The organism is Fibrobacter sp. UWB1, from assembly GCF_002210325.1.
In the GTDB taxonomy this organism is placed as follows: domain Bacteria; phylum Fibrobacterota; class Fibrobacteria; order Fibrobacterales; family Fibrobacteraceae; genus Fibrobacter.
The window spans coordinates 115,343-173,013 of the sequence record NZ_MWQL01000002.1 but is presented as its reverse complement, the minus strand read 5'-3'; the positions used below and the strand labels follow the sequence as shown (position 1 = coordinate 173,013).

Genomic DNA, 57,671 nt, shown 5'->3' with positions numbered 1-57,671 from the left:
ACCGAAATTTTGCAACAGAACCTGCCCAACGCAAAGCGCGTAGGCGACCCCGACTAATTTTTTACGACTCACCTTAACCGCCCGCTACTGGACAAATCCCCCGCAGGCATACTATGGAATCTGTACTTCTCGTTTCTGCCTTACTCCTTTTGATTTTCGGCTCCAGGCCGCTTTTCGAGATGTTGCGCAAAAAGCGCGACGGCGAAGAACTCATCGGAAACCCGTGGGAAGAAATCCACACCATCAAGGGCTACAGGGAATCGCGCAAGGTGGCGGCGTTCTACCCGCTCACGGGCGAACCGAACATTATGCCGATTATCAAGCAGCTCGCCGACGAAGACCGTCTGCTGCTTCCCCGCTGCACGGGCCCCACGACCATGGAGTTCTGCCACGTGCAAAGCCTCAAGAAAGATTTGGTCAAGGGCAAGTTCGGCATCATGGAACCCCGCGGCGACATTCCGGCCTACGAGGGCGACTTCACCGTGTTCCTGGTTCCCGGCACCAAGTTCAACTTGACCGGCGAACGCTGCGGACACGGCAAGGGTTACTACGACCGCTTTTTGGCAAAGCACCCGAACGCCCACAAGGCAGGCATCGCGACTCCCAAGCAGATTAGCGTCGAGCCGCTTGTGCAAAAGCTGACCGACATCAAGATGGACCAGATTATTATTTGTAGGGAAAAGCCCTAAGGATTTTAGATAAAGGATTGCATTATGGCATTCAACAAGAATTCCGATAAGGAAACAGAATTCGGTATCATTCGCCACAACTTCAAGGACCGCGAAGGCTTTACCCGCCGCAAGACCGATGGCGACCGCCGCACAAGTTTCGGCGACCCCGATGGCGCTCCGCAAACCGCTATCGGCGGCATCCGCGAAGTGACCGACCTTCTGGAACGCAGCCCCATGCAAGTCCACCGCGTGCTCTTTATGCACCAGTCGGGCAACCCCAAGCTCTACGAACTGCAGAAACTCGCGAAGCGTGCCCATGTGCACGTGCAGCAGGTGGATTCCAAGGTGCTCAGCAGCTATGTGCAGCAGCACCACGGCGTGGTTGCCCTCCTAAACGAAAAGGAACTTCTGGTTTGGGAAGACATCCGCGAAGAATACTTTGCCGCCAAGCAAAAAGGCGAACGCAAGCTGATCGCCGTAGGCACCAACATCGAAGACCCGCGCAACCTGGGTGCCTGCATCCGTAGTGCTCTCGCCCTCGGCGTAGACCTCTTGATGCTCCCGGCCAAGGGCATGTGCGGCATCACGCCGGCTGTCGCCCGCTCTGCCGCAGGCGCACTCGACAAGATGAAGATTTGTCGCCCGAACAACCTGGAAGCGGCTGTGGGCGAACTCAAGCTCGCGGGCTACCAGATTCTGGGCCTCGATGCCGACACCGAGACGAACCTCGCCGGCTTTGAATTCAGCGACCAGGCGGTCATTGCCGTCGGTGGCGAAGACGTGGGCCTTCCGCCCTTTATCCGCAAGCAGTGCGACGCCGTGCTCCGCATTCCGATGATGCCCGAAGCGCACTCCTACAACGCCTCGGTAGCCCTTTCGCTCGGCCTGTACGAATACGCAAGACTACGCATCAAGTAAGCTTGCCGTTTCACAAGGAGGCTTTCTATGCGAACCCGATCAATACTTCTATTTGCATGCTCGCTAGTATTTGCTCAACCCGACGCAAATCTGCAGCAGATGCCTCCGCAAGCGTCCCCCGCACCGCAACAGCAAAATGATTCTCCTGTTATGTATGGGACCTATGTCCAGTACAACGCAGCTCCTCCAGCGGCAATCCCAGACAGTATCGCCAAACGAGAGGCCGCGATAAAAGACAGCATTGCCGCCGAACGCGCCAAGGAAGATTCGCTGAAAAATGTTGTGTGGAATCAAATGGAAAGCAGTTCCCTTTTCGCGGGGTTCCACATTTCCTTTGGACTTGCAGGCATATACAACAGCGAAAAGGTCAAGGGACGCTACACCCCCGGTTCCAAAAGCGAAAATTATGCAGACCCATTCAAGGGTACAATAGGCTTCACCTTTGACTTAGGTCTAGCGGGGATGTACAGACCGATCAAGTATGCAGGACTCTTTCTCGAAGCAGATTTTCGACTTTCCTACTACTCACGAGAATCGGACGACTACTGCATCGATGTTCAGAAATTCGGAAAGACCAAATGCGAAGCTCTTGACGAAGACTTCCTGTTAATCGGATTCGATTTTCCCCTGCTGTTAAGAGTCTACCCGACGAGAAACTTCTTCCTAGAAGCAGGTCCCAGTTTACGCCTGAATGTATATGGTTCCAGATCATTGTCCGAAGATATCGACTGGAGCATTTCTACAGATGATGACGAAAACAAGAAAAACGACTCTTATCGGGAAGACCTAGGAGGATGGGATTGCGAAACCGCCAGCTACTCCCTCGTTTTCGGATTCGGCTACACCACGGTCGCCATGAGCGAAACGACAACCCTGACAGGAGGGACCAAGGTATCACCAGTTCCCGTCGAATTAGCATTCCGTGTCATTGTCGACCAGACAAACCTGGAAGAACAGGATGCCGTTCAACTGAATAAGAAATACGGAACTTACCGCGAAGCCTCCACAGCCCGTAGCTGGTCCATCAACCTATCCTTCACCGTTTTCGGCGGAGTTTGGTAGACCACTAAATGCCTACTACGAAGCCCACCCCGAAGAAAAGTACAGATAACGAAAAACGGGCCTCGCGGTCCGTTTTTTATACTCAAAGCGAGCTGTAAGCGAGCTATACAAGACTTGCCAATTTATTGGCTTAGTCGTTGTTATGCCCTATGGGTAGACCTCATACCTCAAAGGGCAAAGCCCGACCTCGCACCGCTTAGAACTGGCTCAGGAATCTCTGGTCGTTGCTGGTCAGGAGGCCGATTTCCGGAATCGCGTGGCGCAGCATGGCGATACGGTCGAGACCGAAGCCGAAAGCAAAGCCCGTGTACTTCTCGGAATCGATGCCGCAGTTCTTGAACACGTTCGGGTCCACAGAACCGCAACCGCCGATTTCCATCCAGCCGGTTCCCTTGCAACGACGGCAACCCTTGCCACCGCAGAACACGCAACTCACGTCCATTTCGGCGCTGGGCTCCGTGAACGGGAAGAAGCTCGGGCGGAAACGCGTCTTGACGCCTTCGCCGAACAGCTTGTTCATGAACACCTGGAGCACGCCTTTGAGGTCTGCAAAGCTGATGTTTTCATCCACCACCAGGCCTTCGCACTGCTGGAACATCGGGGCGTGGGTCGCATCGTTATCGACGCGGAACACGTGGCCCGGAGCAATCATGCGGAACGGCGGCTTGTGCGTTTCCATGTAGTGGATCTGCGTGCCGGAGGTGTGCGTACGCAACATCACCTTGTCGTCCACGTAGAACGTGTCCTGCATGTCGCGGCTCGGGTGGTCAGGAGGCGTATTGAGCGCCTCGAAGTTGTACCAGTCCGTCTCGATGTCGCGACCGAAGTCCACTTCGAAACCCATCTGGCTGAAGAAGTCGATAATCTCTTCGCGCACGTCGTAAAGCGGGTGCGTCGAGCCCGCCGGAATGCCTGCACCCGGGAGCGTGGTATCTACAAAGCCGCTTTCCAGCTTCTTCTGGAGGGCGGCCTGGTTCGCGGTCTCGATAGCCTTGTCGATTGCCTCGGAGACGGCGACCTTAAGTTCGTTCACGAGCTTGCCGTAAGCCGGACGTTCCTCGGCGCTCAAGCTACCCATCTGCTTCATGAGGTCGGTAACGGCCCCCTTCTTGCCCAGGTACTTCACGCGGAGGTTATTGACGGCTTCTTGGTTCGTAAGGTCGGTTTGCGCAAGTTCTGCGTCAAACGCCTGCTTCACATTGTTAATAGCTTCACTCATAGTGGCCGTTAATTTAGAATTTTTTTCATGCTCCAGCTGCCGATTTTCCGGCCGTTGTGCTCAATTTCACATTCGTGAAAGACCTCGTAGCCGCGTTTGCTGTAAAAAGCGAGGTTTTCCCGGGAATTCGTAAAAAGAGCCAACTGCTTGCCACCACGCTCCCGCACGTACTCTTCCATATAAATTAAAAACTGCGAGCCGACTCCCTGCCCCTGCGCAGACGGGTCCACCTCGAGCATGCTGAGATACCAGATGTCCGGTCCTGATTTCTGAAAATCGTGGCAGGGCTTGCTGGCGTTTTCGTCCATAGCTATGAATCCGTTGATATCGCTCCATTTCGTATTAAGGTACACACGCCAGAAACCGTGTATAATGTATTGGAATGCGGAAGGTTTCTTGAAGCCAGGGGCTTCCAGTGTTGCGCGTGCAACCAGCTTGCCGTCCCGATGCGCCGCCAACAAATCAGCCTTTCCATAGCACGTTTTTAGGACGCATTGCATAAAAATCTGCAGTCCATTTCGGCTTTTTTCCCTATCAGGGAAATAGAGCGTGACGTAGTCATAATCTTCGTACGCCCGGGCCATAATTAGGCCCGCTTCGTCGAGTTCTTCGCGAGTCTGTAACCCGAATTCAAGTTCTGTTGCCATATAGAGATCCCCTTCTATTCTGATTTCGCTTTCCCGGTAAAGTTCGTGCTCGTTATCTTGAGGACGGTCACGGCGGCGGCTTGCGCGGGCGTGAATTCGAACTTGTGCGGGGTCGTGTGCATAGGTTGCGCGGAACCTGAAGATTGCGGCGCACCCGCAGCCTGCCGTTCCATCAGGAGAGAGAGCCCGCGGCATTTCTCGGCGCTATCCTCGACAATTTCGGCTTTGCCCTGCCCGACGACGCTTGCGTAAAAGCGGCCACTCTTGCAATAAACATCTTCATGAATTTCGATGCGGTTCTCGACGCACATGCTAAACGCCACGTTCGGATTCTTGCGGATGCAGTCAAGTTTCTTGCCGACATGCGCACAGTGGAAATACAATTCCAGTACACCATCCATCAAGCTATACCCGAACGACATCGGAATCACGTAAGGCATGCCCGCATTGGCATCGTCCGCCATCGCGACATGGCAAGTCGTGCACTGTTCAATAATCTTCGCGATATTTTCGTCGCCCAAAACTTCACGGTCTTTACGTCGCATATCGTCTCCAAAGAATTATTTTTCAAATTTAATTTATTTCATCAAGCGCAGAGTGACAAACTCATTTGCACGCCTTTTACACAAAAAGTTTTTTACCAACGTTGTTTTTGATTGCAACGGAATCTATTATTAGAACATTGCCCGTTTTGGTGACAGGGGCTATATTACAAGAAAAAGGGAGTTATATATGAAAATGATGAAGTTGCCTGTCATAGCGGCCTCTGTCGCCCTGTGCATTACGGCCTGTTTCGAAGACAATACCACAAATGCGGTTCCCAACGGAGACGCACCTATCTCTGCCGAAAACCCCTATGGGAACGAATTTTTCGGAACAGAAGTTCCCGGTAGTGAAAATCCTGGCACAGGCATTCCAGGAAACCAGATTCCTGGAACAGACGTTCCGGGTTATGAAGCGCCGGATAATGAAATTTCCGGTTCAGAGATTCCGGGTAACGAAAATTCCAACCCTCAAATTCCGGGAACAGAAAATCCAGGCACAGGATTTTCCAGTTCCAGCAGTAACATTCCCGGTGAGCAAAATCCAGGCAGTCAAATCCCAGGCGGAGACATTTCTAGTTCCAGCAGTGTTGTTCCGATCAACCCGAATCCGGGCAACGAATCTGGCGATGACGAGAACGACAATGAAGACGCTCGCACCTTGAACGGCACGCAAATTCTCTTGAAACTTGCGGGCACATCGGCCACGGTCGAGAACAACAACGGTTGCGTCGAAATTGCAGACAAAGTCGCAACCATTACTTGCCCGGGCGCCTACTACGTAACCGGCGAATCTTCCGACTTCCAGGTGGTCGTAAACACTCCGGCCGCCGAAAAAGAAGGCAACACCGGCATTTACCTCTACAACGCGACTTTGAAAAGTTCAAACGCCCCGATTCTCGTGAAGAACGCTGACAAGACGGTAATTCACCTGGTCAAGGGCACCACTAACGTTGTCGAAGACGGCAACGGCAACCATTTGTTCACCAAGGTCAACGGCGCACAAGATACCGCCAAGGCCGCCATCTACTCCAGAGACGACTTGAACATCAAGGGCGCCGGCACCTTGACCGTCAAGGGCAAGTTCAGAAACGGCATCCAGTGCAGCAACGACCTTAAAATCAAGAACGGCAACATTACAGTCGAAGCCGAAGAAAACGCCATCAAGGGCAAGGGCAGCCTCCAGATTTCGGGCGGCGTCCTGAACGTTACCGCCAAAAAAGGCGACGGCCTCGAAAGCGACGAATGCGAAGAGGTCAACGGCGAATGCAAGAAAATCGTTGAAGGCAAGGGCATTGTCGAAATCTCGGGTGGCAATATCACCATCAAGGCCGGCGATGACGGCATCCAGGCAGAAAACTTTATCCGCGTCAGCGATTCCACCGAAACCTCGACCGTCAAGATTACTTCTACCGGCAAGGGATTTTCGGCCGAAAAGTATGTCTATGTGGACGGCGGCACCATCGACGTGACTTCGGACGATGACGCTATCCATACTCACTACCAAGTGTTCATGAATGCGGGCAACGTGACTATTTCGACCAAGGACGACGGCATTCACGCGGACTCCATTCTGTACCTGAAGGGTTCTACGGTTAACGTGAAGACCGCTTACGAAGGCCTTGAAGCCTACAAGATTATTGCCGAGGGCGGCGTTACCGCGACATTTGCCACCAACGACGGCTGGAATGCAGCCGGTGGCGCCAAGGAAAATTCAGGCGGATATTCCATGTTCAGCGAATCCAGCGGACATGCGGTAATTAGCGGCGGTTACCATTACATCGCCTCGAAGGGCAACATGATCGACGTGCTCGATGCCAACGGCTCAGCAAAGATGAGCGGCGGCGTGTTGATTCTTGAAATCACCGGCCAGAGCTACGAGAACCAAGGTGGCATGGGCTGGGGAGGCGGCATGGGAGGATTCCCGGGCATGGGCGGCCAACAAGGCGGCAATGGTTGCCCCTCCAACATGGCTGGCGGTCTCATTGACACCGATACCGGATTCGAAATTACCGGCGGTGTGCTGCTCGCCTTCGGCGACTACTCGACAGACACCCCGAACTGCGCATCTGTAAGCTTCACCAGCGACAACTGGTACGGCTCCGACAAGGCGGCCTTCAAGCCGGAATACAAAGGCAGTACCATCTTCTATGGTGGCGACGTCAAGTCCGTAAGCCAGGTGAATACATCTGGCATGAAGGAATTCAAGTTCCCGAACGGCAAGGTCTACATGTACAAGTAACTCGATACACGATTCCTTACCGACTTTAAAACTTTCTAAATTTATGGCTATGTTTTTCGAACAAGCCATTGCACATCAGGTTCCGGGCTACACCCGCGAAGCAGATTCCGCCCACGGCGAATCGCTCGCCATGCTCGACTACAAAGATGAACTCCGCATTAAAGATGCGGCTATCCAGGAATTCTGGGATATCAATCGCCTTGCGGGCACTCCGCAAAAGGTGATTGCAAGCCCCATGCCCCGCAGCTACCGTACCACGAGCAAGCGCCGCGTGTACATGCAGCCAGGCAACTTGCAGTTCGACCGTCAAGAATCGATGCTCGAACCCGAAGAACACAACAGAATTTACGAATTCTTGTTTGAAAAGCTGATTCAGCCGGCTTACAAGCCGCTCGCTTACGCTTTGAACTGGATCATTATTCGTGGCACTTACCAGTACCGCGTGGTGATTTTCAACATCAAGAAGATTGACGCAAGCGTCGTGCGCAAGCTCAAACTGATTTCGGACGCACTGAAAGAAACTCCGTTCAAGGTAACTGCCGCACACGCCTACGTGGACACGACTGAATCGGATTACTATCTGGAATCGAAGCGCCCAACAGACGGTCTGAATTTCAAGCAGCTCTATGGTCCGCGCGAAATGAGCCTGTCGCTTGGCAAGTTCAGCCTGCGCTACCCCGTTACCGGATTCAGCCAGATTAACGAGAGCCAGATTCACAACTTGATCAAGGCGGCAAGCCGCATGCTCAGCCTGAGCAAAGAGGATCATTTCTTGGACTTGTACTGCGGATACGGATTGTTCAGCTTTGCGCTCGGCGAAGCCGCCAAGGACGTCTTGGGCGTGGAATGGGAAGGTCCGTCCATCGATTGCGCCAAGGCTTCTGCCAAGCACCTTAAAAAGTCTTACCGCTTTATCGCAGGCAAGATCGACGAAATGTTCGTGCAGACTCGCCTTCCGCGGCCGGTCGTGAACGAACCCGAAAAAATTCTGCTGGACCCGCCCCGCAAGGGCTGCGAACCCGGCGTGATTCACGCACTTGCCATGCGCAAACCCATCCGCGTCGCGCATGTGTTCTGCGGCACCGACGAAATCCCGGCATCGCTCAAGGAATGGGAACGCTACGGCTACCGCGTGCGCGAAGTGCAGCCGCTCGATCTGTTCCCCGGCACCCCGCACCTCGAAACCATCGTGATGCTGGAGAGGAAATGAGATGTGAAGTGTGAGATGTGAAATGAGAAATGAAATCATTCCACATTACACACTTCACATTCCGCATTATATTGAAGAGGGATTATGCCAGCTGATGTTTTGACAACAGAAAAGCCGCCGCTCTGGACGCGGAATTTCGTGACGGTTGCCGCCGCGAACTTTCTGCTGTTCTTTAGCTTTTACCAGCTGCTTCCGATTCTCCCGCTCTACATTATCGAGAAATTTGCAACCGACAACGCGACTGCCGGATTCATTATTTCGCTTTATACAATCGGGGCTCTTGCCTGCAGACCCTTTGCCGGATTCTTGGTAGATACGCTCAGCCGCAAGCCCTTGTACTTCTGGACATTCTTCGGGTTTACCGCGTGTTTCTTGGGCTACAAGACTGTCGGCATTTTGCCGGTTCTTGCCGCCGTGCGGTTTGCGCATGGTTTGTTCTTTGGAATCTCGAGCACGGCGAGCAATACGGTCGCCATCGATGCCCTGCCCGCAAGCCGTCGCGGCGAAGGCATCGGCTATTTCGGAATCAGCGTGAATTTGGCGTTTGCGACCGGCCCCATGACCGGCATGTTCCTGTACGAGGCTTTCGGCGATACGATAGTGTTTGCGGTTTCGATTATTCTGTGCGCGATCGGCTTAGTTCTCGTGCAGACGTTGAACGTGCCGCGCAAGGACAAAAAGCCGCACGCTCCGCTTTCGCTCGACCGATTCTTCTTGACCCGCGCCATTCCCCAGTTCACCAATTTCATTTTCGTCGGGTTCGCCTACGGTCCGGTCACAAACTACATCGCCCTTTACGCCAAGGAACTTGGCATTGGCGGCACCGGCTGGTTCTATGCATTGATTGCAGCGGGCCTGATTCTGAACCGAGTTATGACAGGGCGCCTGATTGACCGTGGCTACCTGATTCACCTGGTGGGCACCGGCATGACATTGAACGTAGTCGCCTACTTTATCCTCGCCTTCAGCCATACGCCGGCAGCCTTCTTTATTTCGGCGTTCTTGATTGGCACAAGCCTCGGCCTGATTTTTCCGGGATACCAGACCATGTGCGTAAACCTCGCCCGCCACGACCAACGCGGCACCGCCAACAGCACATACCTGAGCGGTTGGGACATCGGCATTGGCACCGGAATTTTAGCGGGCGGTTCCATGGCCGAACACTTCGGCATGCACCAGCCGGTATTCCTGGCCTGCGCCATAGCACTCGTAATTGCCGACGTGCTTTACTTCACGTGGACCGCAAGACATTATTCGAAAAATAAACTTGAAGGATAAGCCCGGGCTCTTGTTCCCGGAAAGACATTACGTCGAACGCTTGTCTTCGTACATCATCTGGTCTGCATCGATGACGCTCTTCCTGAAGTTCGAAACACGACCATCCCAACTGGCATAACCGATGCTCACCTGGAGCGTATAATACCGGCGTTCGTCGCGATTTTCAATTTCTTCACGCAAGCATTCGCGGATAATCCTGATGACATATTCGGGTATTTCCGTCTGCACAACAAGCAAGAATTCATCGCCGCCATAACGGCACAGGAATACCGATTTGCCCATGCAGGCACATGCGCTCTTGAGCGCCTTAGAAACAAGCACAAGTGCGCGATCGCCTTCGATATGGCCGTAGGTATCGTTAATTTGCTTGAAGTGGTCCACATCCACCATCACCACGTAATAGCTCTTGGAGTCGCGCGGAGACTGCAAATAGCGTTCCAACTGGTTACGGTTGTTGAGCGAGGTCAGCGTATCCGTCGAAATCAGAAGATTTTGCAGGTTCAGGTAAACGAACAGAATGATCATGGTACACCAGAAGCAGAAAATCGGCGTCGTCATCGAGAAGAACACCTGCAAGGCTGCCGCCACTATGCAGCCCGGGGTGTAGCTACCCACAATCAAGTACGTCTTGAAATTCTTGCGGTTTTCCGGTTTAAGTCCGCGGAAAAAGCACCGGACCGTCACCGTCATGATGTAAATAAACGGGAGGAACATCAGCACAACATAGTACAAGTCACGCAGTTCCAGTTTGTCGTCTAGCCAAAAACCAGGCGTAACTACAAACGAAACAAGCAACAGCACCATTTCTGCAAAAATCGGAATCCGGAGTTTCGCCTGAATACGATGAATTTGCAAACGCGTCAACTCTGGACGCGTGCTCATTTCGGCAAAAGTAAAGCAGCTATAAAAAAGCAACGAAATAATAATCGCGTTCGAGTAGTTCACCGCCAAAACACTAAAAGTGTTCTTCGGGATAACACCGTCGTTTACAAGCGCCCAAATCGCATCGCTCAGGAAATAGAGAATATGCCACAGCACCAAATTATGGAAAAGCTTGAATTTGAACTGCGGCGTCGGGAGACTTTTGATGCTATACAAAAGAAGTGTCAAGACACACGCACAGCCGACACTGACTTCCGCATAAAAAACAAAATCACTCATATTCTTACACCTATCATAGAAAAATAGAAAAAAATCTTATTTTTCAATTACGGCGTCTGATTTTTAACAACATTACCCCCTAAATCGGCTCGAAATCCACCCCTGAGCTTATAATTGCTAAATTGACTCGCATGAAACCCTGGAAACTCTTGAATTCGGAATATCTGGTCGACGCCCCCTGGCTGAAAGTTGCTAAAGAAACCTGCGAACTGCCCAACGGCAAGGTGATAGACGATTTCTATACCCTATGGCAGCCGGACTGGGTCCTTATCTTGGCCCGCACCGCCGAAGGCAAATGGGTCATGACGGAACAGTACCGCCACGGCACCGGGAAAATCGCGCTGGAATTCCCCGCCGGAATCATCGACAAAGGCGAAACGCCGGAACAGGCCGCCCTGCGGGAATTGCAAGAAGAATGCGGATATGGCATTGAGAAACAATGTGTCTCCCTGAGCGAAGCATCGAAGATGCGAAGTCGAACGGGTCTAGATTCTTCGACTTCGCCTAACGGCGGAGTTTACCCTGAGCCTGTCGAACGGGCTCAGAATGACACAATCAGTTACCTCGGCTCTTTTCCCGTAAACCCGGACAGGCACCGCGGCAAGTTCCACGTGGTATTCATCGACGGCGTCGTAAAGGGCGGAAGCACCCACTTTGACAGCACCGAAGACATCGAAAGTCTTTTGTTAAGCGACGAAGATTTGCAGAAAAAAATGGCGGATGGTTCATTCAACCACCCGCTACAAATCGCCGGATATTTCAAATGGCGGCTTACTTGTGAACGTAAGCAATAAAGAGCGTCACGCCCACCATGGACAAGTCCTTCTCGCTTGTTTCCAATTCATTCGAAGACGAGAACAACTTCATGCCGAGCAAGGCGCCATGACCACGGACTCCCGTATCGTAGGCAGCCGTAAATTCGATTGCAGCACCTACTCCATCATACATATCTAGGCCACGGATATCGGTCTGATTCGCAGTCCATGAAAAGCCAACCGAGCCCGACAAATGGAAATGATCTACAGGGTAGAAAATAAAACTCGGGCCCAAAAGATAAGAGTTAAACTGGATATAATCGCCGGACTTATAGTAACGGTGGCCCAAACCGGCGAGTTGGCCGGCAATCCAAAACCGTTCCGAGACTTGTCCACCGACGCGGACACCAAAGCTCACAGCAAGTTCATCGCAGTCATTACAAATAATGTCATCTACGGACTTGTCATCAACTTCCGTACTTGCACCGCCATAACCTAATCCCGCATCAATATAAATGGCGAAAGAAGGTATTGCGAGGAAAATAAGCAAAAGGGCTATTTTTTTCATTTTTTCTCCTGTCTTAATTAAAGGCTTAATTCTTTTTTAAGCCGTTCGCGCACAAATATAAGAATTCTCTGTGCAAGTCCTTGTCGCCGTATTTGTCTTCGGTTCCCTGTTTTAGATCTTCGGCAGAATAACCGCTCGTTATGCGCTGCAATAGCACCTGGCGTTCAGGCTCGTCGTAGTTGAAATGAATACGGAAGGTGCGGTACGCCAGCACGCCCGTATGGGAAGTCACGTCAATGGTCAAGCGGCGGCGAGAGCTGTCAAAGACATCTTTTGCAAAATTCCCGCGAGAAAGCTGCACCTGTGCAAAACTGAACAAGTCAAAGACACTATGCTCGGCAATCCAGCGGTTTTGCGCGGCAAACTCTTCGGACATTTCGATAGCCCATACATCGCCCACCTGTTCTTCGACCCAGCCGGCCTTGGCATCGGGGAAAGCATCTGCCATCGGAATGTAGGGTTTAATATCGAGCACAGGCGTTTCGTTCAGCAAATCCGCTTCGTCCACATACAACGTAAGACCTTCGATTTTGAGCAGGCGTACGCAAGAAAGTCCAATCGGATTGGGGCGGTAAGGGCTGCGGCTCGCAAAAGTACCCACGCGGTCCTTGCCCTTGGGCGGTACCGGCGGGCGCGTTGTCGGACGCCATCCCTCGTTCTCGTGAAACTGGAATATGACCCAAATGCGTTCAAAACCGTCCAGGTCACGGAGCGCCATCTCGAAATTCTGCCCTGCATTCAGCTCGATGCGGCCCGGATGTCCAGCAAACAGACGCCCCTGTCTGGGAGCGTCGTACTTGTAAACAGCATCGCCGTAGAATGTGCCTATCGGGGTCATTGATTACAGATTGTCTTCCGTTATTTTTCCATAGCGGATATAGTCAATCTTACCGGTAAAGAAACGTCTGTTATGGGAAGACTGTTTAAAGGAATCGTAGCCGATTCCCAACCTGTATTGGATATCGGAAATGTCTCCCTTGAATTCCGACGCCAGACGCAAGCTGCCATCGAGAGAAATATTCATCGAATAGAAAATCGTTCCGGAAAGTTCCGATTTAGTCGGGAAAATCTTCATGCGGATAACATGCCATTCGTCCATGGACACTTCATCAATTTTCTGAACAGACCAGTCATAAGACAACGACGCATCGCGATAATGGAAAGAAACATAAGACCCATCAAGGCGAATCTGCCAGCCATCCTTTTCACTTCCAGGAGGCTCAGCCACAAAGATATTGGCGATATCGCCGGGTGCAGTAGGCATAAAGCGGACTTCTGCGACAAAGCCCTTGCTCCTGAATTCTTCACTCAGCGGGACAAGCAAGCCGTTCGTGCCGTCAAGAACCAGGCTACCGCATTCCGCTGCAACCGCAGGAACATCATCGGCTATATAGGCGTGGTTCGTTCCAAGATAATCGCGTCCTAAATCTGTCGGCACATTGAATTCATAGGCAACCGTGTAACCTTCCAAGGAAGCGGTCTCTCCGCCATCATCGCAGACCAAATCTTCTGCATTCATGGCGACGACTTTTTCCTTTTTATACGTGATACCGGCTACAAGGCCATTAGAATCATCGAGAATTGTGAATTCACCACTCGACGACGATTCTTCATACCCGATGCTAGAGGAGCTTTCCTCTATTATTCCATATCCTATGCTAGAAGAACTTTCTACAACTACAGAACTGGAACTTTCGAAATAGGTTTCGACATTGCCCCAATCCTTATAATTGGCACAAGTTTGTTTATACATCTTGACAAATTGTTTGTATTCAACTTCCGACATAACCTCATTATAGTCAGCCGTGATTTTATTGCCTTTGCAGCGCACATTCGAGTACGAGAAATTATTCTTTTCAAGGGCACACATGGAATCGACAACCACCGAATTTTCGTATTCCGTTTCAACAGTCACCGTTCCATTGTTGTATGAATAACGGGACGTACTGGCCAAGCCCATAGAATGCATGTACATTTCAAGAGGATTTTCGGAAACGACCTCGCAATAATCCGACAATCCCGTCTGATAACCCTGCGCACTGGAGGAAGATTTCGATTCGCTAAACTGATTCGAATCTCCGGGATCGCTATTCGAATTTTCATCTTCGGGTTCGTCATATTCTTTGCACATCGACAAGAACGTGTTCAGAAGTTTTTTGTACTCGTTCTTCGTCAAGCGTGCGCCACTGTATGCGACAACGGACTTACCATTGCAATCTACTACACCATAATCATCGTCTTCCATATACGAAGAGCAAGCGAACTTGGCGATCGACTGGTCGTCGAATTCAACCTTTTCGACAAGTCTTTCATCTGAATATTCAAACGACGTCTTGGAATAAATACCGTCTTCAAGAGTTTCAAGCACCAGAGGGTCCGAAGACACGACCTTGCAGTAATCTTGGCCTTTTTTTGAGCTCGGGCTCGAAGAACTATCGCCACAAGCAACCAAACCCAATGAGCAAACAATCGCAGCACCGGCGGCAGAAATCAGTTTTTTCATAATATTCCTTATTCTCCAGTTATTGTGGTAAATATACTCTTTTAATTTTTCTAAATTTGCTCGCGATGAAAGACAAGGCTCAAAAACTGATTGAAAAGTACGAGGAACTGGAATCGGAACTCGGGAACCCGGATGTTCTTTCTGACCAGGCTCGTTACAACAAGATTCACAAGCAGTACAAGGGTATCGAAAAGGCTGTTTTGAAGGCCAAGGAATACCTGCAACTGGTAAACGACCTCGCCGAATACAAGGCGGCACTCGGAGACCCGGATCCCGAGATGGTCGCGATGGCAAAATCCGAAATTTCGGAAATCGAGAAGAAGCTGCCAGGCGTGACCGACGAGCTCCAGATTCTGATGGTGCCGAAGGACCCGTGGGACTACCGCAACGCGACACTCGAAATCCGCGGCGGTACCGGCGGTGACGAATCGGCGCTCTTTGCGGGCGACTTGTTCCGCATGTACCAAGGCTACTGCAGCCGCATGGGCTGGAAGATGACCATTCAGGATGCAAGCGAAGGCACCGTGGGCGGTTACAAGGAAATTCGAGTGTTTATCGAAGGCGATAGCGTGTACGGCACACTCAAGTTCGAAAGCGGCGTGCACCGCGTGCAGCGCGTGCCCGAAACCGAAACGCAGGGCCGCGTGCATACCTCTGCCGCAACGGTCGCCATTCTCCCGGAAGCCGAAGAAGTCGACGTGGAAATCCGCGAGGCAGACATCCACATGGACACCTACCGTTCTTCGGGTGCGGGCGGCCAGTACATCAACAAGACGGACTCCGCCGTGCGACTCACCCACATCCCGACGGGCGTGGTGGTGAGCTGCCAGACCGAACGTAGCCAGCTGCAGAACCGCTTGCATGCCATGGAAATGCTGCGTTCCAAGATTTTGGACGCCGTGATCGCGAAGAAGGAACAGGAAGAAGCTGCTAGCCGTAAGGCCTTGGTGGGCACGGGTGACCGTAGTGCCAAGATTCGTACTTACAACTTCCCGCAGAACCGCGTGACCGACCACCGTATCGGTCTTACTCTCTATAATTTGGACAAAGTCATCACTGGCGACCTGGATGAAATCATCAACGGGCTCCAGATGGCGAACGCCCAGGAAAAGCTCGGAAAGTTCAACGCTTAATGGAGACGCACGGTTAAGCCGGGCGTGACAAGAAAATGCCACAGATGACTGTACTTGAAATTCTGAACCGCACCAAGGTATTCTTCGAAAAGAAGGGAATTCCTGACGCGCGATTGGATGCCGAATACATCATCAGCCACGGACTTCAGATGAAGTCCCGCATGGACATTTACCTGAACTTTGAAAAGCCTCTGACGGAGGCCGAACTCAATGTGCTCCGCCAGATGGTGGCACGCCGCGCAAACCGCGAACCGCTGCAGCACATTATCGGCGACACCAGCTTTCGCGGATTCATTATCAAGTGCGATAAGCGGGCGCTGATCCCGCGCCCAGAAACCGAATCCCTCGTGGATATGGCGAAGGAAGCACTCAAGGGTATTGAAACTCCGTTCATTGTAGAAGTGGGCACGGGAACAGGGGCGATTTCGATCGCCTGCGCGAAAGAAATCGCCAGTGCGAAAGTGCTCGCCACGGACATTTCCGAAGACGCACTTTCGCTCGCCCGCGAAAATGCCGAAGCCAACAGCCTCGGCGCAAACGCCGAAGGTTCGAATCTGGCTTTTGCCCAAGGCGACTTGCTGGACGCCGTCACCGCCGACGTAATTGCGAAGGCCGCAGGTAATGCCGATAAAAAAATTGATTGCCTGGTTGCAAACCTCCCCTACATTCCCGACGGCGAAAAAGGAAAGCTCCAACCCGAAGTCGACAAGTTCGACCCGGCGCTCGCCCTTTATGGCGGCCCCGACGGCCTTACGCTCGTGCGCAAGCTCTTACAGCAGACCGAAGGCAAGCTAAGCGCAGGCGCCTCGATTCTCCTTGAAATCGGATCGGAACAAGCCGAAGTCCTGAAGAACGAAGCCGCCAACTACCCGTGGCTCGAATTCGCAGGAATCCACAAGGACTACTGCGGAAATGTCAGGTTTGTGAGTTTCAAGAATAAATAGAGATTCAGTACAACCTTTAAAAATAATTTTCCATAATTACATTAAAGGCTTCAGAGTCATTTCTATAATCCGGGAAAAGCTTGTTAATCTTTTTCATCAAGGCACAACAAAGAGCAACCCGTTGACTTCTACGATCACGAGCTACGCTTTTCGCCCCCCACAAATGGGAGAAACTGTCATTGTTTTCTTGGTAAGGGTCGTTCAAAAATGCGTATATAGGAATATCCATAGCTTTTGCACACATAGCCACGACACGCTGTTCAGCAAACACCATTTGAGATACGAACTCGCAAGGCATTTCCTTGTTGTCTGTCATGAAGTCAATGGAGCACGCCGTGTAATACTCCAACAAATCCTTGTCGCCAAAGTAGGCAAAGGCTGTATTGCAAGGATTCACCGACCAATCCCACTTAGGATCTGGAGCATACCCCTTGCGTCTCTTAAGCAATTCCAACGGCAAATAGCACTCAACAAATTCTTCTCGGTGCAAACAGGCGAACTTTTCTTTAGAAAGAATTTCATTAAGATCCGTCCAAACAATCAAATCCATATCAATCAGCGCAACGGGGGCCCCTTCATTTTTAAGGGCGAACAACTTGGCTCCGGCCCAGAAAATATTCTGGTCTATAGAATCGGGAATGTTCGATATGGTTTCGGTATCGATACCCCCATCCCACAGATTTGTAAGGCCCAGGCTTTGGTAGTACGCTAAACCTACTTCATCTGTATAAAGTTTTATGGGGCCATTACACCTTCTCCACATTAATGCGGACAAAATCGTGGAAAGAATTTCAAAATCTTCTATAAAATATTCCGTTCCGCTTTTTTTTGCCAAAAAAGGAGCCGTACTATTAACATGAAGTCCTTTAACCATTTGTATTTTCCAATTCCCCTATTTCCTCATTTCCATCTGACACTTCTATTGTTTTACGTATCTTTGCCGTAGGAATCAACTCATCAAACAGCAATCCACTATTAGCTTGGTATTCGCTAATGATGGTGCGGTTCCCAACCCAGTTAAAGGTTTTTCCAAGGAACCATCTGCATCTCTGAGCAGTTTTAACAAGTTTGGTGCCATAACCCGCAATCTGATTTTCGTCGATATAGAAAGGTTTCACACAACCATTGCAATCTTTCTCTGCAGCCAACAACTTTGTGGAGGGTCTGACAGGGAGGAATTCTTTATCGTAGAACAAAGGCATTCTTCCACGACGGAAATGAATATTGTGGAAATCATCCAACTGTTCCGGCAAGAACGGAATCCAGTTCAAAGGCACACGATTCTGAATAAGCAAAGAATATTCTGCTTCCATTTTATTTGCATCTTCCGTTTTTTCAGTCGATGCCTCTTCCGTCAAAGTTTCTTCATTCTGCGTATTTCTCTCATCAACATCCCTAAACACGGCGTCAGACAAAGTCTTGCCATCCATGATTCCACCACAACCATCGTTAATAGTTGTTTCAACCCCCCACACCATATTGGCCATTTCATCTCTTAAGAACTGAACTTCTTCAATAGGTGAGCTTTCTTCGGTTTTCAGGACCACAGGAGGGAACAATAATCCTCTGGTTGTAGTGAAGTTATCTTCGGCGAAGGCTTGGCTTCTTGTTGTGCCGAACAAATTCCAACGATCGGTAAATTCGACTGAATCGACTGGGTCATCTACATCTTCAGCGTCTTCTTCTATATAAATTCTTTCGCCAAAGGAATCCTTTATAACAACGCCTTCCACATCAAGGACTACACCAGTTTCTGTTTCTAACGGCACAATCATCCAATCATTGCTGTACATGCTTATGTACTGCATAATGGTAGCCGTCGCCAACATGCTAAAGTCTTTTTCGTCATCGGCAACCATATTGACTTTGGTGTTTTCAAATTCCCATAGCTTTTGAGATGGGGCTCCCGTAAAGTTAGCAGGCGAGGGTATATAAGAGAGCATTTTTTCTTCGCCTTCATTGTTTTCCTTGTCAGAATTACAATCAAAGGAATACCAAGAAAGCCGCCCATTGTCATAATCCTCTGCTACATATTGTTTAGTATCCTGATGAATTTCGGCTCGATAACCAAGTTTGTCGTTGCTCCAGCAGCTTGCGGAATTTTTGTTCGGTAAATATTTTGATTCAAACCAGGACTTGTATTCCTCCATCAGTTTCATGTCAGGCGACGAAGTTTGCATCAATCGCAACTTGATATTTTTTTCAACAATAGCCTTGTAGAGTTTGAATCCGTCAAAAGACCGTTTTAAGTAGGCTGCTGAAAACGACTTCAGCGCTTGGTTGTTTTTTACTTTTAAATCGTCAACAAGATCGTCATGATCGCGATAAAAATCATCGGTTGAGAGACTGAATGTTTCCAACAGATATTTATTAATTTCCGAAGGGATTTTGGAGCCAAAAGTTCGTTTCAGCATTTTCTTAAAATACATTGCCGATTGAACACGAATGTATGGAGTAATCTCCACATCTAATTTTTCCACTTCATATTCTAACGGAACATCCGTAGAGTATTTGTAAGTTTCTTTTGCTCCATTTCCATCCTTTCGGCAGATGTTGTCAAACCACCTTTTTTTGGTCCTGATTTTTATGGACACAGGGGTTCCGCAATCGTTTCCGTCGAAGCGTCCATACTGCCATTGACGAGCTAATGACCAATAGGGATCAAATATTTCAAAAGAAAGTGCTTTCTGAAAGTCCGGAGCCCGGGTTATGGGCTCTAGCCTTGTAAAGACGGCCGTCTTCCGGCTAAGATCCAAATCATCTAAATATCTAGGATGATACTTGCTGTATTCAAAAAGATCTTTGTAAAAAGTTTTTTTTGACGCCATAATAATTTATCCCCTTATATTTTTGCCACCGCTAATGGCATCAAACACATCCCACATCATCAGCTTATTCTTATAGAATCCAGAAGTAGAGCCTGTTATGTGGTTCAAGCCTTTCAGATTTTCAAAGATGATTTCACTTAACAGCGGGAAAATAGGACTCAATTTTTTATTAGTATAGACCCCATCCGGATCAACCACCCTATTCATCATCATAAACCTGGTTTCATCTAGAATGCCTAGCAAGGAATCAACATCCCATTTTCCTTCACAGACGACAGAGCTGCTATGGGAAAGGTTGTTATTTGTTCTTGCAGGATTTGTGTTGCTAATATTTTTGCTTTGATTAAGAATAGAATCACGATAACGTAGAGACTCTTTTCTGCATGCAGGGCACCAGCATAATCTACCCTTGGTAAGATCGACTTGATTGACAACATTAGATGTTGTGCCCGGGAGTGTAGCCTGCGTATGTTCAAAATTAGATGGATTCACATTGATATTATGGTTTATTGCCACTAGAACGGCTTGAGGAGCCTCATTGTCCGGTCTGTCAACGTGGAACACTAAGCCTGCGTTGTGTTTCTTGTAAGGAATATATTCCAACCAAGAGTCAACAACAAGACCTGCATTTGAGGCTAAAGAAAGTCCGCCACTCCTATATTGCGGGTTATAGGCCTCCGCATTGTAAAGCACTATGGAATCCATATCCTGCAATTCTGATTCGTCATCAACAGACAAACCAAGCCAATTTCCAGCAATAACCTCAGACTTGGAGGATTCCATCTGTAGTACAGCAACCTTACCCATGTCCTTATCGATAGCCGTCTGAAACATGGATAGTTGATGTATGTTTTTCATTCCGTCTCTAACTTCGGAAACTTCATCTTCCCACTGATCAAATGTTCCTTGATTTAAATTGTTATAGATAAAACCATTACCATTTGAATTAGAATTCCCCCTAACAGCGAAATCTATGCGTTCCGCACGTTTAATCATGGGGCCTTCAACAAGTTCTTTCTTTAATATATGGAAACGAGGTGCGACCCTGATATTTTCTAGCGTAAGAGCTTGAATTGCGGAAATATAATTTGCAACTGATAGAGTTTCCTTATTAGTAGCAACCAAGGCCTTTGCATTATCCACTCGCTCCTGAAGCTGCGTTTCCACGGCCTTCATGGTTTCAAGAAGCTCTTTTTGCAACATTTGCGCGTTCTGAATACTTTCAGGATATACAATAGGATCTATCTTGTCTACGAAAATACTAGTGTCAAATTTTCCAATACAATTAACAAGGCCCGCTTCGACGCAATTGCAAAGATACATGTATGCGTCTCGTACAAAAGCGTCATCATACAAACTGCTCTTTTCGGCTTTTCTGCGCCACTTGGAAATCTTTAAACGAAGTTCATCCTCTCGCAGTAAAAGATTTTCATACCGTAACTTCAACTCGCTGATATCGGTATAATCAACTTCATCCGCGCCTTCCCAAAGAGTGCTCTGTATATCTGGAGCACGCATTTCTCGGCTATGAAGTACGATTTCCCTTAGAACTTTCAAACGAAGTTGATCTTCTTCTAAGCTCAACTCCCCATCTTCAGGAGCCCAATTTGCATTTTCTGACTCTTCAACAACTTCAATTTCTCCTACAAACCCAGGATTTAGCAAATGCCATTTGGTTTTGAGGTAATTTTTAAAGGCCCCTTCAAAGGAAGACAAATAAATATACTCGGCGCCACTTATTCCCAGCTGAGCTAAAGAACAGGCTTCTACTTCGCCGTTACCTTGGCCAGAATCTTTTTTGATCAGGACCTTGATTTTGTCCATATCGCCGACAACGCTTTCCACCCACGCATTGATCGAGGGATCCGCAAGGTTGATCAAGTTGTTTGTATTTTCTTCGTCTTCAACATCAATATCAACTTCTGGAAGCATAATTCCGGTTTTATGCGCCACAACAACATGTTCTGAAGGATTCTTTAAAATTTCCAGTTCCGGAATGCTGCCTTTACCATCTTTAAGGAATTGGCCAATTGCGTAGAAGGCACTCTTGTCACCCATAACAAGGCGGTGCACACCTTCTGAAAGCAATAGGTCATTCAAGGCGTCGTAAGAGTCCATCATACGTTCAATCTGCTTGAAGAACGCGTTTCTTGTTTCTACATTGACCAATCCGTTATTGGAATTAGCATTAAGATTACGAACCCATTCTAGAGATCCATTATCTTTATAATTATCTTCTAACCAACTAGAGACAGATTTTGACCATTTCCATTCTTCAATAAATGTATTGAGAAGAGCCTCGCCATTGATTACCTGCATGGAATAGCAGCCAGCTTCTTCTGTTTGAGAGTTTAAATCAACAACTTGTTTAAATTGCTGGCGCAGCGGGTAAATGAATTGGTCTAGATGCACTCCAAATGTATCGGCCGCATCGTGTAGATATCGTTCAAGATCTACGCCTAAAATTACACTAGTCGACATACCGTGCTTAATACCATCTACAAGGCGCAGGGCTTGACGAACTCGCATGGAAGACAAATTCACACAAATGTGAGCATCTTCTTCACTGCTCTTGGATTTCAGATAGGCGCTTCTCAAAACCGCCGTGGTCAAAGCATGTTGTATGGAAGGCGCTACAATATAGTGTCCCTTGTCTTCTCCGGTACTCTTGTAAATCGCGTTTGTATTCGGATCTAGATCCAGTTTCATGTCGCGAATGATTTTTTCGCGTTTGCCTACATCTTCAATTTCGACACGATTGTTTTCTTTAAGGCCGAAAACCCAGCCATACGAACCAATTTGCGGCGCGGCTTTTTGTCCCTTTTTGTCCAAGCGCTCTTTTGCGAACTTGACGAAACCAGTAAACCAGGCATCAAGTCGATAAGTGAACAAATCTAAGAATTCGGCTACATAGATGTTCAATTCCTCGTCAGACAACTGGTTTCTTATGCCTTGGTTAATACAGTTTTTTAGACCTTGGAGAGAAACTTCCTTAACAGCGTCATCTATAGGCTGATCTGCAAAGAATTCCATGTCACTTAAATCAGCGAGAATACCTGTAGTTGGGTATTTTAAGAAGTTTTTCTCGAGGAACGGAGTTCTCAATACAGAGCGTTCTACGAAAGAAATTGAATACGGCGTTTGCCCCGCCATTTTAAGATAGTTACGTTCAGCATCGTTACCAACCAATTCTTTTGACCATAACTTTTGTTCTTTTCGGCATTCTTTCCATGTATTCGCCAAGTCAATCAATTGGTCAAAAAGCCTAAGGAACTTTTTAGATTCCTCGCTACCATCATTAAATGTTTCTCGTAATTTCCCATAATCGGCAACGGGTAGGAACCCGTAAGGGAGCGTGTCAATCTTTACTGTAGGCAACACACCTCTTGCGCGTACATGATTTACGACAAAGTCTCCTACAAGATCAAGAATTTCCTTTAAATCTTCATCATCTTTCTTAATATTACTTCTAAAGTGGTTCCATAGTTCCTTATACACAATTTGAGCCATTTCAGATTGTGTATGTTTGCCGCCAATCACGCTTCCCCAACAATCGTCAAATGCCATGCCAGTAAAATCAGCTAGAATCTTGGAATCCTTGGATCGGCTAAAGTTCTTGTATGAATCGTTAACTTCTATGTCAAAACGTTCGCGTTTAATTTCTTCACTATCGTCTTTGAAATTACCGTCCAAACTGTTTGTTGGTGTTCCCGCAGAAAGGAAGGACATGCTTGAAACGGCATAATTGTGGCCATTAAACAGATTTGTCAATCGATCAACACTTTCTTTTTCGGAAAAATCATTTATCCCCAAGACATAGATATAATTAAATTTTGTGATGTCATCTGATATCGGAACGGTTATGGCCATGCCACATTTTTCGGCTTCATCATAATCCGTCATCCATTTGGCGCCACCCTTAATTACCATATCACCATTGCTGTTAATTTGGAACGGCGAAACTTTTTGACCATTTTCATCTACTTCTTGTTCGTTGGGATCTATGCCCATTTGAAGATCCGAAGGGATTTCGTTGGAATAGGCGTAAATTTTATCCTTATTCGCATTGTCTACTTCCCCAACAAAGAAGAATCTTTGAGGGAGGATATTGGAACCGGGCACTTCAAGTTTTTTACCTTCGTTAACAGTCCATGCATTTTTGCGGAGTAGAGAATCGCCACTAAAAATAGAATCATCGGCTAGGTAACTTTTTACCATGTCATCAAGAGTTATTCTTTTGGACTCTAGTGTCTTGATAAAATTATCGACATCTTTGCGCAATGAGCTTAATATCGCATAATCAACATCCCAAAGCTCAAGGCGTCGGCAGTTCTCCTTATAGAGTCCAGGGAATTTTTCATAAAACTTATTACAAGTTTCCAGCGACCGAGACAAATACGTCGCCATATTGTATATGTTATCGTACAAATAATCTACAAGGTATTTGCAATAAGACACACTAGATTGAATACTGAATAAGAATTGCTGAACTTGAGTTAAGTTTTCGCGCACCATATATTCTACGTCGGTTTCAACCTCTTTATCAATTTGTTCAACCTGTTCTTCGCTGAGGTGTAAAGAAATTTTTGAAAGAAGCGAATAAATAATTTTGCACTTATTTTCTATGTCCGTCAAACTTGTGTATGGACGACGATAAAAGAGCTTTTGCCATGGTCTGTATTCATCAATATACTTTGGCCTTAAGCAACGACAAATCCATGCTGCGCGATGCACAGGATATTTTTTACATAAAACTTCCCATGCCTCATATTCTCTTGCATCACTACCGCTGGCAATGTACCATTGAATCCAAAAGAACTTGCCGTCCTCTATTTCTTGCTTTGTCAAACTGTCAGTATGATAATCCAGCATAATCTCATCTGGAAATACTCTTACGCAAAGTTGTTTCTTTCCCTTCACATTACGGAAATGGGTTTCCAAGCGCAAAGGAAACATCATAAACGGACGCTGAACTTTTGTATTCTTGAGAATGTTGTTCAACTCATTCTTATTCAATTCATTTTGGCGATTTGTGTTGTTTTGGGGCATTTTCATTAATTCTTTTTAAGAAAGGTTAAAACGTGACGACCGATAGTAGACGGCGTATCAATGTGGTTGTTGGCATAATCCGCAGATGTTTTCTCTTCCATTTCGGAAGAATGAGCATTTTTAAAGGCTAAATTTTCAACCATCTGCTTGAAAGTTAAGATATATCCTTGATTTGGTCCTTTTGGTGAGCCTAATGCTTCTTTTAGGCTTATTTTGAACCCGACAATATAAATATCCTTTAAAAAGGCTTCGGCGACAGGCTTTATGATTGCATTTTCAGCCTCATTATCATAATCAAATTTTATGGCACCATCTTCCTTTGATACCACTTTTGCCTTGTGAAGATAGATTTCTGTATGAGGATACAGCTTGATAAGGTTTCCCTTGATAGCGAACAGCAACAAGCCATCCTTTCCTGCACAATGATTTTTGCCAAGATTTCCTGTCCATGTATGCAAGGATTTCACATCAAAGAAATCATCATTGCGAATAGATTCGCTGTCGGTCTCAGAATCCCAGAACTTTTTGAAATAAGATCCACGTTGATCTGTTGGGTATTCTCGCCACAACAGTTCTCTTCCCATTTCGGTGTTCATGCCGCACAAATAGGCTTCCACAAAGGCTGTATTGTTTTCGAACATTGCAACACTATTGTTGGGAACCCCCTCAATACAGGGGAGAATAAACTTTTCCGATAATTCGTTAAGGTAATGGTAAACCGGCTCCGGGAACATGGGGTACGCCATAATGGGGTACCTTGATTGGAGAAGGTCTTCCACATATTTATTACGAAGAACCTCATTGGAGATGAACTCCTTGTAGTAATTACAAGCGACTTCTTGGATTCGTTTGTAAGTCTGGTCGTCAAGCGCGCTTTCCCTGAGATTATCAATGTCTTGATTTGACTTTGTAGAATTATTAGAGCTCTTTGCGGAATTTGATTCCGAATCTAAAGTTTTGTTTTCGCTGGCATTGAATTTTTGTTTGAGCGAAGCAACTTCTTTTTTGAAATTTTCCCATTCATTTATTAAAGTGTACTTTCCAGATTCCTTTGAATTACGAATGAAAAGAGCATAATCATACGGAGTTTTAAAAGTCTGAATATACTTTTTATCTATATATTCGATGTTAATAAACACAAAGTCTGCTGGCAAAACATTCACTGATAAAACAGGTACATTTATAGTTCCACCAGTTCCACCAGAACGGGGCACAGATAAATCTTTTGTTTCTCCACGATCTGCATAGAACGTTACATTTTTTTTCACGTTTTCATCTTTATTTCTCAATTCAAACAATTTGCCTGTAGAAACAAAATATACATTCATCGAATTATTCGAAGTAACCAATTTTGAAATCGGCGTTACACTTCCAAAAAGTTGTGAATAAACTGTATCAGACAATCCAATTACATTAATATCAACTGAATTTTTTTCACTCTTTAGGTCACTAATCCTACAAGTGCCTTGGCCTGAATGATTAGGAATAAAGGCGCGTATACGATCACCAGTGGTTCCACAACACGGAAGATGATTTAATTTTTTCCAACCGAATTTGTATCCTGAGAATTTTAAAGAGAATTCGTCTCCGTCCTTAATTTCCGTTGAGAGCCCTGTTTTATAATAAGAAACATAATCGCCAAGCGTTGTTTTTATAACATATTCCACAATCAAGGGCAATAGATTCTTTACAGTATTTTCTAACTGTTCTATTGTTGGTAAATCATGGAATGGGTGCCAATCATTTTTGAATATCTGATTCTCCGCTATATGATCCATTAAAGTTGTTGAATCTAAATTTTGAACCTTTTGTGACATGCGGTCCGTCACTCGTTGGAACGTTGCCGAAGCAAAGGCGGCAGGAATACCCTTATCCTTCAAAATGTCGTTTAGCGATTTTCCGTTGCCACCGGCTTTCGTTTTTTGCATGGTGGACAAGCGTTGCATGAATCGCGCAACAAAAACGTTCTCGTTGCCTTGATCCATCCATTCGTATTTTAAGCCCCTGACAGATGCATTAACTTTGATACTCAAAAGTTTTTGGTACAAAGCCCTGTTAAGAGCCTGTACTAATTCAACCTGTTTCCAAGCTCGATTTACAAACTCTTCTTGATTCTTTTGGATGGTCTTTTTACCAAGGCCTGCAACAGCCCTATAATGAAGATCTAGGTTAACCTGACGCACCCATTCAGGGGTGTCTTTATGATCGAATGAGAGCGCCATACTATGCTTTCCACCATATATAGGCGGAACAACCCATGGGTCATCTTTCTCGTATTCACCCTTCTTTTTTACGTCTTGGACATCTTGTTGGTTTTCAACAAAAACAGGGCTTCGGCTAAGCAAATCCTTCAATGAATTATAAAGATTCTTTTCGTCCGTCTGCTTTGGATTCGGGAACGGATCGGGATTTTCCAGTTTTGGATCGTTGGTAGGAACCTTTGTTGCTGCCGGCATTAAAATCGTTTTGTTTGCCGATGTATTTGTTAAGCCCTGACCTAAAGAGGTCACATCAACAGCAATACCGGATTTTGCATCCTCGTATATTTGCAATTTTTCTACAAGCGTATCAAAACTACAATCACCAGTTTTAAAATTCCAGGTATAATATGCAGGGAATGTTAGGGGGGAAGGGTGGTTATTGTCCTTTGTTTGAGCTTCTAAACTGTTTTCCCAAGAAGGTTTCTGGGCAACAACATCTTTGAGTTTCTCTGAAGTAAAGCCAAGACCGCGAAGCCTACCTACTTCAAAAACGGGAATAACTATCGCTGTGTAATTTCTATTTTCTTTTAGATGGTATTCAACCCCTTCTCGACGCATTCCCAAGAGCCTACAGAAGCGAGCATCGGCACCAGCGTCTCCTTGAGCATGAGCGGCTTTCCATATTTCATCGTTTGGAGGAAAAACAACCGGGTATTCCTTTTCAGTTATTTTGAACCTAACTATCTTGTTGCCATTTCCACTATTCTGTATTTCACACTTGTCTGATTCACACATCACAAGCGCTATCCACGGACGAAGTTTTTGATTATTGGGTGCTGCTGGGGTATAGCGCCAAGCGAAATCAGGATCATCAAACTCTATGTATGGGAAACAATCGTTTGGAAAACCTTCTGAGTTTGCGGCCGGAGAAATATTCATAACAGCATTGTTGTTTATGGACAAAATGTCGCCTGGGCCGACAATTTTTACAATTTTCGTTTCAGAACTGATTACGGCATCTTTTATGAGAGCTCTCGGCGACCTTGTAGTAGTATCGTCGATTTCTTTTTCTATTTGTCCACTAGCAATTTTCGCTCTTATTTCAACAGCTGCGCGCTCCCGGTACAAGACCATGTCTTTTTGATCGGCGGCATCATTTTCATTGCTGGCAAGTTCATCTTTTTGTGTGATTTTTGTAGCAATTCCTTTTCTCACAAAAGGGAAAAATGTCCCTTGTTCGTCAATTGCTCCATTCATTCCATTGCTCATATTATTTTCCACTTATAAATCGTTTGCGTTAAAGATTATTATTCCAAGATGTCGTCGGATAATAAGGCCTGATATCGTTCCGTCAAACAAGAATCTGTTTGCTTGATGTACCTCTTAAATCCGGACGCCGTTCTTCGCGACGCAGCCCTTTGCCTGTTTGACGCGGTACTGGTTCGAGACAGACTTACCGTAGACGTTTTATTTTCACATTCGTATTTCTTAGCATAATCATTCCAAAAAGAATCGTTACTCTTTTCTGGATACATATTAAGCACCCTTATGTCGGGAGTACAATTAATAGAAGCTGAATTCAAATTGTCTTTTTTGAAATCCGTCCTAATTCTGAATCCCGAATACATTTTTTTGTAGGACGGGAGTGAAAGTTTTTTGTCTTCCGATAATTTCTTGATAAGTGACGGTGCAAAGAAATTCTTAACCTTGTTGTGTTCAACATGTGTTTCGCCGACCAAGACATCATCTAACACCATGATGTTGTAATCATTGACAATGTCTTCGCCATAGCAATCCATTTTCGTTTCGAAAGGAACTACAGACTGATTGAACTCGATACTCTCAGATGGTTGCAACACGAAATCGTTCTTGTCCAATTCCACCATGGACACCATGTTGTCGACAAGATCTGTGGATATAAACTTCCAATTGTTTCTGTCGTTAAAGGCATTGGTGTAGAGCGGAAGAACATCGATTCGGCTACGATTGTCATCAATCTGTTTTTTGCCCCATGTAAGATTAAAGGACACCTTAATCTTAATAAACAGAACCCAGAAGCTGGCAGTACCCTTGGCATGCCATTGAGCAGGACCACCAAGTTCAAAGTCAAGACTAATAGAGCAAATGGTACAACTGCCCACCTTGACGGCAAGACCTGCAGACATGTCTACAACGAACTTGAAGGGGTGGAACTGGAACAGTGCGTTAAATCCGGCATATCCAGAAATTCCAAACTTGTCCCAGCCAATTCTCATCTGGAAATCAGTACCGAACTGGACCGTATTCGAAGTTATCGCGAAGTATGCTTCCAACGACATCTTCAGAATGTCATAATCCAGTTTCATTCCCATGCGCTTCATATCAGGGAGATTGAAGCCGCTTTCGGGCTTATACTGCGGGTGGAAACCACCGGCAGACAATATAAATCCCTTAGTGTCGCCGGCCCAGTAAATGCGCAAGGCCACATCGCCATAAAGGTCGATACCTACAATATGGGAATCGTATAGGTGGGCATCAAAGAAGATTCCCTTGTCGGACTGATAACCGCCCATAAAGCTTGCGTTAATAGCGATAAGCTTTTTAGCAGTTTCATTTTCAATTTTTACCGCGACGTTACCGGCAATAATAATGGCTACGGGACTCGGAGCCTGCACAAACAGGCCAAAGTCCGCTTTAAGGATTTCCCCCCAGGTGATTTGCCCCAGGAAGCCAAAATACATTTGACCTTCATGAATCGGATAGTAGGCATCGATATTTGCAAGAATCTTGTCGATATCCTTATCGATATTCTTGGTCAGCAAGACAGTGGTGAGCGTTCCATCGTATACGGCATCGCGCAGTTTATCAATGTTTAGGCCGCGGTTTACGCCAAGGGAGCCGCCAATTGCGGTCAACGAGAATCCCATGCCCAGCTGAATGCCCGGGGTAAAGAACACGCTCAGGGCTCCGCTAAAGGAGTACGGCGTATTGTTCTTGCCCGTGGTGAACAGGATTCTTCCACTGGCACCACACTTGTCAAGAATGGTCAATTCCACTTGTCCAAAGAACCGGCCCTTTTCTTCATTCCAGTCCACAAATCCGGAGCCCTTGACCGCTTCAACGTCAATGGAAATGCCAAGGCCGCTGGGGAACTTGAACTTCGGAGATATTTTGAAAGAACCCGGCTTAAAATTGGAGTCTAAGACATTGCATTTAATACCGAGCCCCATTTCGGGGAAGGTGATAACAATGCCTTCCAAGTCCACAACGAAGGTTGTCAACAGGTTGGCAATGAGATTGCCTTTTTCGCCACCAATTTCCAAACTGATATTGTTGAACTTGACAAATTTCAAGTCAATATCACTGTTGATGGGGATATTGACATATAACCCGCCATCTATGTTGAACCCGTCGCTTAGGGAATAGCCAACCTCAAGTTTGCTTAGGTTAATGGCTATATCGTCCTTCAAAATTTTCTCAAAGAAATCGTTTTGATTGCGAAGTTTCAATGTAAGGACTAATTTTTCTAATGAGCCTTTTACACCAAAATCAAAGCCCTTATGCTCTGAATCTTTCTTATTATAGGAAACAGATGTCTCTACAGAGTAGTTGCCTATGCTCAGAGAAGCTATATCAGTGTCAAAGAAGCTTAACGGATCAACCCCTTCTTTTCTGCCGAATGTTAAAGAGGCCTCTGCACTAACGGATTCTTTGCTTCCTGTTACGTTAATCGGATTCTTTTTGAAGGATTCATCAACATCAATGAAAATGGACGTTGTTCCATCCAAATCCGTTTTATTCGAAACCCCGTCTTTATTTAGCGACGCATATGCTCCAAGTTTAAGCGTATGATTTTTTCCAATACCAATCACGGAGCCCAAAGAACCAGTCACCATGGGGACTATGTAAAGGCCATCATGCTTTTCATTATTAACGGTAATCTCGCCTGCAAATAGAGCGAGTTGTATACAAACGTCAGCATTTCCTGTGGCATCTCCACTGTTGTCGGAAACCTTTTTTGTCCAGATGTTTACAATCAGGATATTGTTTTCGGCATCAAACTTGTAGTCGGGCAATTTGAAGTTCTCTAAACAAGCCGGAAGCTTCGGAAGCTTGCAGACTTCGAAAACCTTATCCTTGATTTCGTCTGGAATGGCCTTGATTACCTCTGGAATGGCCTTGATTACCTTTACTGCAAACAGGAAACCGCTCTTCCAGGTATCAACTTTTTTGGCTTCATCGACCAAAACGTTGACATCATTGACGAGTTTCAGAATTTCAGGAATCATGCCGACAACAGCGTTAATGACGTCTTCGGCATTATTTAATATTTGCTTGAGTTCAGAATTTTTAAGAATTTCTCTTAAACTATTTTTGACGACTTCAAGAACTTTACTAAGAATTTCACTGAACCAAACCTTAATCGCCTTTCGAATTTGAGAGATTATAGGCTTGATAATGATTTCGTAGAATTTCTCCTTAACCTTTTCGAGCCATGCGTTTAAGATATTGCAAGCAAGCTGCGGAATGCCTTGCGAATATTTAGCAATCGCATCAACATTTTGTTCAGCATTTTCTCTTAATTTTTCGACATCCTTACAGATGGCAGTCGTCAGTTCCTTTATTGTTCCATTTAGAACATTCTCAATATTTTCAAATTCTTTGTCCAAATCTTTTGGAAGCCGATCTTCAACGGCATCTGCCACGATTTCGTAATACTTAGAGAAATCAATTCCAGCAAACGGATTCTTTGGTGAATCGCCTCCCAACAAATCATCAATGCAACCCGCAATAGCATCTTCAATTTCTTCTTTATTTTTTGGAATTCCTGCCGTTTGTATTTCAAATTCAGTCTTTAGTTTTATTACGGTAGCATTAAAGCTGTTTTCCCATTTATCCTTATCAAGGAAATCCTCGATTTTCGATATAAGATTTTTTGAATTTTCACGAAGGCTTTCTACAGATTTCTTGACAGAGTCATTACAATGTTTGAGGGTTACGTCCTTGTTTAGCTTTACTCCATTAAAGGATGCGGAAATTTCTTCTTGCGCGGCTTCACCTAGCGTTTCAATAAAAATTTGGTAGAAGGCGCTCTCTTGATCTATAGAGCCAACATTTGTTACAACAGTATTCTTGAGATCATTCAACCTGTTGTTTATGTTCTTTTCAATATTTTCAAGCTCGCCACCTATTTTTGATTTTAGATCATTAACGAGACTTTCGCCTTGTTTGACGGCATTGTCTAATTCAAATGCCAATTGTTTCTTTGTTTCAAGAGCAATATCTTCCAAGGCAATCAAAGTTGTGTAAATATACGCCCTGAGAGTCTTCAAACTTTCAATGAAATCATTTGTTCCATTAGTTGCATTTTTCTTAATTTCTACTTCAACGCGAGCAACCAATTCCCATAAGAAATCTTTAACAGAGGTTATTTTAGGAATATTGCAGTCAAAGGCATTTAACAAATTGGAAACTTTGACGATTAGCTTTTCGATATCGTTGCAATCGTTTAAAGGGAATTTGTCTTCTAAATAACTCTTGGGGCTTGTAAATATTTGCGCCAAAGCTTTCCAGTCAAAAGAGGGAATCTCTATGGACTTGATTGGATCTAAAACGCCGCCATCATTATTGTCTACTTTGTTAGGAATGTAGGTCGCAAGCTTGACCTTTTCCTCGCCAATTATTCCGGCGAACTCCAATACGGCGTAAATCTTGTGGAACGCTCTTGCGAGAGAGTCGTATTGGGGGATAAATTCCTTAATGAGTTCCTTTATCTTTTCTTCTGCAACCTTAATGGCCGCTTGAACTCGGCGTGAAATTTCTTCCTTAATGCGATCTTCAATTTCTTTCTTGATTCGATCACGAGCTTCATTTATTTTGTTTTGGATGTCATCTATTTCAGAAGAAATGTATTTCTCGGCGTTATCCTTGAGATGTGAGCCAGTCTCTTCTAACTTTTCTGCGGAATCTTTAATAGCGTCACCGATTTTACCGGCTGTGTCTGAAATGGCCTCAATTGCGCCTGTAGGAGATTTTTCTGCTTGTTTAGCAAGATCTTTTATTTCAGATTCTATTGCATCCTGCGCGGAGCTAATCTCTGATTCGGCTGCGTTTAGAGCCTCGGTTAATTCTTTTTCTAGACCAGACTTGAGTTCATCAATCTCATCCCTAAGATCAATAACATCGTCCAAAAATTCCAAAATTTGCTTGACTTCCTTGTCACCGCTTATTTTCTTGATAAATTCGACAACGGCATTAAGAGGCTCATCAAGTTTCTTTTCTAGACTTTTTAAATCCTGCCCTATTTGTTTTTTATAAACTTTGAGTTCATCCCAAATCGCATCGAGATCTTCCCTGAAAACGTCCTTGGCATTTTTCAAAATGAGAATAAGGATATAATCCAGGATTCGCTTGCCGAATTCTTCCGTAAAATACGAGTCATATATAAAGTTACCAAAATCCTCGAATTCGTCCTTTATTTTTCCCCATTCAATATCCGAGAACTTCTTGATTAGATCAAGAATCTCCTGGACGAGGTTAAGAATGGGCATAATCTTACCATAATCACTACCTTCAGCGGCCAAGCCTATATTAAACTTCTCTGTTCCGATTAATATAGTATCGCTATCGCCGATTTTTTTTGCTTCTTTACAGAAATTGTCAAGGGAACCGAAGCTTTCTTTTACATCAGACCAAGTGACAAGCGTGGCATTTTTGCCGTCTTTGCTTTCGTTAGGTGTAACTTTAATACCTGATATCAGGTCTTCGAGAACCTTCTGAGGGTCTTTATCTTCGTATTCCTTAAAAAGTTTTTTGAACGCAACACCAAGCTTTTCTCCAGATACAACTAGTTGCGCTAACACATTGTAGAGTTCGCCGCACTCTGCCTTCGCAGCCGAAATATCATAACCGAGTTTCTTTACGATTCTGTCAACAAAAACTTTGAAATCATCAATGTTTTTGTCTATGCTGTTATCCTTTACTTGGTCCAATTCTTTTTGGAAATCTTCCCAGGTAGCGCCCTCTTTTATAAGCTCATCGAGCAAGTCTTGCAAGACACAATCTTTAACTCGAGAAAAAACCGTTGCCAGTTTCTCAACAAAATAGGTAACAGAAGAAAGGTTTTCACCCTGTTTCTGAGAAGACTCTTCATTAGCCATATTTTTGCCTTCAGTCGTGGAAATCACACTTTTTTACTTAATTTATTCAAATCTGCAATATAAAATAATATTTTCTTAATAAATTCGCACTGAATGTAAAAATTTTGTAGCTAATTTTTCGTACAAGGTTTTTCCTTATAAAAAACCTCATTTATCGGGTTTCCCGCAACCAACTTTACTTCGTAAAACTTTGTTTACCTCATCAAAAGCTGCACATTTGTTCTAAAATTTCCATGCAAATACACAATTATTATATACAACATTATTATTTACATATTCTACTAACGCATGATACTTTGTTAGCAACAAGGCAAATTAAGCCTTTCTGGCAAACATTGCCAACATTACACCCCCACGGCACAGCCCAATGCCGTAAGCACGTAGGTTTCGCTTTCGCCCGCACGGTAAAACGGCAGCAGGGTTTCGTCATCAACTAAAGAATCATCGAATCCATTCAGCTGAAGCTGTTCGTCTATACGGCGTTTGAAGGACGAAAAGCCGGAATTCCAGAGCATCATAGGCTCGCGGTCGGCTTTACAGGCGGATTTTCCAAGATCATATTCGCTACACATATTTACCTCTAATTCAAGGAAAACACACAAACTTACTAGTGCTTTTCTGTACAGCTAAATATAAAATTAAACCGATGTCAAATTATGACATCGGCAATTTTCATTCTTTAGGGTAATTTCACTACTCTATTACGGTAGCGGTAACCTTGGCATGCCCGACTTTATCGAGGTCCAGTTTTTTGCCGGCGGCAGCGCTCAAATCGATAATGCGGTCGCGCACAAAGGGGCCGCGGTCATTGACGCGCACCTCGACAGAAGCTCCCGTGTCGTCGCGAACCACACGCAACTTGGTGCCAAAAGGCAAGGTCTTGTGGGCGCAGGTCATAGCGTTCTGATTGAAAATTTCACCGCTGGCAGTCTTCTTACCATCGAATCCAGGGCCGTAATAGCTCGCCTGGCCCTTCATGACCTTTCCGATTGGAGCGGTCTTTTTGCCCTTTTTACCCTTTTGAGGAGTCTGAGTGTCTTCGGGGAACCTTTCGTAACCTTGACGGGAGGCAATTTTTGCATTTCCGTCGGCGCAGCTAGACAAAAGCACTGCCACAAACATCGCCAGCACAACAAAAATGATGCGCCTATTCAAAATCATACATGCTGTTGTACGTATTTTCAAGGATTTCATCTTCCTGACTCTTGACTTCGGCCTGCTTTTCTTCGGGAGCCTTATTCAATTCTTCGTAATACTGCGCAGACAGCTTGTTCACATGCGTTTCGCTGCTCTTGACGCGCTTGCGCAGGCGTTCCAGATCCTGGTCGGTAATCGTGAGGCGCGTGTTCATCTTTTTCGCAGCTTCCTTGCCCCAAGGCGTCTGGCCATACTTGTCGCGAAGGAGCTTGTAAGTGAGCAAGGTGCTATCGATACGTTCCGGATTCATCTGGAAGTAAATCGCCTTCATGTAAAGCGCCTGGATACCGGCCTGCGTTTCGGGGAACTCCTGATACAGACTGTCAAAACGCACGAATGCGCGGGCATACGCCGAGTCCACCATGTCCATTTTATCCAAAGGCATTTCGGCGGCAATCGTCCAAAGGCTTTCGGCTTCCATGTACTTTTCTTTCGCCAAATCTTCGCGGGTCTTTAAAGTCACGCGCATACCCAAGTTCACCTGGGCCTGCTTTGCATATTCCGTTTCCGGGTACTTCTCGATAATCTGCTTGTAGATTTCTTCGGCAGAATCGGGATCATGCATGTATTCGTCGTAAACGAATGCCTTGGCATAAAGGGCCCGCAAGGACTTCGCGCTGTCGCCCGATTCAATCACGGCATCCAGGCGGGTCATGGCACTGTCGACTTCGTCCAGCTTGAACAGGAACAGTTCTGCAATCAGGAATTCCGACTTGAAGAAGTTGTCTACGTTCGGAATCGAATCTTTACGTTCCTTGTCGTTCTGGTTGCGCATGGCTATCAAGCGCTTAAGGGCGTCGCGACGTTCGCGAGCTTCTTGGCCCCACTTGCTGATCGTGCGAGAAATAAAGCTGCTATCGTAATAGACAACGGCCTTGTCGTAGTCAATCGTCTTGTGCTGTTCGTAGTCGCCCAGGCAGAAATAACTGCGAGATGCAAATTCGGAACGCGGGTATTCCGTGTTCACCTTCTGCAAGATGATAATCGCATCGGGATAACGTCCGCCCAACATGGTCAGTTCGCCAATGCGAACCAGGTATTCCGGCTGTTTGGACTCGTATTCGGGATTCTTGTAAAGTTCCTTGTATTCGTCGGCCGCCTGCAGGTATTCCTTGCGGTAAGCAAGGCATTCTGCCGCCTGCTCCCCCGCCGTCTGCTGTTCGCGCGGGTTCAGTTCCTTGATTTCCTTGGCGGTATAATGTTCTCGAGCCTTGTCCCAGTTTTCTTTCTTGTAGTACAGGCCAGCCAGTCTAAAGTGCGCCTTGCCACGCATAAAGGGCGTACCGGCCGAATCGGCCAACACCGCTTCCAAAGAGGCAATCGCCTGGTCCGGGAATTCGGCCTGTTCGTCCAAAAGCGAAAGAAGATTCAGTCCCTGGAAATAATAAGGGTGATCCTTGGAAGCAATCACCGGTTCCAGGGCAAAACGGCTAATGTTGTATTCGTGGTTACGGTAAAGGCAATAGGCACGCTGGTATTCCACCGCCTTCATGGAATCGTGGTCGGCAAAATAGCGTTCGAATTCGTCGTACTTGGTAATGGCCTTGCCCCATTCATGCTTATGGCGGAAAGCTTCACCAATCAGGAACACGGCCTCGGCGGTACGTTTCTTGTTCTTGGGGAATCGCTCCAGCACACGGGAGCCCTTTTCGATAATCTTATCGTATTTTTGGCGCTCTTCAGAGCCGGGCAGGGAATTTTCGCTATCTGGAATACTGTCGAGTCGGGCGGCACGCATTTCGGCAGCCTGCTCATCCAGGCGTTCCGCATTGAACATGTGGTTCAGGTAGGCACAGCAAGTACACCCCTCGAACACGAGGGCGACAGCAGCCAATGCCAAAAAACGGAACATCATAGTGTAAAGATACAAAAATGCGGGATAAAAAAAATGTGAGATGTGAGATGTGCGATGAGTGATGTAAAATTAATCATTACACATTCCACATTTCACATCACTCATTAACGTTCTTCGCTAGAATTCATTCAGATACTTGGTGTAATCGCAGAGCTTGAGGCCCGGCGGGAGCGCGGACTTGTCAAAGCGGACCATGCGGACTTCGGCCGGTTTACCCACCACGCGGGCAAGCATTTCAAAGTTGTCCTGCGTTTCCCACACGGCGGCATCAATAATCAGGCCATCGCCACAATCGGTTTCGCCCGTGCTGTTGCCAATGCCGGAGATTCTGGAATTCTGCTTCAGGAGTCTCGTGTAGATTTCGGGCGCGATTCCGAAATGGTTCGAGCTCGAAGAAGAATCGTAAACGACCACGTGAACTTCGCGGAAATGATTCAGGGAATCAAAGACGACCGTGTAGGTGTGCATGTAAGGAGCAACAAAGAACGATTCCTGCCACACGTTCTTTGCCACGGGCCTAAAGTTCCCGATAGAATACTTCTTGAAGAATTCCTTGGGAGTCGCACCGTAGCGCACCACATAATGGCCAAGCATCGTCGAGAAATCATGAACGGCAGACGGGGCCATCGTTTCGCGCAGACTATCGACAGCGCGGTTCAAGTTCGCAGTCAAGCCGTCGTTCTTGTTAATGGGAGCCGGCCTCGTAATATTCGATTCTTGAATGCGCTGCTGGATGTCAGGGTATTCTGGATCGACCTTTTGGATATCCTGGAACTGCTTGCGGGCCAAATCGAACTGGCGACCTTTCAAGTACGCACGGCCAAGAGCTTCCTTGAGCGGCAGGTTTTCGGGATACTTGTCGACCATGGGTTCCAAGATATCGAGCGCCGTCTGGGCACGGTCTTGCGGAGAAAGCACCACGCCGTTACCCGGACCCGGAGGAGACTTTTCGCCCAAAGTAGAGACCGCTTCGCGTGCCGGAGCGTAATCGGGCATGAAGGCCAGAATGCGCTGGTAAATCTTTTCGGCGGCATCGAAATGGCCCTGGTATTCGTCCATGTAACCCTGCAACAGCAAAAGCTTCACGTTGACCGGGTACTGCGAAAGGGCGTATTCCACAACGGCAGCGCAACTGTCCAGCTGACCGCTACGGTGGTAAAGTTCGGCAAGATTTTCGTAGGCGGCAGGCACATCGCCACCCGAAAGGCTCACCACCGTCTTGAATTCGTTGGCGGCCTGCAAGAAACGTCCGTTATCCATCAGGAGCTTGCCGTACCAAAGGCGAGTCTGGTACAAGGCGGGCGCACGTTCAGAGGCCACGCGGGCAAGTTCCAGGGCGGCAGAGGCATTGCCGGACTGGTAAATTTTACGGCTTTCTACATAGGTCGCCACGCCGGAACCCGGCAAGCGGGCCTGCAGTTTTCCTATCAAAAGGGAAAGGCGGTCCTGCTGATTTTCCGTCAGCGCGCCCATTTCAAACAAAGTATTAATCTGTCCGAGGAGCGCCGGCAAAAGATCTGGGTAAAGGACAATCACGCCGTCGTAAATGTCGTAGGCAGCCTGGTAAGAGCCCGAACGGGCAAGCTCCGTCGCACGGCGAAGTTCCGTCTGTACCTGCACCGGGACCTTGGCCACATCGGCGGTCAAATCCGGCGTATCACCGCGAGCAACCGTCGATCCGGCAGGAAGGCCATACGGAATCCCGCCTACCGAAATTTTACTGGGGCCATATACATCATAAATACGAAAGCCCGCAAAAGTAAGCAGGGCTCCGCAACAAAGGGTCAAAAACAAGTATGCAGCCCTGCGGGCTGCCGAAGACGAATACGCCATTACTTTTCCAAGAAATCAGCCAGTTTTTCTTTATGTTCCTTGCTCTTTTGCAAACGACGCAAGGTTTTGTTCTTGATCTGGCGTACGCGTTCGCGGCTCAGTTTCAAATCTTCACCGATATCCTTGAGCGTCGTATCTTCAACCGTATCAAGACCATAGAACATGCGAAGGATTTCTTCTTCGCGCTGCGGCAGGGCGGACAAGGTTTCCTGGATGAGTTTCTTGCGTTCATCCTTTTCCATGTCTTCGTCCTGGTTACCGTCGGATCCCAAGACATCCATAAGCGTACTGACCGTGTCACCGCTACCGCCGACATTGTTGCTGTCGCCAATGGGGGCATCCAGCGAAATGTCCACGATTTTTTCCATGACCTCGACGATGTCCTTTTCGAACGGCGCGAATTCGTCCATAGCTATGGTACGATCGTAGTCACCGTCGTTCTGCATCAAGGCCCGTTTAAAGCGGTTCACCAAAGCAAGCTTGTTGGGCGGAATTCGGACCGCGCCCACCTGTTCAAACAGGGCTTTCTGGATAGACTGGCGAATCCACCAAACCGCGTAAGAAATAAACTTGACATCCTTTCCCATATCAAAGCGTTTTGCCGCCTTGAACAACCCGATATTTCCTTCGTTAATCAAATCAAGCAGGGAAAGTCCACGCCCCTGGTACTTTCTTGCGACACTCACCACAAAACGGAGGTTACCCCGAATCAGGCGCTGCAAGGCCGACTTGCGGATTTCTTCCGCCTGGTCGCTCTTGATAATCGCAAGAAGAGCCTCTTCTTCCTGAGGACTCAGGGTCGGAAACCTGTTGAGGTCCCTAAAATAAAGCGCTTCGTTTGCATCACTCATAGAAATACATACCTTCAATTCTTCATAGGAAATTTCCTTGAAGACTATCCAAATATGTCTTTTTACTTTGTTTTCGTCAAGTTATATAACTTTTCGTAAGGGTAAATTCCCGAATTGTGACCGTCGCTAAAGGTAAGGCCTGCGGCGTAGCGGCCAATCGACTGCACTTTGACAAGCGAAATATCTTGTGGTACCGTCGATTCATCCAAGAGTTTTTCGCCAGTATGTTCATCGACACACAATGCACAAGGACAAGCCAAGCGGAGAGTGCGGATATCGCATGCACCACGGCTACCGTCGTTCCATTCGAACCCCAGCTTTCCTTCGGCAGTTCTAAAAACTTTCTTCGGTTGAATCATTAGACAGCCTCCACCGGAAGTTGTTCGAAATCGTAGTTAAAATTCTTGAGCACACCATTACCTTCGGATGCAAACATCGAAAGCGTGCGGACGGTCGCATCGGCGGCCTGCATGAAGGCCTTGGCCGATTCAGAGTTCGGGTAACGGAGCACGGCCGGCGTACCTTCGTCACCGCAGCCCGCGACTGCAGGTTCAAGCGGAACCTTTGCAATCAGGGGGACTCCCCACTTTTGGGCAATGCGTTCACCACCGCCTTCGCGGAAGATATGATGGTGCTTGCCGCATTCATCACAAATAAAGTAGCTCATGTTCTCGACGACGCCCACCACCGGAACGCCCACGGAATCGAACATGGCAAGCCCCTTGCGGCAGTCGGCAAGAGCCACCTCTTGCGGTGTCGTCACCACAACGGCACCGGCCATCGGGCAATTCTGCGTAAGGGTCAGCTGAATGTCGCCCGTTCCAGGAGGAAAGTCCACCAGCAGGTAGTCGAGCTTGCCCCAACGCACATGATGGATAAAATGCTGAATCATCTGCGATACCATCGGGCCACGCCAGATGGTCGCCTTGTCGCTATCGGCGAACATGCACATGCTGACAATACTAATGCCGCCCTTCGCCTCGACCGGCGCAATCGTGTTGTCCTCGAACACCTCGGGAGCGCAGTCGATGCCGAACATGAGTCCCATACTCGGGCCGTAAATGTCGGCATCCAAGATTCCCACGCGGGCACCCGAGAGGCTGAGGGCCATGGCGAGGTTTGCCGTTACGGTGGACTTGCCCACACCACCCTTGCCGCTTGCAACCGCCACCACATGAGCGACATCGCCGATGTACGAAACTTTCGGAGCCAGTACTGCCGTATTGGAGCTTTCTACGCGGCCTTGCGCCGTAAACGTCACGTTCACTTCGCTTGCGCCAAGCGACTTGACAATCGTAATGCACTGGTCCTTGAACTGATCGCGAATCGGGCATGCCGGCGTCGTAAGCCTAAGATCAAAGCTCACCTTGTCGCCATCGATCTTTAGATTCTGGACAAAGTTCAGTTCAACGATATTCTTGTGCAGATCAGGGTCTTGGACCGCCTGCAGAGCCGTCATAATAGTTTGTTCATTAAGCTGCATAATTAAGACTTCTCCATCGAGAATTTAGGCATGCGGAGCAGATGCGTCATGCAAGGCGGCCATTCTTCTTCGTAATGGCTAACCATAATGATTGTCGTTTCTTTCGAAAGCAACTGCAACAAGTTAAAAATCTTTTCGCGGTACTCTCCCTTGAGGCCCTGCGTAGGTTCGTCGAGCAAAAGCACCTTGGGCGGGCGAATGGCAGCACGAGCCATGAGCACCACGCGCTTGTCGATGGGCGACAGGTCACGGTAGCGGGCTTCCACGTCGTCAAAGCCCAGATAGTTGAGCCATTCCTTCGCCTTCGCGCGTTCTTCCCAAGTGGTATTGTCGGCTTTGCAAAGGTTTGCGGTAAAGCCCGTGCACAAGACTTCTTGCAGGTTCAAGTCTTCGCGGTACTGAAGCGCGAGTTCCGGCGAGAAGAATCCGAGTTTAGCCTTGTGGTCCCAAATGTTCAGGCCATGGCCCGGGCGTTCGCCCAAAAGGGTAATCTCGTTGTTGTAAATCTGCGGATGGTCGGCTGTAAGCATACCCAAAAGCGTACTTTTGCCAGCACCATTCTCGCCCATCACGGCCCAATGTTCGCCCTTGCGAACCGTCCAGTTCAGATTCTTGAGCACGGTCGTGTCGCCGAATTGGACGTTGACGTTTTTCAAATCGAAGAGGATTTCAGAAGAGGTTTGAGCAATGGGGTCGCTCGCAAGCTCGCTTTGAGGTTTGAGCGAAACAATCTCGTAGTCCTTCAGCTCGGCCTTCGTGTACTTGGGCTTCGCTGCGGCACTCGGGAGTTCGCCTGCGTACTGCGTGAACGTCTTGTTCGCATACACGAACGCGGGAATCTCGGGGAGCAGTTCGTCTTCGCGGGCGAGGCGCACGGCGACTTTCAGGCCAGGGCGCTTACAAAGTTCCACAACAGAGCCCGCCAAATGCGCACGGTACTCCGGGTCAAGCCCGCCAAACAAATCATTGAAGTAAACCCACTCGGGCTTTTCCATCCACATGCGCGCAAGCAACACGCGGCGCAGTTCCCCGTTCGAAAGGCTCAACAACTTGCGGTCCAAAACTTCGTCGGACAAGTCGGCAATCTTTAACGCTTCTTCCAGCTTGTCGGGGTCGGTTTCGGGCCATGCCATATCGTCAATATAGCGGTCCGTCTGCAAGAAGAATTTCTTTTTCAAAAGCAGGTGGCGCACCAGCGGGGCTTCTTCATCGTGCAGGCTGATGAATCGCTGCTGAAAGAACGGTGCGAGCGCATGCTGAATCTTACGTTGCATTGCCTCCGACATGGTGGAGACATTATTCTGCTGATTCAAAAAATGGGTAATGACCCTGTCAAGATCTTCGCCCTCGGTGCTGAAAATCTGCACCTGCGGGAACATTTCAATCAGAGCTTCAAAACGTTTGAATTCCATGCGCCCAAATTTAGAAAATATGGTCACTTTATAAAAAAGAAAAATCCCCTGCCGCTTTGCAGTAGGGGATTTTTTGGATGTGTTATAGGAAACTCTAGAATTTGCTGAAGAAATCCCAAGTGGCCTGCGGAACCCAGGACTTTTGCTGGCCCGGATCCTTGTGATCCCAGATGTGGCCGCCGTTCTGCGTGCACCAGCGGACCGGGAAACGTTCTTCAACTGTCGTGTAATCGTAGCACACGTGCGGACCGCTGCCGCCATATTCCTGAGCCTTTTCATTCTTGGCCTTGCCGCCTTCGGAGTTGAGCGTCAAGATGATATCGCGAGCGGCGCGGCCCATTGTCGGAGTGCAGAGGCCGTCCTGCAAACCGAGCACGCCCATCCAGCCAATGCCCTTGTTCTGACGCTGCGGGAGCCAAATATTGCGTTCGGCGGTTTCGTACACGGCAACTGCGCGGAGCACGTCCTGGTGATTCCAGGAAAGACCGTTACTGAACATGGAACCGTAGCTGAAGCCCGTGGAGAACACACGGCTTGAGTCAATGCAGAAGCTGCTTTCGAGCATGGCCAGAAGTTCATCGAATAATTTGTAGTCATCCTGACCCCACGGAGCCTGGTTTCCATTGCCTTCCGGAGCAACAAAGATTGCGGTCTCTTCCTTGTCAAGCGGCTTAAGGCCATAGTAGCCTTCGTCCTGCACGCCGCCGGCCCAGCCGCCCATGCACTGCATACCGAAAATCAACTTGTACGGTTTATTCTTGTCGTAACTCTTCGGGATATCGATACGCACATCACGAGTACCCTTACTCCACTTGAAGCTGATATACGGTTTGCCACTAGCACGGTACTTGTAATCAAGCTTAGTATCCTTGCCGCAGCCGCTAGAAGGCACCGGAGCATTCTTCAAGCCCCAACCGTATGCATACTGCGGTTCGGCCTTCGGCTTTTTCACCGTAAGAGCAAGGTTTGTATCTAACTTATTTAAAATCACCGAAAGAGTATCGAAACCATCGGCAATGACCTTGAGGGTTTCGGTCGTTGTCAACCTCTTGAGAGCCGTCTTTGTGTTGCCACTATAAGACGAACCATAATTACCGTTCGATGTAAAGCGAATGCTACGCTGAGCCGATCCGATTTTTACGTTCGCATAATAAGAACCCTGAGCCTTGACGCATGCCTGCAAGTCAAGGCTTCCAGAACCATAAAGGGTTTCGCTCAGCAAGCGGTTACCCATCATGTCGAAGATTTGTACCTGTACGGGTTCGCTGGAACGTTGAGAGAAAGAAAGAACGCCGTTATTGACGCTGATATAGCCCGGAAGCACGCGTCCCATCACAGACATTCCTTCTTCGTGGAATTTGAATTCGCCCTTGTCATCGGTCTTTGTAGAAAGACCATTTTTGACAAGTAAAACCGATGCGCCGCTAACGGCGCTGCCCTGCTCATCACTCACCTTGCCCGTCAGCGTAAAGGCACTAGCCGATACAGCCATTGCGCAAGCGAGAGCTAGAGGTTCCCAAACACTCTTTTTCATAGTAGCTCCTTATATTGCTATTTGTGAAAATAATTTCAAATGTTGGCTATATTCCACGCCAAGGCGCAATTGCTTTGGACAAAATATCCAAAAGAGGTTTAGGAATATTTACAAGAGTATCGATTTACAACCTTTTTTCACACGTATTTAAAAGGAATAGGGCGGAATATACTATTTTATTACATAAATAACATTTAGTTTGGAGAAAATATGAAAAAGCTTTGGACGCTCATTGCTAGCACCATGTTGGTTGCTTCCGTCGCATTTGCTCAGGACGACTTTGATCCTGAATATACCGATCAGGCCGAAGAACAGGTCGCTGAACAAGCAGAAGAACAAGCTGAAGAGCAACCCGCCGAACAGGAACAGGTTGCAGCACCTGCTGAAGAAGAACAGGCTAACGTAGCAGAAGAACCTGCTCCGGCCCCCGCTCCGGCTCCGTACCAGGCCAGCGCTCAGGAAAACACCCAGGAAAGCGCCCAGAACGACGAATACGCTCCGGCAAATACGAACAATACGCCCTTCTTCGGCTTCGGTCTGAAGTTCGCCTTCAATTACGGCAGAATGTTCGGCTTCAAGGAAGACCTCGACAACGATAGCGACATCGACGGAACTCCGTCGGGCATCGGTTTTGACGGCGGCCTCATGTTCCGCATCCAGATGATCCCGAACCTGTACTTCACCCCCGAAGTCAACATCGCCCACATTACCACCGAACACGAATTCATGCGCCACAAGCGCAAATACTCTACTACGGACTTGGAACTTCCCTTGCTGATGCGCGGCGTCATTGCCAACAGGTTCTATGTGACCGGCGGTGCCCAGTTCAACTTTACTTTGAGCAGCGAAGCCAAGATTGACGCTGTCGAAAACGCCACCTTGAACATCTCGGTCAAAAGCAACGAAAAGGTTGAACAGGCAACATTCGGATTCGGCATTGTAGCCGGTGCAGGCGTCAACATTGTCGCAGGTCTGTTCTTCGACTTCCGCTTCTACATGGGCATCACGGAACTCTACCCCGACGTGAAGACCTTGGACGACCTGGAATTCGCTACGGGTGATTACTCCTTGGTTGATATGTCTGGCGCAAGAATGATGAAGTTCAAGGTCGGTCTCAGCTACTGGATTATCTAATTGAAACTCCTTTCGAACCTGACTTTCAAGGAATGTGCCCCTGTAGTGACTGCAGAGGCCATGCGCTTCTTGGATGGCGACACCAAGAGGAGCCGCGTTTCTAGCGCCGGATTTCCACCGTTTTGGGAACCTCAGACCGATATTGACGCAGAATTCGTAGATGGATTCGCTACCGCCATCGATGCCGGATACGGCTTGATGAAATTGGCCGGGCAGAAGCTCTTTGAAAAAACGATTGCCATGCTCGGCGAAAACTCCGAAGGCAAATCGGTCGCCGTATTTGTCGGCGGCGGAAACAACGGCGGCGACGGCCTCGTTCTTTCCAAATTGCTGATTGAGGCTGGCATTCCCTGTACCATCTATTCGCTCGCCAAGGCCGAAACCTTCAAGAACGAAGCGGCCATGGCGTACCAGGATTTCTCGGAAAGCGGCGGAAAGCTCATTGTCATTAACGATCTCCCCGTACACGAACCGAAATTCGCTCTTGCCGTGGACTGCATGCTCGGCAACGGAGCCTCGGGCGAACTGCGCCCGGCCTTTGCTCGAGTCGTCATCAACTTGAACGAATGGAACATTCCGATTCTTGCAGCAGACGCCCCTACCGGTTTTGATTCTTCGGAACACCGCTGCGGCGAAAACTGCATTCAAGCCACCGAGACGCTCGTCTTCGGGCTCCCCCGCTTGGATGCCTACACCAACGAAGGCGCTCGCGTTTTCGGCAAGACGACGGTCGAACCGCTCGACTACCCCGAAAACCTGATTGACAAAGTCCTGTCGGGCGTATTCCTCGCCACCGAAGACATGATTCCGGCATTGCTCCCCGACCGCGATGAATTTGGCGACAAGCGCAGCCAAGGTACCGCCATGGTGATTGCAGGTTCCGGCAACATGACCGGTGCCGCCGCCCTTTGTACCAAGGCATGCCTTAGAAGCGGTGCAGGACTTGTCACGACCGCGACACCGAAGGCTTTGCTCCCGGCTTTGCAATCCAAGCTTGACGAGCCCGTATTCTACGGAATCGGGAATGCGACGACAGACAAGCTTTCGATTATGCACTTGATGCAGTTGCAGGATATCGCGATGCATCAGAATGCAATCGCCATCGGTCCTGGACTTGGAACCGACACCGAAACGCAAGACGCAGTCCGCATGTTCTTGACCGGATTGCAGATTCCCGTGGTTGTCGACGCCGACGCGATTAACGCCTGTGGTTCTGCATTCTTCTGCATGGAAGGCGGCCCTGCGAATGCGATTGTCACGCCGCACAAGCGCGAATGGGAACGCAACTTCGGTCCGCTTCCGGCAAACGAAAGTTTCTATCCGGAATACCTGCAGCAGTTTGCAACGCAGTTCAAGATTACAATCGTGCTGAAGGGTTGCCCCACTTACGTGGCCATTCCCGACGGACGCGTGTACGTGATTCCGGCCCGCAATTCAGGCCTTGCCAAAGGCGGCGCAGGCGATGTGCTTACCGGCATTATCACCGCACTTCTAGCACAAGGTTTACCGACTGCAGAAGCAGCCGTACTCGGCGTACTTTTGCACCAGAAAGCAGGCAGACTCACGCGCGAAAAAATGGGAGCATTTGGCATGCTCCCGACTGACGTTATTGAAATGTTGCCCGCAGCATTTGGTTGCTAAGGCTACTAATGTCATGCCGCACTTGATGCGGCATCTCCTTTTCTACTAAAGTAGTTCAGAAACCAGTTTGTCCAGCGCCGCTTCGGATTCGGCGCTGAGCGTCGATTTTACCGTCACTACCGTTTCGGCAAGCGTCACGTTCTTGAGCGTGGCGAGGATTTCGGTCATCTTCTTGGCAGCCATCGGAGCCCACGTGCCGTTTTCCACGACGCCCACCTTGCGATTGCTGTAATTCTTTGCCTTCAAGTGATTGAGGAAATCTTCCATGACCGGGAAAAGGCCCGCATCGTACGTAGGAGCGGCGACCACCATGCGGTCGTAGCGGAAGGCGTCTTCAATGACTTCGGCCATGTCGCTGCGGGCAAGGTCAGATACCACAACCTTCTCGACACCGGCAGCCTTGAGTTTTTCGCCGAGCAATTCCGCGGCCTTCTTGGTTCCACCATAGATCGAGGCGAATGCCACAAGCACGCCCTTGTCTTCGGGAGCGTAGCTGCTCCAGGTGTTGTACTTGTCGATGTAGTAGCCCAGATTTTCGGTGAGCACCGGGCCATGCAGCGGGCAAATCGTCTTGATGTCGAGCGCGGCCGCCTTCTTGAGCACTGCCTGCACCTGGTTGCCGTACTTGCCCACAATGTTGAAGTAGTAGCGGCGGGCTTCGCACGCCCAGTCATCCGGGTCGGCATCGTACACGCCGAACTTGCCGAACGCATCGGCCGCGAACAGTACCTTTTCGCTCTGCTCGTAGCTGAACAGGACTTCGGGCCAGTGCACCATCGGGGCACCGATAAACTGCAAGGAGTGCGCACCGAGCGAAAGCGTATCGCCTTCCTTCACGGTCTGCTTCTTGACCGATTCAGGAAGCGTCATGAACTGCGGCAAGAGTGCGAAAGCCTTCGCCGAAGAAACGAGCGTTGTTTCCGGGTACTTCGCGACAAAATCAGCAATACCGCCGGCATGGTCCGGTTCCAAGTGGTGAATCACCAGGTAGTCCGGCTTGCGGCCAGCGAGAGCCGCTTCCAGATTAGCAAGCCATTCATTCACCTTGTGTGCATCGACCGTATCGGTTACGGCAATCTTTTCGTCCACAATCACATAGGAATTGTACGCCATGCCCTCGGGCACCACGTACTGGCCTTCGAACAAATCCAAGTCGCGGTCATCGACTCCGATGTACTTGATATTTTCGCTAAAGTTCTTCATGATAAATCCTTTTTTGTAGAAATTTAAAAAAAGCCCGCAGAAACGGCAGAAATTTTGATGACATCGAACATGAAATGCATTAAGGATAAATTGATTTAATCTTCCAAGAAATACTGCACGTTCGTTACGACGCGCACTTTCTTGATGTACGGCGTATTTTCGTCGCGGTCTTCAATGGAGAACACACCCTGCGTGGCCGTCTTGATTTTGCCGAGTTTGCTATCGGAATCCTTCGCAAACTTTTCGGCAGCAGTGCGGGCATTGCGAGTTGCCTCGTCAATCATGGCGGGCTTGATTTCGTTGAGGCCATTAAAGCTATAGACGGTGCGATACTGGTAATCGCTACCGCTAAAAGCGATTCCATGCTTCAGGAGTTCGCCCTGTTTTTCCATGGCCTTACGGACAAGTTCCACATTGTTCGTGGCCACCGTTGCCACAACCGTCGCGACATAACGATAAGCATGTTTGCCACCGCTGTACAATTCGCCATCGGCATCGACAATGGCCGGGGTCGAGTAAGTGATATTTTCTTTTTTCACGCCGTTTTCGAGCAGGAACTTTTCAAGTATCTGCGACTTGGACTGTAACGTCGCCGAAAGTTCGGCTAGATCGTTGCCCACCTCTTTGTACACAATCGGCCAAATCACGAAATCAGCCGAAACTTCGCGTTCGGCAAGTCCACGCACGAATACCACGCGGTCACGTTCCTTGACATCAATTTGGGCTCGATAGAAAAATGCGCCCAAGCACAGAATGGCCATTGCCAGAATGAGAGCCTCTTTAACTCTTGATTGCATATCCAACTCCTTTTTTACATAAATCCAATATACAAATTTTCTACATTCAAAGTATGCCTGAAAAGACCTTACTTTTGCTCGACTCTTACGCGCTTGCGTTCCGCATGTTTTACGCCTATTCGCAGAACCCGCTGAAAAACAGCCAGGGAGAAGAGGTTTCGATGATGCACGGCTACTGGGGCGCAGTACTCCGTATTCTTGCAAAGCACAAGCCGACGCATTTCGCCATTGCACGCGACGTGGCGCACACCAAGACATTCAGGCACGAACTTTACCCCGACTACAAAGCCAATCGCGGGCCCATGCCCGAAGAAATGGCGGCACAGATGCCGCTCCTTGGCGAAAGTTTGGAAGCAAGCGGAATCCCGCTCTTATCGGAACCGGGTTACGAAGCGGACGACGTGATGGCAAGTACCGCCATGGCTGCGGTCGAAGCGGGCTTTGACCATGTGGTGATTTTAAGTAAAGACAAGGACATGTCGCAGATCGTAACCGACAAGATCCATCTTTTCCACCTGACGAAGGGTGCCGACGGCATTGACTTTGGCCCGGAACAGGTACTTGAAAAATACGGTCTTCCGCCGGAAAAGATCCGCGATTATTTGGCGCTCATGGGTGACGCCAGCGACAACGTTCCCGGCGTTCCGAAAGTGGGCCCGAAAACCGCTATCCAGTTGTTGAACGACTTCGGCGACATGGACAACCTTTACGCGAACCTGGATAAGGTGACCAAGAAGGGTTTGCACGACAATTTGGAAAACAATCGCGAAAAGGCATTCCTCAGCCGCGAACTGGTGACGCTCCAGACGAAGAGAGCCTTTAGCGGAAACCTCGACACGCTGGAATACAACGGCCTGCACGTGGACACCTTGGCGCAGATGTTCAAGGATCACGAAATCAACAGCCTGCTCCGCCTTTTGGAAGGCATTCCGAGCAAGACGGGCTTTGTGCGCGAAAGCGACGGCACGGGAAGTAGCGACTCGGCAAATGGAGACGCCGTGGTGAGTGCAGACTTCCCAGTCGATGTTCTGCCGACATACATTTGCGTTGACACCGATGAAATCTTCGAGCAGATGAAGGCCGAATTTGCCGCCGCAAGCACTGTAGGCATCGACACCGAAACCGACGGCCTGGACCCGATGCAATGTAACCTCGTAGGACTTTGCCTTTCGGCAGACCCCGCCAAGGGCTACTACATTCCGCTGGGACATTCCGACGAAATCGGATTCCCGTTGCCGACAGGCCCCAAGGGCAATTACGACTTGAACAAGGTCAAAGCATGGTTCAGCGAATTTATCGCCGACAATGCACCCGTCGCCGGCACCGAAACGTCGCGAGCATTCGTTTTCCACAACGCGAAATTCGACCTACATGTTCTCGCACGCGCATTCAAGATTCCGCAATCCGTTATCGACAACGCAAACCTCATCGACACGTTGATTGCCGCGTGGATGCTTTCACCGGGACAGTCTGGCCTCGGGCTCGACAACCAGGTGATGCAACGATTGCAGCACGAGATGATTCCCATCGAGAATCTCATCGGGCGCGGCAAAAACCAGATTACGTTCAATCGCGCGCCCATCAAGGAAGCCACCGAATACGGCGCCGAAGACGCAGTCTACACGCTTCGCCTGTGGGAACCACTCAAAAAGGAACTTGAAAAGCTCGATTACGTGAAGTATTTCTTCGAACAAGAAATGCCGCTCTTGAAGGTACTTTTCCAGATGGAATCCGTGGGCGTCGCAATTGATGTTCCTTCCCTCAAGACGCTAGAGCAGGAACTGCAGCGCCGCATCGAAAACTTGGAAAAAGAAATCTGCGACATGGCCGGTTTCGAATTCAACATCGGCTCGCCCAAACAACTCGGCGAAGTCCTTTTCGATACGCTCGGACTCCCTGAAATCAAGAAGCGCAGTACCGACGCCGTGGTTCTCGAAGAACTCAGTTTCAAGGCTCCGCACCCGATCGTTTTCGCCGTCATTGAATACCGCGAACTCAAGAAAATGCAGAGCACTTACATCACGGTGCTCCCGACGCTGGTGAACCCGGATACAAAGCGCATCCACACGAGCTTTATCCAGTGGGGCACTGCAACGGGTCGCCTCTCTAGCCGCGACCCAAACCTGCAGAACATTCCTGTACGCAGTGACCTCGGCAAAAAGATTCGCGCCTCCTTCGTGCCGCAGAGTAAGGACAACGTCATTCTCGCCGTAGACTACTCGCAGATTGAATTACGTATGCTTGCGCACCTCAGTGGCGACGAAGCGCTTATCGAAAGCTACAAGGAAGGCATCGACATTCACGCCCGCACCGCTGCCGCGATTTACGGCGTCAAGCTCGACGAAGTCAACAGCGACATGCGCCGCGACGCCAAGGTGGTGAATTTCGGCGTGCTCTACGGCATGACTGCATTCCGCTTAAGCCGCGACCTGAAAATTCCGATGTCGCAGGCGAAGGATTTTATTACCGGCTACTTCGACATGTACAAGGGCGTGCAGCAATACATCGAAGACATCAAGGCAGCCGCCCACCGCGACGGTTACGTGGAAACGCTTTCGGGCCGCCGCCGCTACATCGCAGGCATCGATAGTAGTGACCGCATGGAATCGCAGATGGCCGAGCGCATGGCCGTGAATACTCCCGTCCAAGGCTCCGCCGCCGACCTCATCAAGATTGCAATGATACGCATTCAAAAACGAATCAACGAAGAGAACTTGCCGCTCAAGATGATGCTGCAGGTGCACGACGAACTCGTGTTCGAATGCCCCCGCGACCAGGTGGAAGCGATGGCCCAGATGGTGAAATCCGAAATGGAAGGCGCCATGCAGCTCAAGGTTCCGCTCGTTGCAAGCGTCGGCTTCGGCGAGAACTGGCTCGAAGCGCATTAGTCAAAAAAAAGATTTACATAGTAACCAAATCTTTTCGTACGTTGTAAGCCGTTCAATAGTTTTTGAACGGCCTAACACATTATATGATATGTTTCAATTTTTTCGGTATAGATTAAGGGCGAATTTTGAAAAAGGACCGAAAATGAAGCATATTCTTGCCAAAACCGCCCTCTTTGCCCTCGCAGGAACCCTTTCTGCGACCGCAGCGACGCTCCCCACCGCCAAGGAAGTCCAAGCCAAAATGGGCATGGGTTTCAATGTCGGCAACTCCATGGAAGTGCCGAACAACCCCACGGCTTGGGGCAACCCCTACCCGACTCAGGCTTTGCTCGATTCCGTGAAGGCGGCAGGATTCAACACGGTCCGAATTCCCTGCGCTTGGGACAGCCACACCAGTGGCGGCAAGGTCACCGAAACTTGGCTCGACTCCGTAAAGACTGTCGTCGACTATGCCATGCGCGCTGGCCTCTACACGATTTTGAACATTCACCACGAAGGTGAAGGCGGCTGGTTCCAGAGCAACATCGGTACAAGCGTCGACCAGACGATCGATAACAAGATGAAGACTTACTGGACGCAGATTGCAAACAAGTTCAAGAACTACAACGAACGCTTGCTATTTGCAGGCGCCAACGAACCCGGTCCTAATGTGAATACATGGACATCGCAGCATGTGTCCACCCTTATGCACTACTACCAGACTTTTATTGACGCGGTGCGTGCTACAGGCGGAAACAACGAAACCCGCACCTTGATTATTCAGGGATTGAACACCGACATCGACAAGTCCGTCGCGAACGCCCCGGTGACAACCTTTCCGAAAGACAACGTTGAAAGCCGCCTGATGTTCGAAGTGCACTACTACGATCCGTACCAGTACACGCTTATGACTAGCCAGCAGGACTGGGGCGCGAGCGAGCCCATTCTGCCGCAGTACTACTACGGTGACTACCAGAAGGCTAGCGAACCCAAGCGCAATGCGGGCTACAATGCGTGGGCAGGCTCCGTAGATTCCAAACTCGGAAGCATCGTTCACCCGCAAGAACAGTTTGCCAAAATGAAGACGAATTACGTGGATAAAGGTTATCCGGTAATCGTGGGCGAATTCGGCGCCAACGTGCGCTCTCCGGAACTGAGCGGCAACGACCTGAACCTACACAAGCAAGGCCGCGTGCAGTGGCACAAAGACGTGGTGAGCGCCGCCAAGCAGTACGGGCTCACGCCGATCCTTTGGGACATGGGCAACGAGAGCAATAGCGGCTACGACAACATGGCTTACATTCGCCGTCAATCTTCGCCGGTGGGCAAGGTTCTTGAAACTGACGTCATCAACGCCATGCGCAGCGTATACAACCTCGGCAACTACAACAACACCGGTGTGACCCACGTCGAAGACTACATCACCGGCGGAAGTTCCACTCCGGCATCTAGCTCTAGCGTTGTCGCCTCTAGCTCGAGCGAAGCCGTGTCTAGCTCTAGCGCTCCCACGACGACAATCATCGCCGGCCTGAATTCTACGGTGCAATTCACCCGCAACGGCAGCATACTTTATTCCAACAAGCCCATTCGCCTGTTCGACATCAACGGAAACCAGATTCGCTCAGCCCCAAAAAGCGCCGGACGCGCCGAACTTTCGCTCATGGGACTGCATCAGGGCGTATACTTGGCCAAAAGTGCCAACAAGACGTTGCTTGTTGATGTGAAATAGAATCCTCTACACTAAACGAAGGTTTCCTCATTAACAGAAATTGTCGATTTTCGCTAAAAATCGGCAATTTTTCTTTCTCAAAGTAAATTCAAGTTTACATTTGTTGAGGATTCAGCACCGCAATTTTTCAACACCGACACAATTTTATTTACTTGAATCCGTATAGAATTTAATTTCAAGAAGGTAAACAAATTCAAGGAGTCAAAATGACACGTTTTGGAATGTTTGGTATCGCCTTCGGCTTGGCAGCCACCGCTGCATTCGCTCTCCCCAAGGCAACCGAGATTTACCCCGACATGGGTCTCGGCTACAACATCGGCAACACCATGGAAGTGCCCAAGAACCCGACCGACTGGGGCAACCCCTTCCCGGATGCCGCTTACGTGAAGGCAATCAAGGACGCCGGCTTCAATACCGTTCGTATTCCTTGCGCTTGGGACAGCCACGCCTCTAACGGCACGATCAATGCCGGCTGGCTTGACTCCGTAAAGACCGTCGTTGATCTCGTTATCAATAACGGCATGTACGCCATTTTGAACAGCCACTGGGACGGCGGTTGGCTCGAAGACCATGTTTTTGACGGCAAGGGCTTCGACAAGACCGGCGAAGTGACTGTTTCTGCAGCCGATATCGCCGCCAAGCAGGAAAGCTACTGGAAGCAGATTGCAACCAAGTTCGCCGAATACGACGAACACCTGATTTTTGCATCTGCCAACGAACCGGGCGTGAACGACCCGTGGAACGGCGGTTCCGACAATGGTCAGTGGGCATTCGACGAAGCCCGCATGCAGGTTCTCAAGAGCTATCACGAAGCATGCCTTAAGGCAGTGCGTTCTACCGGCGGAAACAACGCAACCCGTATCGTGGTCGTGCAGTCTCCGCGTACCGAAATTGACAAGTCTCCGTTGCTCGCGTCCATGTACCCGACTGACCCGGCAGGCGAAGGCTACACCATGGCCGAAGTCCACTTCTACCCGTATCAGTTCTCCTTGATGACCAGCGGTGACGAAGACTGGGGCAAGATGTTCTACTACTGGGAAGACCAGACTCCGGGTAACGATGCCGCACACACCTGTTCCGGCTCCGCCCTCGGTTCCAAAAAATCGATCGATGAATTGTTCAGCGGACTCAAGAGCCGTTTCTACGACAAGGGCATTCCTGTCGTGATTGGTGAAATGGGTGCCGTCAAGCGTCTCGGAGTCCTCACCGGTGATAACCTGAAGGTTCACCTGAAGGCACGCGCCGCATGGTACGGCTATACGGTCGCCGCAGCCAAGAAGAATGGCCTCGTTCCTTGCGTATGGGATACCGGTGACGAAGGCGATGGCAACTTCACCATCATCCGCCGCCAGGTGAACAAGTTCGGTGGCAACGTCGGCGACATTACCGACGTCGAAACCTTGAACGCCATGCGTGAAGCTTACGGCCAGGCATCTCTCCCGGGCAACAGCATTGATTCCCTCGTCAACCAGAACCCCGACATCCCCGAAACCGCAGCTGGCAAGGGCGTCCAGGTGACTTACCAAACTGTAACTTCCGATTCTAGCGAAGTGGGTACATTGCGTATCAATCTCCAGGGTGCGAAAAAGGATCTTTCCAAGTATGTGGGTATTGAAGTTCGCTTGAAGGGCGAAGTTGCTACTGCAGGCCCCTGCACTGGCGCAAGCGATGGCTGCGGCGAATACGGCTGGACCTCCATGGACCTCTTCATGATGACGGGTGAAAGCTGGGCTTGGTTCGACGCCTCTGTTGTGGAACAGGCCGACAAGGACCTCGATGCCAGCGCATTCCAGACAATCCAAGTTAAGTGGGAAGACTTCCGCAAAGAACCGACCGACCTCAACTCTGCAAACGCCATCGGCCTGAACCTCTACGGCACTCAGGTCACCGGCACCATCACCTTTGACTACATCAAGGGTATCAAGGCCGACGGTTCTACCGAAATCATTGACGACTTTGACAAGAAACCGCAGCTCGAAGGTACAGCATCCGGTAAGGTTGTCGCCCTCAACGGCACTGAAGCCATCAAGACCGCAACTGTCGCAGCAGCAAGCAAGATGCTCGTGAACGTGCAGCCCGGCATGGTGAGCGCAAACTTTGTAGCAGCCCAGACGGCTCCGGCAAAGGCAACGCTCTTGAACAGCCTCGGCCAGGTGATTGCCCAGCAAAACTTTACCGTCAACAAGGGCATGAACACAGTTGAACTTTCCAGCAACTATCGCGGTCCGGCAATGCTCATGGTTCGCCAGGGCAGCCAGCGCTACATGCAGAAGGTGATTCTGAAGTAAAAAAAATCCGTCGTAAAAAAAAGTCTGGTGTGGATCCCGGCAGGTTGGAGTGTCTCGCCGGGAGCTGCTTGGAAAAGCAGCGAAATCCGGTCCTGCATAGGACCGGATTTTTTTGCGTGGTTGCCACGCAAACCCGGCTAGTCGAGATTGAATATTTCGGTGAGTTGCTTGTCGTCCATGTTCGCAAGCCAGGTTTCGCCGGCATTCACGGTCATATCGGCGACAGCCTTCTTTGCCTGCAACAAGGCGTCGATTTTTTCTTCGAAGGTACCCTTGGTAATAAAGCGGTGCACCTGAACATTCTTGGTCTGCCCGATACGGAAGGCGCGGTCGGTTGCCTGCGCCTCAATCGCCGGATTCCACCACAAGTCGTAATGAATCACCTGCGAGGCGGCAGTCAGATTCAGGCCGGTTCCAGCCGCCTTCAGCGACAAGATTAGCACCTTGACTTCCGGGTCTTCCTGGAACTTGCGCACCATTTCGTTGCGCTGGTTCTGCGTGCAACCGCCGTGATAGAAATCCGCCTTGATCATGAGTTCGCGGTCGAGCGTTTCTTGCAGGAGTTCGCCCATTTCGCGGAATTGCGTAAAGATGATGGTCTTTTCGCCGGATTCTTCGATGGACTTGAGCAAATCGAGCAACATGCCAAGCTTGCCGGAATCTTCGACGCGGGCCTCCCCCGCCTTCAAATACGTGCGCGGGTGGTTGCAAATCTGCTTGAGCGCGAGAATCATTTGCAGAATGAGTCCCTTGCGCTTGAAGAGATTCGGTCCATTCGAACCTTCTCCGACATCCAGAGAATTGCCGGCGGCGGCCGCAAGCACATCGTCATTGATATCGAGCGAAGCGCCCTCGGCCAAAAGTTCCAACTGCTTCATGAATTCGTCGAGCGTACGTTTGTACAGGGCGGCCTGCGTGCGCGTGAGTTCGGCGTATTCGTTCTGCTGGATTTTATCGGGCAAGTCGCTAATGATAGATTTATCCGTCTTCATGCGGCGCAGCATAAAGGGCGCCGTAATCTTCTTAAAATGCTCGGCCACCGCCTGGTTCGCATTCTTCTGGATCGGCGTTTCGAACTTGTCGCGGAATTCATTTGCCGAAGGCAAAAAGCCACGGTTGCAAAAGTCCATAATCGTCCAGAATTCCATGAGGCGGTTTTCGACCGGTGTTCCGCTCATGGCAATCTTCATGGGCGCACGGAACGCGCGAATGCGACGGCTCTGTTCGCTGTCCGCATTCTTGATGTTCTGCGCTTCGTCAATCACCACCACTTGCCAATTCAGCTTTTCCAGCTTTTTAAAATCGAGACGACATGTCGAATACGTGGTAATCAGCAAGTCGGCATCGAACTTTTCAAGCTTGCGGCTTGCACCATGGTATGCAAATACAGTGAGCTCGGGCGCAAACTTCTTGATTTCCATCTGCCAGTTCAGCAAAAGGCCCGCCGGAACCACTACAAGCGCGCGGCCCTCGTCAAGGCGCCCCTCTTGCTTTAGCTTGAGCAAGAATGCAATCACCTGCAGCGTCTTACCCAAGCCCATGTCGTCGGCCAGAATGCAGCCAAAACCCATTTGCAGGTTCTTGTACATCCAGGAATAACCGCGTTCCTGATACGGGCGGAGCGTCGCGTTCAAATTTTCGGGCAGCGAGCAGTTCGTTTCGCTGCGCCAGGCGTCAAACTGGTCCTTCAGGCCATCGGTCATGTCGACCGTAATATCGTCGCATTTGCCGGTAAGGCACGCCTGCACCAGTTTGGCTGTAGACGGAATAAACTGTT

At 48.7% G+C, this 57,671-nt stretch carries 39 protein-coding genes (2 of these 39 running past the window's edge); 15 read left to right on the top strand and 24 right to left on the bottom strand.

Going from position 1 to position 57,671, the window contains the following annotated elements:
• The 4 genes in view from B7988_RS02200 to B7988_RS02185 are tightly spaced (at most 56 nt apart) and all read left to right on the top strand, a layout consistent with a single transcriptional unit that may run on beyond the window.
• Positions 1 to 57, top strand: partial view of an HRDC domain-containing protein gene (locus B7988_RS02200; RefSeq protein ID WP_073320832.1) — the 3' end only. It extends 1,101 nt beyond the left edge of the window; 57 of the gene's 1,158 nt are visible here — the last part of the coding sequence; the start codon falls outside the window, past its left edge; the stop codon is at positions 55 to 57.
• 56 nt (positions 58 to 113) lie between these two features.
• Entirely contained in the window at positions 114 to 689 is a 576-nt protein-coding gene (locus B7988_RS02195) for a 5-formyltetrahydrofolate cyclo-ligase (protein ID WP_088656671.1), read from the top strand.
• Positions 690 to 713: 24 nt separating this feature from the next.
• Positions 714 to 1,589 (top strand): RNA methyltransferase, encoded by an 876-nt coding sequence (locus tag B7988_RS02190; protein WP_249268803.1) that lies wholly within the window; start codon positions 714 to 716, stop codon positions 1,587 to 1,589.
• A 27-nt stretch (positions 1,590 to 1,616) separates the two neighbouring features.
• The gene (locus B7988_RS02185; protein ID WP_141225530.1) at positions 1,617 to 2,651 is read left to right on the top strand and encodes a PorT family protein; all 1,035 of its coding nucleotides are present in this window, start codon (positions 1,617 to 1,619) and stop codon (positions 2,649 to 2,651) included.
• 196 nt (positions 2,652 to 2,847) lie between these two features.
• Here B7988_RS02185 and pheS read toward each other — a convergent pair whose 3' ends face one another.
• The 3 genes from pheS to B7988_RS02170 are packed head-to-tail and all read right to left on the bottom strand — an operon-like array spanning position 2,848 to position 5,062.
• Entirely contained in the window at positions 2,848 to 3,870 is a 1,023-nt protein-coding gene (pheS, locus tag B7988_RS02180) for a phenylalanine--tRNA ligase subunit alpha (RefSeq protein ID WP_072801315.1), read from the bottom strand.
• Between the two features lie 8 nt (positions 3,871 to 3,878).
• A complete protein-coding gene (locus tag B7988_RS02175) occupies positions 3,879 to 4,517 on the bottom strand; it encodes a GNAT family N-acetyltransferase (protein ID WP_088656669.1) in 639 nt (212 codons plus the stop codon).
• A 14-nt stretch (positions 4,518 to 4,531) separates the two neighbouring features.
• Positions 4,532 to 5,062 (bottom strand): pyridoxamine 5'-phosphate oxidase family protein, encoded by a 531-nt coding sequence (locus B7988_RS02170; protein ID WP_088656668.1) that lies wholly within the window; start codon positions 5,060 to 5,062, stop codon positions 4,532 to 4,534.
• Between the two features lie 187 nt (positions 5,063 to 5,249).
• On the opposite strand from B7988_RS02170, the gene B7988_RS02165 reads away from it, so the two are divergent.
• The 3 genes from B7988_RS02165 to B7988_RS02155 all read left to right on the top strand — a co-directional run bounded on the left by B7988_RS02165 (position 5,250) and on the right by B7988_RS02155 (position 9,789).
• A complete protein-coding gene (locus B7988_RS02165) occupies positions 5,250 to 7,301 on the top strand; it encodes a carbohydrate-binding domain-containing protein (protein WP_088656667.1) in 2,052 nt (683 codons plus the stop codon).
• Positions 7,302 to 7,344: 43 nt separating this feature from the next.
• On the top strand, positions 7,345 to 8,511 hold the full coding sequence (locus B7988_RS02160) for a class I SAM-dependent RNA methyltransferase (RefSeq protein ID WP_249268802.1): 1,167 nt from the start codon (positions 7,345 to 7,347) through the stop codon (positions 8,509 to 8,511).
• Positions 8,512 to 8,595: 84 nt separating this feature from the next.
• Positions 8,596 to 9,789 (top strand): MFS transporter, encoded by a 1,194-nt coding sequence (locus B7988_RS02155; RefSeq protein ID WP_083564476.1) that lies wholly within the window; start codon positions 8,596 to 8,598, stop codon positions 9,787 to 9,789.
• 27 nt (positions 9,790 to 9,816) lie between these two features.
• Here the strand turns inward: B7988_RS02155 and B7988_RS15225 are convergent, their stop codons facing one another.
• Positions 9,817 to 10,950, bottom strand: a complete 1,134-nt coding sequence (locus B7988_RS15225; protein ID WP_249268801.1) for a GGDEF domain-containing protein — start codon at positions 10,948 to 10,950, stop codon at positions 9,817 to 9,819.
• A gap of 131 nt (positions 10,951 to 11,081) precedes the next feature.
• On the opposite strand from B7988_RS15225, the gene B7988_RS02140 reads away from it, so the two are divergent.
• Entirely contained in the window at positions 11,082 to 11,744 is a 663-nt protein-coding gene (locus B7988_RS02140; RefSeq protein WP_088656665.1) for an NUDIX hydrolase, read from the top strand.
• Here B7988_RS02140 and B7988_RS02135 read toward each other — a convergent pair.
• The 3 genes from B7988_RS02135 to B7988_RS02125 are packed head-to-tail and all read right to left on the bottom strand — an operon-like array spanning position 11,722 to position 14,776.
• Positions 11,722 to 12,273, bottom strand: a complete 552-nt coding sequence (locus B7988_RS02135) for a hypothetical protein (RefSeq protein ID WP_088656664.1) — start codon at positions 12,271 to 12,273, stop codon at positions 11,722 to 11,724. The genes B7988_RS02140 and B7988_RS02135 overlap by 23 nt on opposite strands.
• Positions 12,274 to 12,298: 25 nt before the next feature.
• Positions 12,299 to 13,111: a tRNA (N6-threonylcarbamoyladenosine(37)-N6)-methyltransferase TrmO gene (tsaA, locus tag B7988_RS02130; RefSeq protein WP_088656663.1), complete on the bottom strand. Its 813-nt coding sequence runs from the start codon at positions 13,109 to 13,111 to the stop codon at positions 12,299 to 12,301.
• A 3-nt stretch (positions 13,112 to 13,114) separates the two neighbouring features.
• Complete coding sequence (locus B7988_RS02125; protein WP_088656662.1) at positions 13,115 to 14,776, bottom strand: hypothetical protein; 1,662 nt, start codon at positions 14,774 to 14,776, stop codon at positions 13,115 to 13,117.
• 65 nt (positions 14,777 to 14,841) lie between these two features.
• Here B7988_RS02125 and prfA point away from each other — a divergent pair, with 65 nt between their 5' ends.
• Positions 14,842 to 15,909, top strand: coding sequence for a peptide chain release factor 1 (gene prfA, locus B7988_RS02120; RefSeq protein WP_073320791.1), 1,068 nt, complete (start codon positions 14,842 to 14,844; stop codon positions 15,907 to 15,909).
• Positions 15,910 to 15,944: 35 nt separating this feature from the next.
• Positions 15,945 to 16,853: a peptide chain release factor N(5)-glutamine methyltransferase gene (prmC, locus tag B7988_RS02115; RefSeq protein ID WP_088656661.1), complete on the top strand. Its 909-nt coding sequence runs from the start codon at positions 15,945 to 15,947 to the stop codon at positions 16,851 to 16,853.
• Between the two features lie 16 nt (positions 16,854 to 16,869).
• On the opposite strand, the gene B7988_RS02110 is transcribed toward prmC, so the two are convergent.
• From B7988_RS02110 to B7988_RS02050, 14 genes are all read right to left on the bottom strand, one after another.
• The gene (locus B7988_RS02110) at positions 16,870 to 17,727 is read right to left on the bottom strand and encodes a DUF6734 family protein (protein WP_088656660.1); all 858 of its coding nucleotides are present in this window, start codon (positions 17,725 to 17,727) and stop codon (positions 16,870 to 16,872) included.
• Positions 17,720 to 19,681 (bottom strand): hypothetical protein, encoded by a 1,962-nt coding sequence (locus B7988_RS02105; protein WP_088656659.1) that lies wholly within the window; start codon positions 19,679 to 19,681, stop codon positions 17,720 to 17,722. The genes B7988_RS02110 and B7988_RS02105 overlap by 8 nt, the downstream gene beginning before the upstream one ends.
• A gap of 6 nt (positions 19,682 to 19,687) precedes the next feature.
• Positions 19,688 to 24,736 (bottom strand): hypothetical protein, encoded by a 5,049-nt coding sequence (locus B7988_RS02100; RefSeq protein ID WP_088656658.1) that lies wholly within the window; start codon positions 24,734 to 24,736, stop codon positions 19,688 to 19,690.
• Positions 24,736 to 28,200, bottom strand: coding sequence for a hypothetical protein (locus B7988_RS02095; protein WP_141225529.1), 3,465 nt, complete (start codon positions 28,198 to 28,200; stop codon positions 24,736 to 24,738). Before B7988_RS02095 ends, B7988_RS02100 begins: the two co-directional genes overlap by 1 nt.
• Positions 28,201 to 28,238: 38 nt before the next feature.
• On the bottom strand, positions 28,239 to 34,070 hold the full coding sequence (locus B7988_RS02090) for a DUF6603 domain-containing protein (RefSeq protein WP_088656656.1): 5,832 nt from the start codon (positions 34,068 to 34,070) through the stop codon (positions 28,239 to 28,241).
• Between the two features lie 344 nt (positions 34,071 to 34,414).
• On the bottom strand, positions 34,415 to 34,642 hold the full coding sequence (locus tag B7988_RS14810; RefSeq protein WP_141225528.1) for a hypothetical protein: 228 nt from the start codon (positions 34,640 to 34,642) through the stop codon (positions 34,415 to 34,417).
• Between the two features lie 121 nt (positions 34,643 to 34,763).
• Complete coding sequence (locus B7988_RS02085) at positions 34,764 to 35,231, bottom strand: septal ring lytic transglycosylase RlpA family protein (RefSeq protein WP_170930513.1); 468 nt, start codon at positions 35,229 to 35,231, stop codon at positions 34,764 to 34,766.
• On the bottom strand, positions 35,218 to 37,122 hold the full coding sequence (locus B7988_RS02080; RefSeq protein WP_249268800.1) for a tetratricopeptide repeat protein: 1,905 nt from the start codon (positions 37,120 to 37,122) through the stop codon (positions 35,218 to 35,220). Before B7988_RS02080 ends, B7988_RS02085 begins: the two co-directional genes overlap by 14 nt.
• A 117-nt stretch (positions 37,123 to 37,239) precedes the next feature.
• A complete protein-coding gene (locus tag B7988_RS02075; RefSeq protein ID WP_073320785.1) occupies positions 37,240 to 38,955 on the bottom strand; it encodes a tetratricopeptide repeat protein in 1,716 nt (571 codons plus the stop codon).
• A complete protein-coding gene (locus B7988_RS02070) occupies positions 38,955 to 39,806 on the bottom strand; it encodes an RNA polymerase sigma factor RpoD/SigA (RefSeq protein ID WP_073320782.1) in 852 nt (283 codons plus the stop codon). Before B7988_RS02070 ends, B7988_RS02075 begins: the two co-directional genes overlap by 1 nt.
• Positions 39,807 to 39,868: 62 nt before the next feature.
• Complete coding sequence (locus B7988_RS02065) at positions 39,869 to 40,165, bottom strand: DUF971 domain-containing protein (RefSeq protein ID WP_073320779.1); 297 nt, start codon at positions 40,163 to 40,165, stop codon at positions 39,869 to 39,871.
• Complete coding sequence (locus tag B7988_RS02060) at positions 40,165 to 41,289, bottom strand: Mrp/NBP35 family ATP-binding protein (RefSeq protein ID WP_088656655.1); 1,125 nt, start codon at positions 41,287 to 41,289, stop codon at positions 40,165 to 40,167. The genes B7988_RS02065 and B7988_RS02060 overlap by 1 nt, the downstream gene beginning before the upstream one ends.
• A gap of 2 nt (positions 41,290 to 41,291) precedes the next feature.
• On the bottom strand, positions 41,292 to 42,701 hold the full coding sequence (locus tag B7988_RS02055; protein WP_088656654.1) for an ATP-binding cassette domain-containing protein: 1,410 nt from the start codon (positions 42,699 to 42,701) through the stop codon (positions 41,292 to 41,294).
• A 94-nt stretch (positions 42,702 to 42,795) separates the two neighbouring features.
• A complete protein-coding gene (locus tag B7988_RS02050) occupies positions 42,796 to 44,235 on the bottom strand; it encodes an esterase (protein ID WP_088656653.1) in 1,440 nt (479 codons plus the stop codon).
• Positions 44,236 to 44,445: 210 nt separating this feature from the next.
• Here B7988_RS02050 and B7988_RS02045 point away from each other — a divergent pair, with 210 nt between their 5' ends.
• Together B7988_RS02045 and B7988_RS02040 are read left to right on the top strand one after the other, a co-directional pair.
• Entirely contained in the window at positions 44,446 to 45,369 is a 924-nt protein-coding gene (locus B7988_RS02045) for a porin family protein (RefSeq protein WP_088656652.1), read from the top strand.
• A complete protein-coding gene (locus tag B7988_RS02040; protein WP_088656651.1) occupies positions 45,370 to 47,010 on the top strand; it encodes an NAD(P)H-hydrate dehydratase in 1,641 nt (546 codons plus the stop codon).
• Between the two features lie 45 nt (positions 47,011 to 47,055).
• Here B7988_RS02040 and B7988_RS02035 read toward each other — a convergent pair whose 3' ends face one another.
• Both B7988_RS02035 and B7988_RS02030 read right to left on the bottom strand, forming a co-directional pair.
• The gene (locus B7988_RS02035) at positions 47,056 to 48,213 is read right to left on the bottom strand and encodes an FprA family A-type flavoprotein (protein ID WP_088656650.1); all 1,158 of its coding nucleotides are present in this window, start codon (positions 48,211 to 48,213) and stop codon (positions 47,056 to 47,058) included.
• A gap of 95 nt (positions 48,214 to 48,308) precedes the next feature.
• A complete protein-coding gene (locus B7988_RS02030) occupies positions 48,309 to 49,010 on the bottom strand; it encodes an SIMPL domain-containing protein (RefSeq protein WP_088656649.1) in 702 nt (233 codons plus the stop codon).
• 53 nt (positions 49,011 to 49,063) lie between these two features.
• Here B7988_RS02030 and polA point away from each other — a divergent pair, with 53 nt between their 5' ends.
• The 3 genes from polA (at position 49,064) to B7988_RS02015 (ending at position 55,894) form a co-directional block, all read left to right on the top strand.
• The gene (polA, locus tag B7988_RS02025; RefSeq protein ID WP_088656648.1) at positions 49,064 to 51,898 is read left to right on the top strand and encodes a DNA polymerase I; all 2,835 of its coding nucleotides are present in this window, start codon (positions 49,064 to 49,066) and stop codon (positions 51,896 to 51,898) included.
• A gap of 142 nt (positions 51,899 to 52,040) precedes the next feature.
• Positions 52,041 to 53,606, top strand: a complete 1,566-nt coding sequence (locus B7988_RS02020; RefSeq protein ID WP_088656647.1) for a glycoside hydrolase family 5 protein — start codon at positions 52,041 to 52,043, stop codon at positions 53,604 to 53,606.
• 206 nt (positions 53,607 to 53,812) lie between these two features.
• Positions 53,813 to 55,894: a glycoside hydrolase family 5 protein gene (locus B7988_RS02015; RefSeq protein WP_088656646.1), complete on the top strand. Its 2,082-nt coding sequence runs from the start codon at positions 53,813 to 53,815 to the stop codon at positions 55,892 to 55,894.
• Positions 55,895 to 56,031: 137 nt separating this feature from the next.
• On the opposite strand, the gene B7988_RS02010 is transcribed toward B7988_RS02015, so the two are convergent.
• Positions 56,032 to 57,671 carry the end of an SNF2-related protein gene (locus tag B7988_RS02010; protein ID WP_088656645.1) on the bottom strand. 2,062 nt of this gene lie beyond the right edge of the window, so 1,640 of the gene's 3,702 nt are visible here — the last part of the coding sequence; the start codon falls outside the window, past its right edge — the gene reads right to left on this strand; its stop codon occupies positions 56,032 to 56,034.

What these genes read in the sequence shown, in the direction of transcription:
- B7988_RS02195 (WP_088656671.1), top strand. Translation starts at nt 114, where the DNA reads ATGGAATCTGTACTTCTCGTTTCTGCCTTACTCCTTTTGATTTTCGGC.
- B7988_RS02190 (WP_249268803.1), top strand. Translation starts at nt 714, where the DNA reads ATGGCATTCAACAAGAATTCCGATAAGGAAACAGAATTCGGTATCATT.
- B7988_RS02185 (WP_141225530.1), top strand. Translation starts at nt 1,617, where the DNA reads ATGCGAACCCGATCAATACTTCTATTTGCATGCTCGCTAGTATTTGCT.
- pheS (WP_072801315.1), bottom strand. Translation starts at nt 3,870, where the DNA reads ATGAGTGAAGCTATTAACAATGTGAAGCAGGCGTTTGACGCAGAACTT.
- B7988_RS02175 (WP_088656669.1), bottom strand. Translation starts at nt 4,517, where the DNA reads ATGGCAACAGAACTTGAATTCGGGTTACAGACTCGCGAAGAACTCGAC.
- B7988_RS02170 (WP_088656668.1), bottom strand. Translation starts at nt 5,062, where the DNA reads ATGCGACGTAAAGACCGTGAAGTTTTGGGCGACGAAAATATCGCGAAG.
- B7988_RS02165 (WP_088656667.1), top strand. Translation starts at nt 5,250, where the DNA reads ATGAAAATGATGAAGTTGCCTGTCATAGCGGCCTCTGTCGCCCTGTGC.
- B7988_RS02160 (WP_249268802.1), top strand. Translation starts at nt 7,345, where the DNA reads ATGGCTATGTTTTTCGAACAAGCCATTGCACATCAGGTTCCGGGCTAC.
- B7988_RS02155 (WP_083564476.1), top strand. Translation starts at nt 8,596, where the DNA reads ATGCCAGCTGATGTTTTGACAACAGAAAAGCCGCCGCTCTGGACGCGG.
- B7988_RS15225 (WP_249268801.1), bottom strand. Translation starts at nt 10,950, where the DNA reads ATGAGTGATTTTGTTTTTTATGCGGAAGTCAGTGTCGGCTGTGCGTGT.
- B7988_RS02140 (WP_088656665.1), top strand. Translation starts at nt 11,082, where the DNA reads ATGAAACCCTGGAAACTCTTGAATTCGGAATATCTGGTCGACGCCCCC.
- B7988_RS02135 (WP_088656664.1), bottom strand. Translation starts at nt 12,273, where the DNA reads ATGAAAAAAATAGCCCTTTTGCTTATTTTCCTCGCAATACCTTCTTTC.
- tsaA (WP_088656663.1), bottom strand. Translation starts at nt 13,111, where the DNA reads ATGACCCCGATAGGCACATTCTACGGCGATGCTGTTTACAAGTACGAC.
- B7988_RS02125 (WP_088656662.1), bottom strand. Translation starts at nt 14,776, where the DNA reads ATGAAAAAACTGATTTCTGCCGCCGGTGCTGCGATTGTTTGCTCATTG.
- prfA (WP_073320791.1), top strand. Translation starts at nt 14,842, where the DNA reads ATGAAAGACAAGGCTCAAAAACTGATTGAAAAGTACGAGGAACTGGAA.
- prmC (WP_088656661.1), top strand. Translation starts at nt 15,945, where the DNA reads ATGCCACAGATGACTGTACTTGAAATTCTGAACCGCACCAAGGTATTC.
- B7988_RS02110 (WP_088656660.1), bottom strand. Translation starts at nt 17,727, where the DNA reads ATGGTTAAAGGACTTCATGTTAATAGTACGGCTCCTTTTTTGGCAAAA.
- B7988_RS02105 (WP_088656659.1), bottom strand. Translation starts at nt 19,681, where the DNA reads ATGGCGTCAAAAAAAACTTTTTACAAAGATCTTTTTGAATACAGCAAG.
- B7988_RS02100 (WP_088656658.1), bottom strand. Translation starts at nt 24,736, where the DNA reads ATGAAAATGCCCCAAAACAACACAAATCGCCAAAATGAATTGAATAAG.
- B7988_RS02095 (WP_141225529.1), bottom strand. Translation starts at nt 28,200, where the DNA reads ATGAGCAATGGAATGAATGGAGCAATTGACGAACAAGGGACATTTTTC.
- B7988_RS02090 (WP_088656656.1), bottom strand. Translation starts at nt 34,070, where the DNA reads ATGGCTAATGAAGAGTCTTCTCAGAAACAGGGTGAAAACCTTTCTTCT.
- B7988_RS14810 (WP_141225528.1), bottom strand. Translation starts at nt 34,642, where the DNA reads ATGTGTAGCGAATATGATCTTGGAAAATCCGCCTGTAAAGCCGACCGC.
- B7988_RS02085 (WP_170930513.1), bottom strand. Translation starts at nt 35,231, where the DNA reads ATGATTTTGAATAGGCGCATCATTTTTGTTGTGCTGGCGATGTTTGTG.
- B7988_RS02080 (WP_249268800.1), bottom strand. Translation starts at nt 37,122, where the DNA reads ATGATGTTCCGTTTTTTGGCATTGGCTGCTGTCGCCCTCGTGTTCGAG.
- B7988_RS02075 (WP_073320785.1), bottom strand. Translation starts at nt 38,955, where the DNA reads ATGGCGTATTCGTCTTCGGCAGCCCGCAGGGCTGCATACTTGTTTTTG.
- B7988_RS02070 (WP_073320782.1), bottom strand. Translation starts at nt 39,806, where the DNA reads ATGAGTGATGCAAACGAAGCGCTTTATTTTAGGGACCTCAACAGGTTT.
- B7988_RS02065 (WP_073320779.1), bottom strand. Translation starts at nt 40,165, where the DNA reads ATGATTCAACCGAAGAAAGTTTTTAGAACTGCCGAAGGAAAGCTGGGG.
- B7988_RS02060 (WP_088656655.1), bottom strand. Translation starts at nt 41,289, where the DNA reads ATGCAGCTTAATGAACAAACTATTATGACGGCTCTGCAGGCGGTCCAA.
- B7988_RS02055 (WP_088656654.1), bottom strand. Translation starts at nt 42,701, where the DNA reads ATGGAATTCAAACGTTTTGAAGCTCTGATTGAAATGTTCCCGCAGGTG.
- B7988_RS02050 (WP_088656653.1), bottom strand. Translation starts at nt 44,235, where the DNA reads ATGAAAAAGAGTGTTTGGGAACCTCTAGCTCTCGCTTGCGCAATGGCT.
- B7988_RS02045 (WP_088656652.1), top strand. Translation starts at nt 44,446, where the DNA reads ATGAAAAAGCTTTGGACGCTCATTGCTAGCACCATGTTGGTTGCTTCC.
- B7988_RS02035 (WP_088656650.1), bottom strand. Translation starts at nt 48,213, where the DNA reads ATGAAGAACTTTAGCGAAAATATCAAGTACATCGGAGTCGATGACCGC.
- B7988_RS02030 (WP_088656649.1), bottom strand. Translation starts at nt 49,010, where the DNA reads ATGCAATCAAGAGTTAAAGAGGCTCTCATTCTGGCAATGGCCATTCTG.
- polA (WP_088656648.1), top strand. Translation starts at nt 49,064, where the DNA reads ATGCCTGAAAAGACCTTACTTTTGCTCGACTCTTACGCGCTTGCGTTC.
- B7988_RS02020 (WP_088656647.1), top strand. Translation starts at nt 52,041, where the DNA reads ATGAAGCATATTCTTGCCAAAACCGCCCTCTTTGCCCTCGCAGGAACC.
- B7988_RS02015 (WP_088656646.1), top strand. Translation starts at nt 53,813, where the DNA reads ATGACACGTTTTGGAATGTTTGGTATCGCCTTCGGCTTGGCAGCCACC.